This window comes from Pseudomonas sp. 1 R 17 (assembly GCF_900067035.1).
GTDB lineage: Bacteria > Pseudomonadota > Gammaproteobacteria > Pseudomonadales > Pseudomonadaceae > Aquipseudomonas > Aquipseudomonas marginalis.
Map to the genome: position 1 here is coordinate 80,141 of NZ_FKLB01000069.1, position 56,061 is coordinate 136,201.

At 61.5% G+C, this 56,061-nt stretch carries 56 protein-coding genes and 1 pseudogene (1 of these 57 running past the window's edge); 27 read left to right on the plus strand and 30 right to left on the minus strand.

All coding sequences use genetic code 11. From position 1 onward, the window contains the following. From BFP99_RS29340 to BFP99_RS29395, 13 genes and pseudogenes are all read left to right on the plus strand, one after another. A pseudogene (locus tag BFP99_RS29340) lies at positions 1-382 on the plus strand (reverse transcriptase); the annotation flags it as partial. 22 nt (positions 383-404) lie between these two features. Next, complete coding sequence (locus BFP99_RS29345) at positions 405-1,961, plus strand: DNA cytosine methyltransferase (protein WP_065948840.1); 1,557 nt, start codon at positions 405-407, stop codon at positions 1,959-1,961. A gap of 45 nt (positions 1,962-2,006) precedes the next feature. Beyond that, positions 2,007-2,414 (plus strand): DUF1937 family protein, encoded by a 408-nt coding sequence (locus tag BFP99_RS29350; RefSeq protein WP_065948841.1) that lies wholly within the window; start codon positions 2,007-2,009, stop codon positions 2,412-2,414. Then, positions 2,411-2,941 carry a hypothetical protein gene (locus BFP99_RS29355; RefSeq protein ID WP_141690845.1) on the plus strand — a complete coding sequence of 177 codons (531 nt, stop codon included), beginning with the start codon at positions 2,411-2,413 and terminating at the stop codon, positions 2,939-2,941. The genes BFP99_RS29350 and BFP99_RS29355 overlap by 4 nt, the downstream gene beginning before the upstream one ends. 97 nt (positions 2,942-3,038) lie before the next feature. Beyond that, a complete protein-coding gene (locus BFP99_RS29360) occupies positions 3,039-3,356 on the plus strand; it encodes a hypothetical protein (RefSeq protein ID WP_065948843.1) in 318 nt (105 codons plus the stop codon). After that, positions 3,356-3,538, plus strand: a complete 183-nt coding sequence (locus tag BFP99_RS29365; protein ID WP_065948844.1) for a hypothetical protein — start codon at positions 3,356-3,358, stop codon at positions 3,536-3,538. The genes BFP99_RS29360 and BFP99_RS29365 overlap by 1 nt, the downstream gene beginning before the upstream one ends. Positions 3,539-3,683: 145 nt before the next feature. Next, positions 3,684-3,830, plus strand: coding sequence for a hypothetical protein (locus BFP99_RS33395; RefSeq protein ID WP_176719710.1), 147 nt, complete (start codon positions 3,684-3,686; stop codon positions 3,828-3,830). Between the two features lie 38 nt (positions 3,831-3,868). After that, positions 3,869-4,111 (plus strand): excisionase, encoded by a 243-nt coding sequence (locus BFP99_RS32540; protein ID WP_083221278.1) that lies wholly within the window; start codon positions 3,869-3,871, stop codon positions 4,109-4,111. Continuing rightward, positions 4,092-5,195 carry a phage integrase Arm DNA-binding domain-containing protein gene (locus BFP99_RS29375; RefSeq protein WP_065948846.1) on the plus strand — a complete coding sequence of 368 codons (1,104 nt, stop codon included), beginning with the start codon at positions 4,092-4,094 and terminating at the stop codon, positions 5,193-5,195. Before BFP99_RS32540 ends, BFP99_RS29375 begins: the two co-directional genes overlap by 20 nt. Positions 5,196-5,245: 50 nt before the next feature. Then, a complete protein-coding gene (locus BFP99_RS29380) occupies positions 5,246-5,608 on the plus strand; it encodes an ArsC family reductase (RefSeq protein ID WP_065948847.1) in 363 nt (120 codons plus the stop codon). Between the two features lie 32 nt (positions 5,609-5,640). Next, the gene (gene dapD / locus BFP99_RS29385) at positions 5,641-6,675 is read left to right on the plus strand and encodes a 2,3,4,5-tetrahydropyridine-2,6-dicarboxylate N-succinyltransferase (protein WP_027604485.1); all 1,035 of its coding nucleotides are present in this window, start codon (positions 5,641-5,643) and stop codon (positions 6,673-6,675) included. 64 nt (positions 6,676-6,739) lie between these two features. Beyond that, positions 6,740-7,945 carry an aminotransferase class V-fold PLP-dependent enzyme gene (locus BFP99_RS29390; protein WP_065948848.1) on the plus strand — a complete coding sequence of 402 codons (1,206 nt, stop codon included), beginning with the start codon at positions 6,740-6,742 and terminating at the stop codon, positions 7,943-7,945. After that, positions 7,942-8,355, plus strand: coding sequence for a SufE family protein (locus BFP99_RS29395; protein WP_065948849.1), 414 nt, complete (start codon positions 7,942-7,944; stop codon positions 8,353-8,355). The genes BFP99_RS29390 and BFP99_RS29395 overlap by 4 nt, the downstream gene beginning before the upstream one ends. 69 nt (positions 8,356-8,424) lie before the next feature. On the opposite strand, the gene tcdA is transcribed toward BFP99_RS29395, so the two are convergent. Then, positions 8,425-9,234, minus strand: a complete 810-nt coding sequence (gene tcdA, locus BFP99_RS29400) for a tRNA cyclic N6-threonylcarbamoyladenosine(37) synthase TcdA (RefSeq protein ID WP_046036662.1) — start codon at positions 9,232-9,234, stop codon at positions 8,425-8,427. A 218-nt stretch (positions 9,235-9,452) separates the two neighbouring features. On the opposite strand from tcdA, the gene BFP99_RS29405 reads away from it, so the two are divergent. The 4 genes from BFP99_RS29405 (at position 9,453) to BFP99_RS29420 (ending at position 14,548) form a co-directional block, all read left to right on the plus strand. Further along, the gene (locus tag BFP99_RS29405; RefSeq protein WP_065926467.1) at positions 9,453-12,044 is read left to right on the plus strand and encodes a glycosyltransferase; all 2,592 of its coding nucleotides are present in this window, start codon (positions 9,453-9,455) and stop codon (positions 12,042-12,044) included. A 111-nt stretch (positions 12,045-12,155) separates the two neighbouring features. Next, positions 12,156-13,307, plus strand: coding sequence for a succinyl-diaminopimelate desuccinylase (gene dapE, locus BFP99_RS29410; protein WP_027604490.1), 1,152 nt, complete (start codon positions 12,156-12,158; stop codon positions 13,305-13,307). Continuing rightward, positions 13,307-14,116: a putative RNA methyltransferase gene (locus tag BFP99_RS29415; protein ID WP_065948850.1), complete on the plus strand. Its 810-nt coding sequence runs from the start codon at positions 13,307-13,309 to the stop codon at positions 14,114-14,116. Before dapE ends, BFP99_RS29415 begins: the two co-directional genes overlap by 1 nt. 54 nt (positions 14,117-14,170) lie before the next feature. After that, positions 14,171-14,548, plus strand: a complete 378-nt coding sequence (locus tag BFP99_RS29420; RefSeq protein ID WP_065948851.1) for a hypothetical protein — start codon at positions 14,171-14,173, stop codon at positions 14,546-14,548. 63 nt (positions 14,549-14,611) lie between these two features. Here BFP99_RS29420 and BFP99_RS29425 read toward each other — a convergent pair whose 3' ends face one another. Continuing rightward, positions 14,612-14,821: a cold shock domain-containing protein gene (locus BFP99_RS29425; protein WP_017529713.1), complete on the minus strand. Its 210-nt coding sequence runs from the start codon at positions 14,819-14,821 to the stop codon at positions 14,612-14,614. A 180-nt stretch (positions 14,822-15,001) separates the two neighbouring features. Between BFP99_RS29425 and plsB the strand changes: the two genes are divergently transcribed. The 3 genes from plsB to BFP99_RS29440 are packed head-to-tail and all read left to right on the plus strand — an operon-like array spanning position 15,002 to position 18,671. Beyond that, positions 15,002-17,506: a glycerol-3-phosphate 1-O-acyltransferase PlsB gene (gene plsB, locus BFP99_RS29430; protein ID WP_065926470.1), complete on the plus strand. Its 2,505-nt coding sequence runs from the start codon at positions 15,002-15,004 to the stop codon at positions 17,504-17,506. A gap of 51 nt (positions 17,507-17,557) precedes the next feature. Further along, positions 17,558-17,959 (plus strand): YbaY family lipoprotein, encoded by a 402-nt coding sequence (locus BFP99_RS29435; RefSeq protein WP_027604494.1) that lies wholly within the window; start codon positions 17,558-17,560, stop codon positions 17,957-17,959. 22 nt (positions 17,960-17,981) lie between these two features. Beyond that, positions 17,982-18,671, plus strand: coding sequence for a DUF4197 domain-containing protein (locus BFP99_RS29440; protein WP_065926472.1), 690 nt, complete (start codon positions 17,982-17,984; stop codon positions 18,669-18,671). Between the two features lie 48 nt (positions 18,672-18,719). On the opposite strand, the gene BFP99_RS29445 is transcribed toward BFP99_RS29440, so the two are convergent. From BFP99_RS29445 to BFP99_RS29460, 4 genes are all read right to left on the minus strand, one after another. Further along, positions 18,720-20,084, minus strand: a complete 1,365-nt coding sequence (locus BFP99_RS29445) for a Fic family protein (RefSeq protein WP_065949012.1) — start codon at positions 20,082-20,084, stop codon at positions 18,720-18,722. Between the two features lie 92 nt (positions 20,085-20,176). Next, entirely contained in the window at positions 20,177-20,770 is a 594-nt protein-coding gene (locus BFP99_RS29450; protein ID WP_065948852.1) for a LysE family translocator, read from the minus strand. A 611-nt stretch (positions 20,771-21,381) separates the two neighbouring features. Then, the gene (locus tag BFP99_RS29455) at positions 21,382-24,444 is read right to left on the minus strand and encodes an efflux RND transporter permease subunit (RefSeq protein ID WP_065948853.1); all 3,063 of its coding nucleotides are present in this window, start codon (positions 24,442-24,444) and stop codon (positions 21,382-21,384) included. A gap of 6 nt (positions 24,445-24,450) precedes the next feature. Continuing rightward, the gene (locus tag BFP99_RS29460) at positions 24,451-25,551 is read right to left on the minus strand and encodes an efflux RND transporter periplasmic adaptor subunit (protein WP_065926475.1); all 1,101 of its coding nucleotides are present in this window, start codon (positions 25,549-25,551) and stop codon (positions 24,451-24,453) included. 93 nt (positions 25,552-25,644) lie between these two features. On the opposite strand from BFP99_RS29460, the gene BFP99_RS29465 reads away from it, so the two are divergent. Further along, positions 25,645-26,298: a TetR/AcrR family transcriptional regulator gene (locus BFP99_RS29465; RefSeq protein ID WP_065926476.1), complete on the plus strand. Its 654-nt coding sequence runs from the start codon at positions 25,645-25,647 to the stop codon at positions 26,296-26,298. A 79-nt stretch (positions 26,299-26,377) separates the two neighbouring features. Here the strand turns inward: BFP99_RS29465 and BFP99_RS29470 are convergent, their stop codons facing one another. Continuing rightward, a complete protein-coding gene (locus BFP99_RS29470; RefSeq protein ID WP_065948854.1) occupies positions 26,378-27,160 on the minus strand; it encodes a class I SAM-dependent methyltransferase in 783 nt (260 codons plus the stop codon). A gap of 96 nt (positions 27,161-27,256) precedes the next feature. On the opposite strand from BFP99_RS29470, the gene BFP99_RS29475 reads away from it, so the two are divergent. Beyond that, positions 27,257-27,877: an energy transducer TonB gene (locus tag BFP99_RS29475; protein ID WP_065938752.1), complete on the plus strand. Its 621-nt coding sequence runs from the start codon at positions 27,257-27,259 to the stop codon at positions 27,875-27,877. Here BFP99_RS29475 and BFP99_RS29480 read toward each other — a convergent pair. From BFP99_RS29480 to ppc, 7 genes are all read right to left on the minus strand, one after another. Continuing rightward, on the minus strand, positions 27,874-28,572 hold the full coding sequence (locus BFP99_RS29480; protein ID WP_065926479.1) for an extensin-like domain-containing protein: 699 nt from the start codon (positions 28,570-28,572) through the stop codon (positions 27,874-27,876). The genes BFP99_RS29475 and BFP99_RS29480 overlap by 4 nt on opposite strands. Before the next feature lie 3 nt (positions 28,573-28,575). After that, positions 28,576-29,403 (minus strand): isocitrate lyase/PEP mutase family protein, encoded by an 828-nt coding sequence (locus tag BFP99_RS29485; protein WP_065948855.1) that lies wholly within the window; start codon positions 29,401-29,403, stop codon positions 28,576-28,578. A 27-nt stretch (positions 29,404-29,430) separates the two neighbouring features. Continuing rightward, positions 29,431-30,291, minus strand: coding sequence for a DUF72 domain-containing protein (locus tag BFP99_RS29490; protein WP_065948856.1), 861 nt, complete (start codon positions 30,289-30,291; stop codon positions 29,431-29,433). After that, positions 30,291-30,581: a hypothetical protein gene (locus tag BFP99_RS29495; protein ID WP_065926482.1), complete on the minus strand. Its 291-nt coding sequence runs from the start codon at positions 30,579-30,581 to the stop codon at positions 30,291-30,293. The genes BFP99_RS29490 and BFP99_RS29495 overlap by 1 nt, the downstream gene beginning before the upstream one ends. A gap of 160 nt (positions 30,582-30,741) precedes the next feature. Next, the gene (gene tsaB / locus BFP99_RS29500) at positions 30,742-31,428 is read right to left on the minus strand and encodes a tRNA (adenosine(37)-N6)-threonylcarbamoyltransferase complex dimerization subunit type 1 TsaB (RefSeq protein ID WP_065948857.1); all 687 of its coding nucleotides are present in this window, start codon (positions 31,426-31,428) and stop codon (positions 30,742-30,744) included. An 89-nt stretch (positions 31,429-31,517) separates the two neighbouring features. Beyond that, a complete protein-coding gene (adk, locus tag BFP99_RS29505; protein ID WP_010212617.1) occupies positions 31,518-32,165 on the minus strand; it encodes an adenylate kinase in 648 nt (215 codons plus the stop codon). Between the two features lie 299 nt (positions 32,166-32,464). Beyond that, positions 32,465-35,110, minus strand: coding sequence for a phosphoenolpyruvate carboxylase (gene ppc, locus BFP99_RS29510; RefSeq protein WP_065926484.1), 2,646 nt, complete (start codon positions 35,108-35,110; stop codon positions 32,465-32,467). Between the two features lie 184 nt (positions 35,111-35,294). Between ppc and BFP99_RS29515 the strand changes: the two genes are divergently transcribed. From BFP99_RS29515 to BFP99_RS29525, 3 genes are all read left to right on the plus strand, one after another. Next, positions 35,295-35,639 (plus strand): hypothetical protein, encoded by a 345-nt coding sequence (locus BFP99_RS29515; RefSeq protein ID WP_027604509.1) that lies wholly within the window; start codon positions 35,295-35,297, stop codon positions 35,637-35,639. 282 nt (positions 35,640-35,921) lie between these two features. After that, positions 35,922-36,347 (plus strand): DUF4398 domain-containing protein, encoded by a 426-nt coding sequence (locus tag BFP99_RS29520; protein ID WP_027604510.1) that lies wholly within the window; start codon positions 35,922-35,924, stop codon positions 36,345-36,347. A 55-nt stretch (positions 36,348-36,402) separates the two neighbouring features. Then, positions 36,403-37,188: an OmpA family protein gene (locus tag BFP99_RS29525; protein WP_027604511.1), complete on the plus strand. Its 786-nt coding sequence runs from the start codon at positions 36,403-36,405 to the stop codon at positions 37,186-37,188. 437 nt (positions 37,189-37,625) lie between these two features. Here the strand turns inward: BFP99_RS29525 and BFP99_RS29530 are convergent, their stop codons facing one another. The 16 genes from BFP99_RS29530 to BFP99_RS29605 all read right to left on the minus strand — a co-directional run bounded on the left by BFP99_RS29530 (position 37,626) and on the right by BFP99_RS29605 (position 54,245). Next, positions 37,626-37,949 carry a hypothetical protein gene (locus BFP99_RS29530; RefSeq protein WP_065926485.1) on the minus strand — a complete coding sequence of 108 codons (324 nt, stop codon included), beginning with the start codon at positions 37,947-37,949 and terminating at the stop codon, positions 37,626-37,628. Positions 37,950-38,118: 169 nt separating this feature from the next. Continuing rightward, positions 38,119-38,445 (minus strand): hypothetical protein, encoded by a 327-nt coding sequence (locus BFP99_RS29535; protein ID WP_003172217.1) that lies wholly within the window; start codon positions 38,443-38,445, stop codon positions 38,119-38,121. Next, positions 38,442-39,347, minus strand: coding sequence for an alpha/beta hydrolase (locus BFP99_RS29540; protein ID WP_027604512.1), 906 nt, complete (start codon positions 39,345-39,347; stop codon positions 38,442-38,444). The genes BFP99_RS29535 and BFP99_RS29540 overlap by 4 nt, the downstream gene beginning before the upstream one ends. 27 nt (positions 39,348-39,374) lie before the next feature. Then, a complete protein-coding gene (locus BFP99_RS29545; RefSeq protein WP_027604513.1) occupies positions 39,375-40,652 on the minus strand; it encodes a flavohemoglobin expression-modulating QEGLA motif protein in 1,278 nt (425 codons plus the stop codon). 21 nt (positions 40,653-40,673) lie between these two features. Further along, positions 40,674-41,222: a hypothetical protein gene (locus BFP99_RS29550; protein ID WP_065926486.1), complete on the minus strand. Its 549-nt coding sequence runs from the start codon at positions 41,220-41,222 to the stop codon at positions 40,674-40,676. Between the two features lie 15 nt (positions 41,223-41,237). Next, a complete protein-coding gene (locus BFP99_RS29555; RefSeq protein WP_027604515.1) occupies positions 41,238-41,954 on the minus strand; it encodes a TetR/AcrR family transcriptional regulator in 717 nt (238 codons plus the stop codon). Positions 41,955-42,060: 106 nt separating this feature from the next. Further along, positions 42,061-43,563 carry a lysine--tRNA ligase gene (gene lysS / locus BFP99_RS29560; protein ID WP_065926487.1) on the minus strand — a complete coding sequence of 501 codons (1,503 nt, stop codon included), beginning with the start codon at positions 43,561-43,563 and terminating at the stop codon, positions 42,061-42,063. A gap of 90 nt (positions 43,564-43,653) precedes the next feature. Beyond that, positions 43,654-44,749 (minus strand): peptide chain release factor 2 gene (gene prfB, locus BFP99_RS29565; RefSeq protein WP_098465888.1). Its coding sequence is split into 2 segments (ribosomal slippage): positions 43,654-44,676 and positions 44,678-44,749, totalling 1,095 coding nucleotides; the frame shifts between segments, so codons are not numbered across the junction. Positions 44,750-44,905: 156 nt separating this feature from the next. After that, the gene (locus tag BFP99_RS29570) at positions 44,906-45,907 is read right to left on the minus strand and encodes a response regulator (protein WP_065926488.1); all 1,002 of its coding nucleotides are present in this window, start codon (positions 45,905-45,907) and stop codon (positions 44,906-44,908) included. A 51-nt stretch (positions 45,908-45,958) separates the two neighbouring features. Then, positions 45,959-46,969 (minus strand): chemotaxis response regulator protein-glutamate methylesterase, encoded by a 1,011-nt coding sequence (locus BFP99_RS29575; protein ID WP_065926489.1) that lies wholly within the window; start codon positions 46,967-46,969, stop codon positions 45,959-45,961. Continuing rightward, positions 46,966-49,248: a hybrid sensor histidine kinase/response regulator gene (locus BFP99_RS29580; RefSeq protein WP_065948858.1), complete on the minus strand. Its 2,283-nt coding sequence runs from the start codon at positions 49,246-49,248 to the stop codon at positions 46,966-46,968. The genes BFP99_RS29575 and BFP99_RS29580 overlap by 4 nt, the downstream gene beginning before the upstream one ends. Then, positions 49,245-49,946, minus strand: a complete 702-nt coding sequence (locus tag BFP99_RS29585) for a chemotaxis protein CheW (RefSeq protein ID WP_027604520.1) — start codon at positions 49,944-49,946, stop codon at positions 49,245-49,247. The genes BFP99_RS29580 and BFP99_RS29585 overlap by 4 nt, the downstream gene beginning before the upstream one ends. Then, positions 49,943-51,196 (minus strand): CheR family methyltransferase, encoded by a 1,254-nt coding sequence (locus BFP99_RS29590; protein ID WP_065948859.1) that lies wholly within the window; start codon positions 51,194-51,196, stop codon positions 49,943-49,945. Before BFP99_RS29590 ends, BFP99_RS29585 begins: the two co-directional genes overlap by 4 nt. Then, the gene (locus BFP99_RS29595; protein WP_027604522.1) at positions 51,193-51,705 is read right to left on the minus strand and encodes a chemotaxis protein CheW; all 513 of its coding nucleotides are present in this window, start codon (positions 51,703-51,705) and stop codon (positions 51,193-51,195) included. Before BFP99_RS29595 ends, BFP99_RS29590 begins: the two co-directional genes overlap by 4 nt. Beyond that, the gene (locus tag BFP99_RS29600) at positions 51,705-53,348 is read right to left on the minus strand and encodes a methyl-accepting chemotaxis protein (RefSeq protein WP_370671268.1); all 1,644 of its coding nucleotides are present in this window, start codon (positions 53,346-53,348) and stop codon (positions 51,705-51,707) included. The genes BFP99_RS29595 and BFP99_RS29600 overlap by 1 nt, the downstream gene beginning before the upstream one ends. Positions 53,349-53,537: 189 nt before the next feature. Continuing rightward, positions 53,538-54,245 carry a tellurite resistance TerB family protein gene (locus BFP99_RS29605; RefSeq protein WP_065938734.1) on the minus strand — a complete coding sequence of 236 codons (708 nt, stop codon included), beginning with the start codon at positions 54,243-54,245 and terminating at the stop codon, positions 53,538-53,540. Positions 54,246-54,413: 168 nt separating this feature from the next. Between BFP99_RS29605 and BFP99_RS29610 the strand changes: the two genes are divergently transcribed. After that, a complete protein-coding gene (locus BFP99_RS29610; protein WP_065926494.1) occupies positions 54,414-55,325 on the plus strand; it encodes a LysR family transcriptional regulator in 912 nt (303 codons plus the stop codon). A 132-nt stretch (positions 55,326-55,457) separates the two neighbouring features. Beyond that, positions 55,458-56,061: the beginning of a gamma-aminobutyraldehyde dehydrogenase gene (locus BFP99_RS29615; RefSeq protein ID WP_065926495.1), read on the plus strand. Its footprint extends 854 nt past the window's final position; the window shows 604 of its 1,458 coding nt (coding positions 1-604); the start codon lies at positions 55,458-55,460; the stop codon falls past the right edge of the window.

A 56,061-nucleotide genomic window follows, 5' to 3' on the forward strand; every position in this document is an offset into this window, starting at 1 on the left:
TGTCGATGACTTCGTGTTCCTGCATGAGTCGCCGCAACAGCTCAACCAATGGCTGGCCCAGGTCGAAGCGTTCCTGCCCAGGCTCGGCGCCAAGTTGAACCCCACGAAGACGATCTTGCAGCCCGTGGATCGCGGCGTCGACTTCGTTGGTCATGTGATCAAGCCGTGGCGGCGAACCACCCGCAAGCGATCACTGGCCCAGGCGCTCAAGCGTACCGCCGCTGCGGCGGATGAGGATCTGCGCGAGACAGCCAACAGCTACTTCGGCCTGCTCAGCCAGGCTAGCCACAGCGAGAAAGATCGGGCGGCACTGGCCCGCGTCGTGCTGAAGCGCGGCAACAGCGTCAACGCTGCGTTGACCAAGACGTTTCAGAAGAAATAACCCCAACCCCATAGGAGGCCGCATGGACGTGACATACGGAAGCGTTTGCAGCGGCATCGAAGCCGCGACCCAGGCCTGGCACCCGCTGGGCATGCGCGCCGCCTGGTTCGCCGAGATTGAGCCGTTCCCCTCGGCGGTCCTGGCCCACCACTACCCTGACGTGCCGAACCACGGCGACATGACCAAGCTGGCCGCCCTGGTGCTGGCCGGCAAGATCCCGGCGCCGGACGTGCTGGTCGGCGGCACCCCGTGCCAGGCCTTCTCTGTCGCCGGTATGCGCGAAGGCCTCACCGACCCGCGCGGCGCCCTCACCATCAAATACGTGGAGCTTGCAGATGCAGTTGACTATGTTCGCGCCGGCCAGCGAAAGCCCGCCAGCGTTATCGTCTGGGAGAACGTCCCCGGCGTCCTCAGCGACAAAGGGAACGCCTTCGGATGCTTTCTTGGCGCGCTTGCTGGGGAAGACTGCGAGCTGCAGCCTCCAGGGAAAAAATGGCAGGACGCTGGTTGTGTGTATGGACCCAAAAGAACAATCGCGTGGCGGGTTCTGGACGCCCAATATTTCGGCCTGGCCCAACGACGCCGTCGTGTGTTCGTTGTCGCAAGTGCTCGAGACGGGTTCGATCCCACCGAGGTACTTTTTGAGCGAGAAAGCGTGCGCCGGGATACTGCGCCGCGCCGAGGCCAGGGGCAGGACGTTACCGGAACAGCTCCTTTCGGCCCTGCGCTCCAGTGCGGAGAAGGATGTGAGTACGTCTTTCCAGAGCAGTTAGGCGCTTATGGCTGCCCTGGCTGCGAAGGCGACTTCGGGCCTGCTGTATCGATGTTCGGCGGCACCCCAGCCTTCGGCGCCGGGCGCATGTCCGGCTCTATCGAGAAGTCCGGCACCCTCACCCACCATGAAGGCCGCAACGATCTAGATAGCGAAACCTTCTTCGTTCAGGCGGCACCAGAAATCGCCGGAGCGCTGCGTAGCACTGACGGTGGCGCAGATGTTGACCACGGCATGGCCGGCCATCTTGTGGCAGGCACGCTCAACACCAACGGCAAGGCCGCCGGCAGCGCGACCAACCAGGACGCAGAGTCAGGCCTACTGGTGGTGCATGGCACGCAAGACCCAGGCGTTAGCGAAAAACTGGCCTTTGCCCTGGGTAGGAACAGCGGACAGGAAAACGCTGTGCTGGCTTTCTCCTGCAAGGATCATGGTGCTGACGCTGGAGAAATCGCGCCAACTTTGCGCGCCATGGGCCACTCAGGCAGCCACGCCAATGCCGGTGGACAAGTGGCCGTGTGCATCACGGGCGACATAACCCACACGCTGAAGACTGATGGATTCGACGGCAGCGAGGACGGAACCGGCAGGGGCCAGCCTATAGTGCCAGACACATCCGGCGTGAGGCGCCTTACTCCAAGGGAATGCGAACGCCTCCAGGGCTTCCCTGACGACTACACGCGCATACCTTGGCGCGGAAGGGTTTTGGGTTTGTGCCCAGACGGCCCCCGCTACAAGGCGATCGGCAACAGCAAGGCCGTTACAGTGGTTCGCTGGATCGGCCGACGACTTCTGCAACAACTCTAAACTCCCCCACTCCACCGCCCGGGCATGGCCCGGCAAGGACTCCCCATGCCTACAAAACAGAAATCACCTGTCGTCTACGTGGCCGGGCCCTACCGCGCAGCAACCCGCGAACTGATCGCCGAGAACATCGCTATGGCCAGGTCCGTCGCAGTTGCCACCGCCCGCCTCGGCTGGTTCCCGCTCTGCCCTCACACCAACACTGCGCATTTCGACGACGACCTGCCCGGTCAAGACCAGTTCTTCCTCGACGGCACTCTGGCGCTGATGGAGCGTTGCGACGCGGTTGTCTTGGTCAGCGGCTGGCGATACAGCGCAGGCACGCTGGGCGAGGTTCACAGGGCGCGCGAGCTGGGTATGCCGATCTTTGCCTGCCTGGAAGATTTGCCAACAGCCGACGAGTTCGCCGGCATGACGATGAATCCTGAAAATCCCGAAGCGAGGAATGCATCGTGAGAAACGTCAAAACACGTGAGGGCATGGAGTACTGGGACAAGATCTGTTCGCTCAAGCACTACGGGTTCCTGCATTCGCCGGACGGCAAGCGCGTTGTGAAGACCGAAGGCATCGGCAACTGGATCGACAAGTTCCAAGCACAGGAGATCGTTGACCAGGCGCAGGATGAGATCAACCAGTATCGCGCGGAGCGTGATGCCCTGCAGGTGCTGCTCACCGCTGCGGATCAGCGGAACGATACCGCGACATCTTTGATCCGGCGCATCGTCGCCAACTTCGATACCGAGATTGAGTGTAACGAAGACGTAGAGCCGAACGACCTGGAACACGACCAGGTGCTGTCTGATATGCGCGCGTTCCTGAATCCAAAGCGTGATGACTGGCTCATGAACCCTTGCGGGCAAGGCCACCGCGATGTCGGCGCGGCTGGCGGCGTGGCTCAGTGCTACACCTGCGACGAGAAGATAACGGCGGCCAGCACTCAAGAAGCTTTCGAGCAATGGAACGCAACGCATCCAGCCACTTGAACGTCAAACCCCGACAGGAGTACATCCGTACTCCTATCGCAAAACCTGTAACCCCTCCCCCTTCAAAGTCAGCCGCTATAGCGGCAAGGAGCCCGGCATGCCCAAAACATTGCAGGACGAGTTCGAGGCCGAGTACTGCGAGCACGCCCACCGCCTCCCGGCCCTGGTCAAAAACTGCCGTCTATCAAATGGCAGCTACGGCGTTCCCTGTATCGCCAAGGCCTGGCACTGGTTCCGGCGCTCTCGCGAGATGCTGGTGGTGGAGCTGCCAACAGTTGGACCTTCGCCCGAACCGCTAGAAGACGCCATCGACGATAGCTTCCTTGATGCCCATCACGCCAAGATACGCATGCGCAATGGCTGCTTCATGGCCATTAAAGCTGCTGGCATCACAATCGCGGGGGAGTCGAACTGATGAGCGACGAACTGAAACCGTGCCCTGAGTGTGCGAGCGACAACTTGGAGCTGGATAGCAGCTGCAGCGCCGGACTCAGCTGGGTCATCTGCCGCGACTGCGACTTCACCCTGCAGAAGAAGGTGCCCGAGGAAAACATCTGGCGGCACTGGAACAAGCTGAAGAAAACGCAGAAGCCCTAACCCCAATCCCCCTACATGCCTGCCGGTGAGCGGCGGGCGAGGTATTCCTATGGGTCACGCACTCGATGGGCGGCCGCTGGCCGTCCGACTGCAAAAGCGAATTCAAAAGTTTCAGGGCTGTACTGCGCAGTCCTTGGTTACGGACATGGCCCTGCATCAGCAGTCGCTGGAGGCCATCACGGAATGCGTTAGCGCACTGAAGGCCCTGGCCGCGCACTACGGCGACTTGCGGGACGGCGAATCACTCAACGTCGACGCTGCTCGCTCCGCACTTGCCAAGTACCGCCTATAACCCACCTTCTGCCGCCCAGCGCGGCGCGGAGCATCATCATGTCAAAAGTCACCCTGGATGAATGGGCGGCGGCCGAGTTCAAGACGCCGCCGAGCCCCAACACTCTGCGCAAATGGGCGAGAGAAGGACGGATCGCTCCGGCACCGATCAAACATGGGCGAAGCTACTATGTAGAATCGGATGCCCACTACAAGGAACCGGATCAGCGTCCCGCACGGATCGCTGGAGAGAGCCTGATCGTCAGAATAGAGAGAGCGCGAAATGGCTCCAAGGCCGCGTAACCCCGGATCAAAAGACCTTCCGCCGAACCTTTATCGAAAAAAAGACGCCCGAAACGGCGTCACCTACTACACGTACCGCGACCCGGTCAGCGGCCGCGTACTGGGCATGGGTAAAGACAAGGAGGCGGCGATCCGCGATGTCGTGGAGTTCAACCACGCCGAGGCGGTCAAGCCAACCATTGCTGAGCGGATCAACGCGCAGGTACCAGCACCAGGCAAACTGTTCTCCGAATGGCTGGATGAATACCGCGAGCTGTTCGCCGAGCGGAAGTTGTCAGCCAGCAGTAACAAAAACGTGGGGATGCGGTTAAACCGCCTGACGGCAGTATTTGGTACGAAGGGTATTAAGGACATCACGACGATGGATGTGGCCGATTACCTGACGGGCATGGCCAAAGAGGGAAAGGCGCAGATGGCCAGGGCAATGCGTTCGCTGTTGCGAGACGTGTTCGCCGAGGCGCAGGCGCGTGGGTGGGCAGACGCCAACCCGGTCGAGGTGACCAAGGCGGCGCGGGTTAGCATCAAGCGCGAACGGCTGACGCTGGAACTGTGGAAGGCAATCTACGAGGAAGCCACGAAACCCTGGCTTCGCAGGGCAATGGAGCTGGCGGTGCTGACTGGCCAGCGACGGGACGATATAGCCTCGATGCTTTTCAAGGATGTGCACGACGGCTTCCTGCATGTCGTTCAGTCCAAGACCGGGGCCAGGCTGCGGATCAGCACCGCGCTTCGCCTTGAGTCGGTCGGACTGGATCTGTCCACTGTAATTAAGCAATGCCGCGACCGCGTTCTGTCACAACACCTGGTGCACCATGCACAAGCTTCGGGCCGGGCAAAAGCTGGCCAGCCGCTGGTGTTGGACACCCTTAGCTCCGCCTTTGCCGAAGCGCGCGACAAAGCCGGCCTGAAGCTGGGGATAACTTTTGGCCGCCAGCCACCGTCCTTTCACGAGCAGCGATCCCTCGCCGCACGACTTCACGAACTCGAGGGCCGTGATGCACAGAAGCTGCTGGGTCACCGTTCGGCCACTATGACCGACCTGTACCGAGACAGCCGAGGCGCTGAGTGGATCGACGTGGCATAATTGACGGCTGAATTTTGGGGAGATATTGGGGAAGTTTTGGGGAGGATTTTATGCCCAACGAAATCAAGCAGTTACAGATTTACGGTATCAAAGCCTGCGACACCATGAAAAAGGCGCGCACCTGGCTCGATGAGCACGCGGTGAGCTATGCGTTCCACGACTACAAAACGGCCGGTATCGACCGCGAACACTTGACCCAATGGTGCAACGAGCACGGTTGGCAGGTGGTTTTGAACCGTGCGGGCACCACCTTTCGCAAACTCGAAGACGAACGCAAAGCCGATCTCGATCAGTCGAAAGCCATTGAATTGATGCTCGCGCAACCTTCGATGATCAAGCGCCCGGTGCTTGATCTCGGTGACAGAACCCTGATTGGCTTCAAGCCAGATAGTTATTCGGCGGCCCTCAAGTAGGCCAGCCCTTCCATTTTTGTAGAGGTAACAGCATGTCCAATTCCCTGTTCAGCCTGGGCTTCGGCGTCGGCACTCAGAACCGCCAAGGTGCTTGGCTGGAAGTGTTTTACGCACAACCCTTGCTCAATCCATCGGCTGAAATCGTTGCCGCCATCGCGCCGATCCTCGGCTACAGCGAAGGCAACCAGGCGATCACCTTCACCGTCGCCCAGGCCCTGCAACTGGCCGACGCGCTCAAAGGCGTCGACGCTACCCAAGCCGCCCTGCTGAGCCGCCTGGCTGAAAGCCACACACCGCTGGTCGCCACCTTGCTGGCCGAAGACGCCGCACTGACGTCCACCCCAGAGGCCTACCTCAAGCTGCACCTGCTGTCCCATCGCCTGGTCAAGCCACACGGCCTGAGCCTCGCCGGTGTGTTCCCGCAACTGCCGAACGTGGCCTGGACCAGCCAGGGCGCAATCGACATCAATGAGCTGGCCGAACGCCAACTGGAAGCCCGCCTGCGTGGCGAGTTGCTGGAAGTGTTCTCGGTGGACAAGTTCCCGAAAATGACCGACTACGTGGTACCGAGCGGCGTGCGTATCGCTGATGCCGCGCGTATCCGCCTCGGCGCCTATGTGGGCGAAGGCACCACCGTGATGCACGAAGGTTTCGTCAACTTCAACGCCGGCACCGAAGGCCCGGGCATGATCGAAGGCCGTGTATCGGCTGGCGTGTTCGTCGGCAAGGGTTCGGACTTGGGCGGCGGTTGCTCGACCATGGGCACCCTGTCGGGCGGCGGCAACATCGTGATCAAGGTCGGCGAAGGCTGCCTGATCGGCGCCAACGCCGGTATCGGTATCCCATTGGGCGACCGCAACACCGTGGAATCGGGCCTGTACGTCACCGCCGGCACCAAGGTTGCGCTGCTGGACGAGTCGAACCAACTGGTCAAGGTGGTCAAGGCGCGTGAGCTGGCCGGCCAACCGGACCTGCTGTTCCGCCGTAACTCCGAGACCGGTGCCGTGGAGTGCAAAACCCACAAATCGGCCATCGAACTGAACGAAGCGCTGCACGCTCACAACTAAGCAGCCACTCGATGCCACTAGCGGGCCCCGACCCTGGGGCTCGCTTATACGAGTCTTGAACACCATGCTTGTGCCCTCCCCCTGGCGCGCCGACTTTCCGGCCATCGCCACCCTGCAACGGCAAGACCAGACCTACCTGGACAACGCCGCGACGACGCAAAAACCCCAGGCCCTGCTGGATGCCATCAGCCATTACTACGCCAATGGCGCCGCCAATGTGCACCGTGCCCAGCATTTGCCGGGCGCCCATGCGACCCAGGCCTTCGAGGACAGTCGCAGCAAGGTTGCGCAGTGGTTGAATGCAGGTGACAGCGGGCAAATCGTGTTCACCCACGGCGCGACGTCAGCGCTGAACCTCCTGGCTTATGGCCTTGAGCACTTATTCAATGCGGGCGATGAGATTGTCATCAGCGCCCTGGAACACCACGCCAACCTGTTGCCGTGGCAGCAACTGGCCAAGCGTCGCGCGCTCACCCTGGTGGTATTGCCTCTCGACGATGACGGCGTGACCGACCTGCAAGCCGCCGCCGAGTTGATCGGCCCGCGTACGCGCCTGCTGGCGGTGAGCCAACTGTCCAACGTGCTTGGCACCTGGCAGCCGCTGCCGGCCTTGCTGGCGCTGGCCCAGGCCCACGGCGCCCTGACCGTGGTCGATGGCGCCCAAGGCATCGTCCACGGCCGCCACGACGTGCAGGCCCTGGGCTGCGACTTCTATGTATTTTCCAGCCATAAGCTGTACGGCCCGGACGGCGTCGGCGTGCTGTACGGCAGCCACGCAGCCCTGCATCACCTGCGCCATTGGCAATTCGGTGGCGAGATGGTGCAACAGGCCGACTACCACAGCGCCAGCTTCCGCCCGGCACCGCTGGGGTTCGAAGCCGGCACCCCGCCGATTGCCGGCGTGATCGGCCTGGGCGCGACCCTGGACTATCTGAGTTCGCTGGACCCACAGGCGATTCTCACCCATGAAGCGGCCCTGCATGACTACCTGTTGCGCGGGCTGAACGCGCGCAATGGCGTCCGTGTGTTGGGGTCGCCGCAGGCGGCGCTGGTCAGTTTCGTGGTCGAAGGCGTGCACAACGCCGACCTCGCGCACCTGCTGACCGAACAAGGCATTGCCGTACGTGCCGGCCATCATTGCGCGATGCCGCTGCTCAAGGCGATGCACTTGTCGGGGGCGATCCGCGTCTCCCTGGCGCTGTATAACGATTCCGATGACCTGGAACGCTTCTTTGAAGCGCTGGACCGGGCGCTGGATATGCTGCGATGAGCCTGCCGGTGGTTGCAATTGCTGCGCTAGAAGCCTTCCAGTCAGTAGGCAGCTGGGAGCAACGCGCTCGAATGCTGATGCAGTGGGGTGAACGCCTGCCCGTATTGGCGGATGAGGAGAAGGTCGATGCCAACCTGGTGCAGGGCTGTGAGAGCCTGGTGTGGTTGGTGGGGCGCTTGCACGATGGCCACTGGCAGTTCGCCGCGAGCAGCGATGCGCGGATGATTCGTGGCTTGGTGGCATTGCTGCTGGCACGGGTCAATGGGCTGTCGGCGGACGAGTTGCAGGCGGTCGACTTGCCTGACTGGTTCAATCAGCTAGGGCTTTCCCGTCAACTGTCGCCGTCGCGCAGCAATGGGCTGAATGCAGTCCTGCAGCGCATGCGAACGCTAAGCCATACACAGGACTAAATGTGGGAGGGAGCAAGTCGAATCGTCGCACCGCCCCTCCCACATTTGAACCGTCTAAAGTTCTGAGACTCAGGTCGGTTTGACCCGTTCCGAGGGCCTGCGCACCCCGGCCACAATCTTGTCCACCGCCTTGGTCGCCGCGACCATGCCGAAAGTCGCCGTCACCATCATCACCGCGCCAAACCCGCCGGCGCAGTCCAGCTTCACCCCATCACCGACAAAACTCTTCTGCAAACAGATGCTGCCATCCGGCTTGGGGTAGCGCAGTTGCTCGGTGGAAAACACGCACGGCACGCTGTAGTGGCGGGTCACGGTGCGGGAAAAGCCGTAGTCACGGCGCAAGGTGGAACGCACTTTCGACGCCAAGGGATCATTAAAGGTGCGGTTCAGGTCGCAGACCTGGATCAGCGTCGGGTCGATCTGCCCACCGGCGCCACCGGTGGTGATGATCTGGATCTTGCGGCGCTTGCACCAGGCAATCAGTGCGGCCTTGGCGTTAACCGCGTCGATGCAGTCGATCACGCAATCGATGTTGGGCGTGATGTACTCGGCCATGGTGTCGCGGGTGACGAAATCCGCTACCGCATGCACCGTGCAATCCGGGTTGATCGCGCGCAGGCGCTCGGCCATCACCTCGACCTTGGGCTTGCCCACGGTACTGTCCAAGGCGTGCAGCTGGCGGTTGCTGTTGCTGACGCAGACGTCGTCCAGGTCGAACAGCGAAATCTCGCCCACCCCGCAACGGGCCATGGCTTCCGCCGCCCACGAGCCGACGCCACCGACGCCGACGATCGCCACATGGGCCGCTTTCAAGCGCTCCAGGCCTTCAATGCCATACAAGCGGGCGACGCCTGCAAACCGCGGATCTTCTGTACTCATGACCATTACCCCAAAAACCGGCGCGCATTATAGGGCTACGCAGCGACAAGTTTTAAGCTACAAGCTACAAGTTAAGAACTTAGATGTACTTTCGCTGCCCAATGTCCGGTTTTTCTCGGCTTGCTGTACGGTCAGGGAAAGGCCGGTGTAGGATGCGCGCCGTTCGGTGCAGGCCGACACCTCTTTTCGTTCCACACCCTTTGGAACCCGACATAACCATGGCATCGCGTAAATTTGGACTCAACCTGGTGATAGTGCTGGCAATTGCCGCGCTGTTCACCGGCTTCTGGGCGCTGATCAACCGCCCGGTCACTGCTCCCAACTGGCCCGAGCAGATCTCCGGTTTTTCCTACTCGCCGTTCCAGCAAGGCCAGTACCCGCAGAAAGACCAGTACCCCACCGACGAGCAGATGCGTCGCGATCTGGAGATCATGAGCAAGCTGACGGATAACATCCGCACCTACTCGGTCGACGGCACGCTGGGGGACATTCCCAAGCTCGCCGAAGAGTTCGGCCTGCGCGTAACGCTGGGGATCTGGATCAGCCCGGACCTGGAGCGTAACGAGCGCGAAGTCCAGCGCGCCATCGAGATCGCCAACAGCTCGCGCAGTGTCGTGCGGGTTGTGGTCGGTAACGAGGCGCTGTTCCGTGAAGAGATCACCCCTGAAGCCCTGATCGTGCTGCTGGACCGGGTGCGCGGCGCCGTGAAAGTACCGGTGACGACCTCCGAGCAATGGCATATCTGGGAAAAGAACCCGCAACTGGCCAAGCACGTCGACCTGATCGCCGCGCACATCCTGCCGTTCTGGGAGTACATCCCGATGGACAAGGCCGGCCAGTACGTACTCGACCGCGCCAAGGACCTGAAGAAACTGTTCCCGAAAAAGCCGCTGCTGCTGTCGGAAGTGGGCTGGCCAAGTAACGGCCGGATGCGCGGCGGGAATGAAACGTCCCCCGCAGACCAGGCCATTTACCTGCGTACGCTGGTGAACAAGCTGAACCGCCAGGGCTACAACTACTTCGTGATCGAGGCCTTCGACCAGCCGTGGAAGGTCAGCGACGAAGGCTCGGCCGGCGCGTATTGGGGCGTCTACAACGCCGCGCGCCAGCAGAAATTCAACTTCGAAGGGCCGGTGGTGGCAATCCCGCAGTGGCGCGTCCTGGCGATCGGCTCGGTGGTGCTCGCCTTGCTGTCCCTGACCCTGCTGATGATCGACGGCTCATCCCTGCGCCAGCGTGGCCGCACCTTCCTGACCTTTATCGCGTTCCTCTGCGGTTCCGTACTGGTGTGGATCGGCTACGACTACAGCCAGCAATACAGCACCTGGTTCAGCGTGACCGTCGGCATCTTGTTGGCCTTGGGCGCCCTGGGCGTGTTCATTGTGTTGCTGACCGAAGCCCACGAACTGGCGGAAGCGGTATGGACCCACAAGCGCCGGCGTGAATTCCTGCCGGTGGAAGGGGAATCGGACTACCGCCCGAAAGTGTCGATCCATGTGCCGTGCTACAACGAGCCGCCAGAGATGGTCAAACAGACCCTCGACGCCCTGGCGGCCCTCGATTACCCGGACTATGAAGTCCTGATCATCGACAACAACACCAAGGACCCGGCGGTATGGGAACCGGTGCGCGACTACTGCGAAACCCTGGGCCCGCGCTTCAAGTTCTTCCACGTCGCACCCCTGGCCGGTTTCAAGGGCGGTGCACTGAACTACCTGATCCCGCACACCGCCAAGGATGCCGAAGTGATCGCGGTAATCGACTCGGACTACTGCGTGTCGCCGAACTGGCTCAAGCACATGGTGCCGCACTTCGCCGACCCGAAAATCGCCGTGGTGCAGTCGCCGCAGGACTACCGCGATCAGAACGAAAGCACCTTCAAGAAGCTCTGCTACGCCGAATACAAAGGCTTCTTCCATATCGGTATGGTCACCCGTAACGACCGCGACGCGATCATCCAGCACGGCACCATGACCATGACCCGTCGCTCGGTGCTCGAGGAACTGGGCTGGGCCGACTGGTGCATCTGCGAAGACGCCGAACTCGGCCTGCGGGTATTCGAGAAAGGCCTGTCGGCGGCGTACTACCACGACAGCTACGGCAAGGGCCTGATGCCGGATACCTTTATCGACTTCAAGAAACAGCGTTTCCGCTGGGCCTATGGCGCGATCCAGATCATCAAGCGTCACACCGCCAGCCTGCTGCGCGGCAAAGACACCGAGCTGACCCGTGGCCAGCGCTACCACTTCCTCGCGGGCTGGTTGCCGTGGGTGGCGGACGGCATGAACATCTTCTTCACCGTCGGCGCGCTGTTGTGGTCGGCGGCGATGATCATCGTGCCGACGCGGGTCGACCCGCCGCTGTTGATTTTCGCGATCCCGCCGTTGGCGTTGTTCGTGTTCAAGGTGGGCAAGATCATCTTCCTCTACCGCCGCGCGGTAGGTGTGAACCTCAAGGATGCGTTCTGCGCCGCCCTGGCTGGCCTGGCGTTGTCCCACACCATCGCCAAGGCGGTGCTGTATGGCTTCTTCACCACCAGCATTCCGTTCTTTCGTACCCCGAAAAACGCGGATAACCACGGCTTCTGGGTAGCGATTTCCGAAGCCCGCGAAGAAATGTTCATCATGCTGCTGTTGTGGGGCGCGGCGCTGGGGATCTACCTTGTGCAGGGCCTGCCGAGCAATGACATACGTTTCTGGGTGGTGATGCTGCTGGTGCAATCGCTGCCGTATGTGGCGGCGTTGATCATGGCGTTCCTGTCGTCGCTGCCGAAACCAGCCGTGGCACCTGAGCCTGCACCTGTGGCTTAAAAACTTGCGCAATGCACTAAACGGCGGCCTCTGGCCGCCGTTTTGCTATAAGATAACGGCCGTTTTGTCCGCCCGCCCCGCTCTTCCAGACATGCTTCCCGGAGTTTTCCCATGACGGCCCATGCCGACCTTTCGCCGACCCTTCAACTTGCCATCGACCTGATCCGTCGTCCCTCGGTCACGCCGATCGACGCCGATTGCCAGAAGCTGATGATGCAGCGCCTGGGCGACGCCGGTTTTGCGCTGGAGCCGATGCGCATCGAGGACGTGGACAACTTCTGGGCCACCCATGGCAAGCACGACGGCCCGGTGCTGTGCTTCGCCGGCCACACCGACGTGGTCCCCACCGGCCCGGTGCAAGCCTGGCAGAACGACCCGTTCGACGCATTGATCGACGAAAACGGCATGCTCTGCGGGCGTGGCGCGGCCGACATGAAGGGCAGCCTGGCCGCCATGCTGGTGGCGGCCGAGCGCTTCGTCAGCGACTACCCGGACCACAAGGGCTCGGTCGCGTTCCTGATCACCAGCGATGAGGAAGGCCCGGCGCACCATGGCACCAAGGCCGTGATCGAACGCCTGGCCGCGCGCAAGGAGCGCCTGGACTGGTGCATCGTCGGCGAACCGTCGAGCACTACCCTGGTGGGTGACGTGGTCAAGAACGGCCGTCGCGGCTCCCTCGGCGCCACCCTGACCGTGCGCGGCGTACAGGGCCATGTGGCCTACCCGCACCTGGCGAAGAACCCGATCCACCTGGCCGCGCCGGCCCTGGCCGAACTGGCCGCCGAGCACTGGGACAACGGCAACGCCTTCTTCCCGCCGACCAGCTTCCAGATTTCCAACCTCAACTCTGGCACCGGCGCCACCAACGTGATTCCGGGTGACCTGACGGCGGTGTTCAACTTCCGTTTTTCCACCGAATCCACTGTCGAAGGCCTGCAACAGCGCGTTGCGGCGATTCTCGACAAGCATGGCCTGGACTGGCATGTGGAGTGGGCGCTGTCGGGCCTGCCGTTCCTCACCGAGCCGGGCGCGTTGCTCGATGCGGTGTCGGCCAGCATCAAGGCGATCACCGGGCGTGAGACCCAGGCCTCCACCAGTGGCGGTACCTCCGATGGGCGCTTCATCGCGACCCTTGGCACCCAGGTGGTCGAGTTGGGCCCGGTGAACGCGACGATCCACCAGGTCAACGAGCGGATCCTGGCCAGCGACCTCGACGTGCTGACCGAAATCTATTACCAGACCCTGATCAAGTTGCTCGCCTGATGCTGGCCTGCCCGATTTGCAGCGCCCCGCTCAACGCGGTGGACAATGGCGTGGCGTGCCCGGCCGGGCACCGTTTCGACCGCGCGCGCCAGGGTTACCTGAACCTGCTGCCGGTGCAGCACAAGAACAGCCGCGACCCGGGCGACAACCTGGCCATGGTCGAGGCGCGCCGTGACTTTCTCAACGCAGGGCACTACGCCCCGGTGGCCAAGCGCCTGGCCGAGCTGGCCGCCGAACGCGCACCGCAGCGCTGGGTGGACATCGGTTGCGGCGAGGGTTACTACACCGCGCAAATCGCCGCGGCCCTGCCCCATGCCGATGGCTACGCGCTGGACATTTCCAAGGAAGCGGTCAAGCGCGCGTGCAAACGCGACCCGGCGCTGACCTGGTTGATCGCCAGCATGGCCCGCGTGCCGTTGGCCGACGCCAGCTGCCAGTTCCTCGCCAGTGTGTTCAGCCCGTTGGATTGGCAAGAGGCCAGGCGCCTGCTCAGTCCCGGCGGCGGCCTGATGAAGGTCGGCCCGACCAGCGGCCACCTTATGGAACTGCGCGAGCGCCTGTACGACCAAGTGCGCGAGTACACCGACGACAAGCACCTGGCCCTGGTGCCGGACGGCATGAGCCTGGCCCACAGTGAAACCCTGGAATTCACCTTGAGCCTGGCCGAGCCCCGGGACCGCGCCAACCTGCTGGCCATGACCCCTCACGGCTGGCGCGCCAGTGCCGAGCGCCGTGCCGAGGTGATCGAGGCGGCCGAGCCGCTGCTGGTCACGGTGTCGATGCGCTACGATTATTTCGTGCTTCAATAACCGACTTTTAACCATCCGCGAATGGATTTTCGAATCCCGCAACGAGGAATATCCATGCGCCAACCCGATATCGAGATTTACCTGAAGGACGCCGACGTCGACTACAAGGCCATCGCCGCCTGGCTGGGCGCTGCCCTGGGCCCTTGCAGCGACTGGGTCCAACGTGGCCAGACCTACAAGTGCAAGGCCGGCAATGTGCCCGTCACCTGGCTGCCGAAAGCCGTAGGCAAGTGGAACAGCCTGTACCTGGAAAGTGACCAGACACCGTGGGAGGACGACATTGCCTGTGCCCGCGCTGCGTTTGCTGCGCTGAATGTTGAAGTACGTTGCGCACCGGGTAGCTGGGTCGAGGAAGAAGGTGAGGAAAGCGCCGACACCTGGATCCGCATCAGCGCGGACGGTGAAGAGCAGATCACCTGGAAAACAGCTTAAAAAGCAGCTTCAAGCTGCAAGCTGCAAGTCAAAGCGCTTGCAGCTTGTAGCTTGCCGCTCGGCCTACAGGCCGACCACATCCTCCGCCTGCAACCCCTTCTCGCCGCTTACCACGGCGTATTCCACTTGCTGGCCCTCGGCCAACGAACGGTGGCCGTCGCCGCGAATGGCGCGGTAGTGCACAAACACATCCTTGCCATCTTCACGCTGGATAAAGCCATAGCCCTTGGCGTCGTTGAACCACTTCACATTGCCTGTCTCGCGCGTTGCCATCTGTTCACTCCCACTTGATTGTTATTGTTGAGCCGATCGCGTTGAACTGCCGAGTATAAGACAGGCTCAAAAACGATCAACTCAAGTTTACATCGCTGCTTTTTTGCCGATTTTCGGCGAATACGGCACACTACCCGCCCGAGCGCCTGCTCGGTTTTTCCCACTTGAAGCAGCTCGCCTATGACCCGCTCCCCGTTCCGCCGTCTGGTGTTTGGCACCTTGCGCCGACTGTTGTACCTCTGGGTTCGCTCGGAGACGATCAACCAGTCGTCCCTTACCCTCAACCTGGACCGCAGCCGGCCGGTGTTTTACGTCCTGCAATCGCCCTCCCTCACCGAATTGGCCGTGGTCGATGCCGAGTGCACCAAGGCCGGCCTGCCGCGCCCGGTACTGCCGGTATCGGTAGGGCCGCTGATGGAACCCGCGGCGTTCTTCTACCTCACGCCCGAGCCGGACTGGCTGGGGCGCCAGGACAAGCGCGGCGCGCCGCCTACCCTGACCCGCCTGGTCAACACCCTCAGCGAACACGCCGAAGAGAATGCACAAATCATTCCGGTCAGCGTGTTCTGGGGACAAACCCCTGCGAGCGAGTCCAGCCCGTGGAAACTGCTGTTTGCCGACAGCTGGGCGGTCACTGGGCGTCTACGCCGGTTGTTGAGCATCCTGATCCTGGGGCGCAAGACCCGCGTGCAATTCTCCGCGCCCATCAACCTGCGTGAATTGATCGAGCACAATAAAGGCCACGAACGCACCGTGCGCATGGCCCAACGTATCCTGCGCGTGCACTTTCGTAACCTGAAGACGGCGGTGATCGGCCCCGATTTGTCCCACCGGCGCAATCTGGTGAAAGGCCTGGTCAACATGCCATTGGTGCGCCAGGCCATCCTTGACGAAGCCGAACGGGAAAAAATCAGCCCGGAAAAAGCCAAGGCCCTGGCCCTGCGCTACGGCAACGAGATCGCCTCGGACTACACCTACACCGCGATCCGCTTCCTGGAAGTGGTGTTGAGCTGGTTCTGGAACAAGATCTACGACGGCATCAAGGTCAATAACATCGAGGGCGTGCAACAGGTTGCCCAGGGCTACGAGGTAATTTATGTGCCTTGCCACCGCAGCCATATCGACTACCTGCTGCTGTCCTACCTGCTGTTCAAGAACGGCCTGACCCCGCCGCATATCGCCGCCGGCATCAACCTGAACATGCCGGTAATCGGCAGCCTGTTGCGCCGTGGCGGTGCGTTTTTCATGCGCCGCACCTTCAAGGGCAACCCGCTGTACACCTCGGTGTTCAACGAATACCTGCACACCTTGTTCACCAAGGGCTTCCCGGTGGAGTACTTCGTCGAAGGCGGGCGCTCACGCACCGGGCGCATGCTGCAGCCGAAGACCGGGATGCTGGCGATTACGCTGCGCAGTTTCCTGCGCTCCTCGCGCATGCCGATCGTGTTCGTGCCGGTGTATATCGGCTATGAGCGCGTGCTCGAAGGCCGCACCTACCTCGGCGAGCTGCGGGGTGCGAGTAAGAAGAAAGAGTCGATCTTCGATATTTTCAAAGTGGTCGGCGCGCTCAAGCAGCGCTTTGGCCAGGTCGCGGTCAACTTCGGCGAGCCGATCAAGCTGGCCGAGTTCCTCGACGCCGAGCAACCGGACTGGCGCAGCCAGGAACTGGGCCCGAACTACAAACCGGCCTGGCTCAACGAAACCACCAATCGCCTCGGCGAACAGGTGGCCCGCCACTTGAACGAAGCGGCCGCCGTGAACCCGGTGAACCTGGTGGCCCTGGCGCTGCTGTCGACCACGCGCCTGGCCCTGGATGAACAGGCCATGGCCCGCCAGTTGGACCTGTACCTGGCGCTGCTGCGCCGCGTGCCTTATTCGCCCCACACCACTTTGCCCGAAGGCGACGGCCTGGCGCTGATCAAGCACGTCAAGGACATGGACCTGCTGTCGGAACAGAGCGATGCCTTGGGCAAGATTCTGTACCTGGACGAGCAGAACGCCGTCCTGATGACCTACTACCGCAACAACGTACTGCACATCTTCGCCCTGCCGGCGCTGCTGGCCAGCTTCTTCCAGAGCAGCTCGCGGATGAGCCGCGAGCAGATCCTGCGCTATACCCACGCGCTGTACCCGTACCTGCAATCGGAGCTGTTTATCCGCTGGTCGCTGGAAGAGCTGGATACGGTGGTCGATCAATGGCTGGACGCGTTCGTCGAACAGGGCCTGCTGCGCTTCGAAAACAATGTGTTCCTGCGCCCTGCGCCAAGCTCGCGACACTTCGTGCTGCTGACCCTGCTGTCCAAGACCATCGCCCAGACCCTGCAACGCTTCTACATGGCGATCTCGCTGCTGCTCAACAGCGGCCAGAACAGCATCAGCGCCGAAGAACTGGAAGACCTGTGCACGATCATGGCCCAACGCCTGTCGATCCTGCATGGCCTCAACGCCCCGGAGTTCTTCGACAAGAGCCTTTTCCGACATTTCATCCAGACCTTGCTGGAACAAGATGTGCTGCGTCGCGACGAGGCCGGCAAGTTGAGCTACCACGACCTGCTCGGCGAACTGGCCGAAGGCGCGGCCAAGCGCGTGTTGCCCGCGGAGATTCGCCTGTCGATCCGCCAGGTGGCCCTGCACCGTGTGGATGGCGCAGCCGAAGCGCCGGTGGAAGCGGAAGAAACACGCTAGATTGAACAAGGCGCCAGTTGGATGCTGGCGCCGTTGAAAAGGAGCTGCACCATGAAAAAGATCATTCTCCTGGGCCTCACCGCCCTGCTCGGAGCCTGCCAATCCATGCATCCAGCGCCCAAGGCCAGCCTCGACGGCGAGGTGTTCTACCTGCAACGCATTGCCCTGCCGCCCGCCGCCACCTTGAGCGTGAGCCTCCAGGACGTGTCCCTGGCGGATGCGCCTGCGGTGACGTTGGCCGAGCAGAAAGGCCCGGTCAAAGGCCAGGTGCCGCTGCCGTTTCACCTGACCTACGACCCCGCACAGGTCAAGCCAGGCCACAGTTATTCGGTGAGCGCTCGCATCGAGCTGGATGGCAAGCTACTGTTTATCACCACCGAACGGCACACGGTGCAGCTCAACGGCCAGGATCCACAGCCGCTGCGCGTGCGCGTGAACGCCGTAGCACCCTAAACTCGAACATAAGGACGCTCCCATGCTCCGCAACTCCCTTCGCCTCACTGCCCTGTGTGCCGGCCTGCTGTTCGGCGCCAATGCCATGGCCCTGGACCTCAGTAGCCTGTCCCAGGGCGACGCCAGCGGCGGCCTCAAGGACGCCCTGACCCAAGGCGCACAGATCGCAGTGAAACAACTGGGTGTACCCGGCGGTTTCAGCAACAACCCTGAAGTGAAGATCGGCCTGCCGGGCAAGCTGGGCAAAGTCGCCGACAAGCTGAAAATGTTCGGCATGGGTGACCAGGTCACGCAGTTGGAAGACAGCATGAACAAAGCCGCTGAAACCGCCGTGACCCAGGCCCAGCCGATCCTGGTCAACGCGGTGAAGAACATGAGCGTGACCGACGCCAAGGGCATCCTCAGCGGCGGCCAGGACTCCGCCACCCAATACCTGAATAAAAGCAGCCGCGAAGCCATCCGCGCCAAGTTCCTGCCGATCGTCAAGGCCGCTACCGACAAGGTGGGCGTGGCCCAGCAGTACAACGCCCTGGCAGGCAAGGCCGCCGCATTTGGCGCCGTGGATGCCAAGAGCGCCAACGTCGAAAGCTACGTGACCGAACAGGCGCTGGATGGTTTGTTCAAGATGATTGCGCAGCAGGAAGAGACGATTCGCAAGAACCCGGCGGCTGCGGCCACCAGCCTGGCGAAGAAGGTGTTTGGCGCCTTGTAATAGCTGTGATGCCCACGTTTCAGCGAGACGTGGGCATTGGGAAGCCGCTCAATGAGAAGCCTTTAACCAGTTCTTTTGTATTTCTGCTTGATCTCGCATTGAAAAGAACCATTCGCGGCCAACCTTCTTTTTGACAAATATATTCAAGTCGACTAGACCGTTCAGCACGGCCGATGCCGTATTGTAAGAACAGCCTAGATTTTCCTTCACATTGACGGCTGTGAACTGTTTGGCGGTACCGCTCTTGGCGACCTGAAATACCGTCTTTTGTTTCTCATTCAGTTCCTTATAAAGTCCTGACTCCCATAACCAACGCTCAAACGCCTCGGCCTCTCGGACACTTATCTCGTAAGACTGCTTAAATCCATCAACTGCGCGTTGCACGATGGAGCACTGATAGTCGATGAAGTAAGTCAGATCGAGTTCATCCGTCTCCGTATACAGATAAGACATACCGTATTGAACAGCCGCATTCTTCAGCAAGACACTGATGGAGATATACCTGAATGCCGCGTAATCGCTTTTAAACATGAACCAATAAAACAACGCACGCGCAACACGACCATTGCCATCCCGAAAGGGATGCTCGTAACCCAAGGCAAAGTGCAGAGAAATGCCTTTGATCAGTGGATGCAGGTAGCGGGTGGCCGTAGCATCGTCGTGACAAGTATTGATCCAATCAGCCAACCGCTCCAGCCGAGTGATGATCCCTTCTGCGGGAGGTGGCGAATGCACAACATTGCCATCACCATCCTGGACAACCACCTCATCGTTTAAACGAAAGCTGCCAGGAGAATATTTATCATCGTCAATGCCCTGAACACCTACTTCGTGCATGTCCGCGATCAACTCCACACTGAGCGGCTCGTTTCTCTTATCCCAAGCGAAACGCATCATTCGGTAATTGCCGATGATCATTTTTTCATCTGGCGTTCTGGGCAGTCGCTCTCGCTTCAACATATCTTTTGCAACGAGCGTCGTGGTTGCCGCGCCCTCCAACTGGCTGCTACTGATTGCCTCATCTTCAATCAGGTCGTTGAGCAAATACTTTATATGAGCAGCCTTCCCGACCTTGCTGCTCATGTACTCAAGTGCGGCAGTCGAGGCATATCTGTCGACCGTGGAGACCACGCGTTGTGCGGTTGGCGTTAATACAAAGTTGCACCAGACCTCAGGCGTACCTACGGGCACTATTTTCTGATACAGACGGGAGCGCTCGTACTTTACGATCCCCCAGCATATCGCTTGATCCAAGTGCTGAGGAAAACGGTGGCGTAGCTGATCAAAGTGCAAATAGCGGCCCCGACTGTCTGTTGGCTGAGACAGCTTCATATAGTCAGATAGATGCTGAAGATGGGGCTCCTGGCCAATGAGAACAAAAACCCGTTCCGGCACCTTGGGTGGCAGTTTAATCATCAAAATCTCAATTTTTGATTTCTGAGACTTGAGTACAGCAGAAAACCCCACCTATCTCAATAACCACGAAAATTGAGACATGCCTTTCTTCAATGCAGTACCGACTCAGCCAATCGCCCCACCGTCAACGTTGCAAAGCCCCCCATGGCCAGCGCCGTCGCACGGTTGATCTTCAAGGGTGTCAGCCAGGCTTTTTGCAGCCCTTCGAAGCGACTGCCGAATACGATCCACGCAGACCCTACCGGTATCACCACCAATGCCAGTGTGGTTATGAACCCGGCATAGCCTTGCCATGCGGCAAAGGTGCCGGCCGGCGCAATGAACGACACGATCAACAGCCCCTTGGGGTTCATCAGTGTCAACCAGAAAAAACTCCACCCACTGAGGCGGTCACGGCCAGGGTCGACGGTGCTGTTTTTGCGTTGCCAGAGCTTGTACGAGACATACAGCAGGTATCCGGCCGCCGCCAATTGCGTGAACTTCGACGCCCAAGGCGAATAGGCCGCCAGGTAGAGCAGTGCAACACCCCATATCGAAACCTGAAGCACGTAAGCCAGGCACTCGACAAATGCCAACCACCAGGACGCACGATAGCCAAACAATACGCCGGCACGAAACAGCAAGGTATTGGTGGGACCGGGGGCAAGCAGTAGCAACATCAGGGCTGGAATGCAGGCGAACATGCAGGTTTTCCTCAAGAGTGACGACCCAAAGTCGTTCCCCCCATCGAAACTGACGCGTCAACATGGATGGCCCGGCGACAGTGGCCATCATCAAACTCGCGAAGTCTACTGCAAGTACCCGCAAGATGCCCTCACCGGGAGGGCATGCAGATTCGTTCCAGCGGTTAAACCAGACAACTACAGGAAAGCGCCCACGACAAAAGTCGTCGTTGTTGCCACGCCATAACCAATACTCATGGGCGGCTCGGCCGAACGCATTGAACAAGGGAGTGGCCTCGCGGGACTGGGCTCAGGCCAGCAAGGGCTAGGCGGTTTTGCGTAGCAAGGCCGGGGCGGCGGCGGGCAAGGTCGGGGGGGCGGCTCTTGCGGGCAAGGACCGCTTACCGGGGGTCTTTGAGGCATCGACAGCGCAGAAAAAAAGCACTTGAAGGGGCAAAAAAACATAAAGTATTCCTTAAGTCCAAAGAGATGAGTCCATTTACCGTTGTCGTCAACAACTGACATCGACAAATCCATACCTGTGACCAGGTAGTCTCTAAGTGGCAGGAATGCAGGAAGCGTTCCCGGCTCCCGCCACCCGTTTCGACACTCAAATATTGGCCCTTACCCCTCTATGCCGCCTTCCGAACCTTGAACCACGCCGCGTAGAGCGCCGGCAAGAACAACAGGGTCAACGCCGTCGCCACGATCAAGCCACCCATGATCGCCACTGCCATCGGCCCGAAGAACACGCTGCGTGACAGCGGGATCATCGCCAGCACCGCCGCCAGGGCGGTCAGCACAATCGGGCGGAAACGCCGTACGGTGGCTTCGATAATTGCCTGCCACGGCGCCAGCCCGGCCTTGATGTCCTGTTCGATCTGGTCCACCAGGATCACCGAGTTGCGCATGATCATCCCAGACAACGCGATGGTCCCGAGCATGGCCACGAAGCCGAAGGGCTGGCGGAACACCAGCAGGAACAGCGTCACGCCAATCAGGCCCAACGGCGCGGTCAGAAACACCATCGCCGTGCGTGAGAAGCTGCGCAATTGCAGCATCAGCAAGGTCAGCACCACCACGATAAACAGCGGCACGCCGGCCTTCACCGAGTTCTGCCCGCGGGCGGAGTCTTCGACGGTGCCACCGACTTCCAGCAGGTAGCCATCCGGCAATTCGGCGCGCACACCCTCAAGGGTTGGCAGGATTTGCTGGACCAACGTTGCCGGTTGTTCCTTGCCGTAGATATCGGCGCGCACGGTCACCGTCGGCAAGCGGTTGCGGTGCCAGATAATGCCCTCTTCAAAGCCGTATTCGAGGGTGGCGATCTGCGACAGGGCCACGCTTTTACCGTTGTCGGTCGGTACCGCCAGGCTGGGCAGCAGCGACAACTCGGTGCGCTCGTGGACGGTGCCGCGCAGGAGAATTTCGATCAACTCGTTGTCCTCCCGATATTGACTGACGCTGGAACCGGTCAGTGAGCTTTGCAGGAATTTCGACAGGTTGGCGGTACTGACACCGAGGGCGCGGGCGCGGTCCTGGTCGATATTGAGGTAGACGATCTTGCTCGGCTCTTCCCAGTCCAGGTGCACATTGACCACATGGGTATTTTCGCGAACCTTGGCCGCGACTTTCCGCGCAAGGGCGCGGACTTCCTCGATGTGTTCGCCGGTTACGCGAAACTGCACCGGATAGCCCACGGGAGGGCCATTTTCCAGGCGGGTAACGCGTGAGCGCAGGTCGGGGAATTGTTCGTTGAGGGTTTCGATCAGCCAGGTGCGCAGGCTTTCGCGGCCCTCGATGGTCTTAGCCAACACCACGAACTGCGCAAAACTGGCCGCTGGCAGTTGCTGGTCCAGTGGCAGGTAGAAACGCGGCGAACCGGTGCCGACGTAGGCCACATAGTTATCAATGCCGGCGTGTTCCTTGAGCAAGGCTTCCAGGCGCTTGACCTGGTCGGCGGTGTTGCTCAGGGAAGCGCCTTCGGCCAGTTTCAGGTCGACCATCAATTCCAGGCGGCCTGAGGCCGGGAAGAACTGTTGCGGCACAAAGCGAAACAGCCCCACCGAGCCGATAAACAGCAGCAACGTCAGGACAATCACGGTTTTGCGCCGACGCACGCACCACTCCACCAAACGTCTTACACGTTGGTAGAACGGCGTACCGTAGGGATCCGGGCCATCGATGCCATGTTTGGCCGCGTGAGTCTTCGCCAGGTCCGGCAGGAGTTTCTCCCCCAGGTACGGCACAAACACCACGGCGGCGATCCATGAGGCGAGCAACGCGATCGTCACCACCTGGAAGATCGAGCGTGTGTATTCACCTGTGCTCGACTGCGCGGTGGCAATCGGCAGGAAGCCGGCCGCCGTGATCAGCGTGCCGGTGAGCATCGGGAAGGCGGTGCTGGTCCAGGCAAAACTGGCCGCCTTGAGCCGGTCGTAGCCCTGCTCCATTTTGATTGCCATCATTTCCACGGCAATGATCGCATCATCCACCAGCAAGCCAAGGGCCAGCACCAACGCACCGAGGGAAATCTTGTGCAGGCCGATGCCGAGGTAATACATGGTGGCAAAGGTCATCGCCAGCACCAGCGGAATCGCCAGTGCTACGACCATGCCAGTGCGTATGCCGAGGGAGAAGAAACTCACCAGCAAGACAATCGCCAATGCCTCGGCCAACACCTGCACGAATTCGCCGACACCGGTTTTCACCGCTGCCGGTTGGTCTGACACCTTGCGCAGCTCCATGCCCGCCGGAAGGTTCTTTTGCAAGCGTGCGAATTCGCCTTCGAGAGCCTTGCCCAGCACCAGGATGTCGCCACCGTCGCGCATGGCCACGGCCAGTCCGATAGCATCCGCCCCCATGTAACGCATGCGCGGCGCCGGTGGATCGTTGAAGCCGCGGTGAATATCGGCAACATCACCGATGCGGAAGGTTCGATCAGCGACACGAATAGGAAAGTCGCGGATTTCTTCCACCGTCTTGAAATTACCCGACACGCGCAGTTGCACACGCTCGCTCGGGGTTTCAAAGAAGCCGGCAGTGGAGACCGCGTTCTGCTCCTGCAACGCCTGCTGCACAGCGGCCAACGGCAGGCCAAGGGTGGCGAGCTTGAGGTTGGACAGCTCGATCCAGATCTTCTCATCCTGTAGGCCAAGTAACTCGACCTTGCCCACATCCGCCACCCGTTGCAGCTGAATCTGGATGCGGTCGGCGTAGTCCTTGAGTACGGCATAGTCGAAGCCGTCGCCGGTCAGGGCGTAGATATTGCCGAAGGTGGTACCGAACTCGTCGTTGAAAAACGGCCCCTGGATATCCGGCGGCAAGGTCTGCCGGATGTCGCTGATCTTCTTGCGCACCTGGTACCACAACTCAGGAATCTGCACAGAGTGCATGGAGTCGCGCGCAATGAAGGTGACGGTGGACTCGCCCGGGCGAGAGAAAGAGACAATGCGCTCGTATTCGCCGGTCTCCATCAGTTTTTTCTCGATACGCTCGGTGACCTGGCGCGAGACTTCCTGGGCCGTAGCGCCGGGCCAGTTGGTCTTGATCACCATGGCCTTGAAGGTAAACGGTGGATCTTCGCTTTGCCCCAGTTTGGTATAGGACAAAGTACCGACCACAGCCAGCAGGATCATCAGGAACAGTACAATCTGGCGGTTACGCAACGCCCATTCGGAAAGATTGAAAGCCATCGGGGACTACTCCTTGGCCGCCAGGTTCACTATACGGTTGGAGCCATCCACCGCGCGCACTTGCTGGCCCTCGTGGAGCACATGCACGCCTGCTGCGACCACCCAGTCGTTGGGGGTCAAGCCTTCCAGCACCGGCACGGTTTTTTCGCCAAAGGCGCCGATGCGTACCGGCGTGCGCTTGAGGGTGTTGTCCTGCTCTACACGCCAGACGTAGGACGCACCGTTCTCCGCACTCAGGGCAGACAGCGGTACCGACAGCGGAATAACGCCGTCGGCCTGTATGAATACGCGAGCGCTTTGCCCCAGTTCCGCCGGGACTTTGCCGCCGGTGAAGGCAACGCGAGCGGCGAAGGTGCGCGATTTTGGATCAGCCGCAGGCGACAGTTCACGAATGCGCCCGGTGAAACGCTGGCCCGGCTGGCTCCACAACTCCACCGCGACCGGCTGACCGATCTTGAAGCGACCAAACCCTTGTTCGGGCAGGCTGATAAGCACTTCGCGCTCGCCATCGGTGGCCAGGGTGAACACGGTCTGGCCAGCGGATACCACTTGGCCGACTTCCACCGCGCGCTTGGCGACGACGCCATCCTGAGGGGCGCGCAATACGGCGTAACCGGCCTGGTTACTGGCCACGTCGAACTCGGCCTTGATCTGCTTGAGGCGCGCTTCACCGGAACGGTAAAGGTTTTCGGAATTGTCGTACTGGGAACGGCTGACCATCTGACGGTCCATCAGGGTCTTGTAGCGATCACGCTCAGCGCGTACCAGGCGCAGGTTGGCCTCGGCAGCGGCGACCTGGGCACGGGCGGCCTCCAGTTGCAGGCGCACATCCTGAGGGTCAAGTTCCGCCAGTGCCTGGTTGGTCTTGACCCGCTCGCCCTCCTCCACCAGACGCTTGCTGACTTTGCCACCGATGCGAAAGGCCAGGTCCGGCTCATAGCGCGCGCGTACTTCACCGGGGTAGCTGTCCGTCGACTGCGCCGAGGGTTGCGGCTGCACCACCATGGCCGGGCGGACGGTGGTCTGGACCGCTTCTTCCTGGCCGCAGGCGGCCAACAGGAAGACCAGGCAGACAGGCAACGCAAAGGGCAGGAAAGTGCTGCGCATGCTGAAGGACCTTTCGCAAATGGAGCTAGGAATAATTATACTGGCCGGTATGTTATTAATACCAAACTCGCCAGTCCAGTATTAAAGGTAGAAATGTCCGACAATCGTGTAAGCACCAATAGCCCCGGGCGTCCCAAGGACATGGCAAAACGCCAGGCTATCCTCTCGGCAGCGAAAATCCTGTTCTTGAGCAACGGCTACGCCAACACCAGCATGGATGCCGTGGCCCTTGAGGCCGGCGTATCGAAACTGACCGTCTACAGCCACTTCACCGACAAAGAAACCTTGTTCACCGCCGCCGTGGTGGCCAAGTGCGAGGAACAGTTGCCGGTGATGTACTTCGAACTGCCCGAAGGCATGCCGGTGGAAACGGTATTGTTGAATATCGCCCGGGGGTTCCATCGACTGATCAACAGTGAAGAGTCGGTTAACCTGCATCGCCTGATGATGACCACCGGCAATCAGGACGTGAAACTCTCACAGATCTTCTTCGAAGCCGGGCCCATGCGGATGCTCCAGGGCATGGAGCGCCTGCTCGGCAAGATCGACCAGAGCGGCGCGCTGAGCATCGACAGACCGCTTACGGCAGCCGAGCACTTCTTCTGCCTGCTCAAGGGCACCGCGAACTTCTGCCTGCTGTATGGCTGCGGCGGGCAACTGAGTGAGGAAGCCGCCGAAGCCCATGTGCAGGAGGTGGTGGGGTTGTTTATGCGGGCCTATAGGAGAGATGCGGCTGCAAGTGGTTAGCTGCAAGCAGCAAGTGAAAAGCGCTTTTGCTTGCAGCTTGCAGCTTGTGGCTTGTGGCTTGTGGCTTGTGGCTTGTGGCTTAAGACTTGAGCGCTTTCTTGGGATAAATGTCATACCGGCTGGACTTGCCATCCAGCGCATGGCTCGGCTTGGGCCCTTCGATGCAGGGCGCCTTGCGCGGGCGCTTGACCACCACGCGGTGGCTGGCCAGGGCCAGGGCGGCGGCCAGCAGGGCCGGTGCATCCGGATCATCGCCCACCAGTGGCCGGAACAAGCGCATTTCTTTCTTCACCAGGGCGGTTTTCTCACGGTGGGGGAACATCGGGTCGAGGTAGATCACCTGGGGTGGCTCCCCTTGCCAATTGAGCATCACGTCAATGGAGTTGCCCTTGAGCAGCTTCATGCGCGCCACGATGGGCGCTACGTCAAAATCCTGCGTAGCGCGCGCCAGGCCATCCTCGAGCAAGGCACCGATCAGCGGTTGGCGCTCGATCAGGCTCATCTCGCAGCCCAGGCTGGCCAGCACGAACGCGTCCTTGCCCAGACCGGCCGTGGCGTCCAGCACACGGGGACGCACGCCTTGGGCAATGCCCACGGCCTTGGCGATCATCTGTCCGCTGCCGCCGCCATACAGCCGACGGTGAGCCGCGCCGCCTTCGACGAAGTCCACCCGCACCGGTCCCGGCGCGTCAGGTCCAAGCTGCTGCAGTTGCAGGCCGTGTTCCCCCACTTGCAGGGAAAAATCCGCATCCGCGAGCTGTAAAGGCAAGCCGAGCTGTTCAGCCCACTGCTCGGCCCGGGCCTGGAAACCTTCGCCCAAGGCCTCGACCTGGATGCGGCTGGCCGCTGGTTGTTCGCTCATCAATCGCTACGCTCAAAAATATTAAGGATCGGCAAACAACGGCCGATAAAAACAACAGTCAGGTATTTTGCCAGAGCTGAGCGTCGACCGAGAAAAATGTCAGACATTCTCCCCCTAACCATCGGTGTACTGCCGACCCATAACCACTACGGCCTGCGCAATACTCAAGCGCTGGCCGGGGTGAGCCATGTGTGGCAGGACTTCTTCGCCCGGGCGCTGGCCGAGCAGCTCGGTGAAACGCCGGACGCGCTCGCCGCCAAGGCGCCGGCACCGGCGGACCCGGCGGTAGAGCCCAGCGCCGGTGCCGACCTGTTGTCGCAGATCCTCACGCAGCGTGAGTGCGACGTCAAAGACACCGAGATTGCGCCACCTGAGCCACTGTTCCTGCCTATCGCCGAATTCGAAACCGAGTTGCTGCCACCGGCCGCCACGCCATTCCCACAGGAAGAAATCGTCGCGCAGCAGCGCCAGCAGAATTTCGAAAGCGCTTGGGTTCGCCCGATCGTCCTCACGGCCGGCCAGCCATTGCCTGAGCCCGGCCCGGCGCCGGAACCACGCCCTCTGCACTTGCCGATTGCCGAGTTCGAACTGGACCTGTTGCCACCACCCGCCACGCCTTACCCAACCGAAGAACTGCTGGCGCAACAGAAGGCGCTGGACTTCGACTACCACTGGGCACGCCCACTGATCACCCACAACCTGCGCCTGGCGGCCTAGCGACACACCCACCAACGCCCCATGTCCAGATGGAAATGGTTGCGGTGCGCGGCGTTGTAGTCCGGGCTCAACACCACATTGAAATCATCACAGGCGCCATCGCGCACCTGGCGCAGGAACCGCGCGCTGTCGCCCTCCCCGGACCAATCCTTGAGCACGCTGATACTGCGCCCATCCGCCAGGCGAAACCCGGCGATATCCAAGGCATTGGCCGACGCATGCTGGCTGAGCCGCCCTTCGGCACGGTTATACATGTTGCGACAGGCAAAGCTGCCCAGGTGATCGACCCGTGTCACCGCCTGGCCGAACACCGCCTGGGCTGCCGGTTGCAGGCTGTGACGCTCGAACAGCGCGAATGCCACGGCCAACGGGCAACTGGCGAGAAAGCTGCTGCTTAATGCCACGTCTGCACCCTGCACGCGCAAGGTATTGCGCAGAGGACAGGCAGCGTCAGCGGGCGTGTCAGCCTGATGGCTGACACGCAAACCAGAGGTTTTCAGCACTTGGTCGCAGAGCTCGGGGTCATCCTGCAGGCGTCCCAGCTTGTAGCGGGTCAACAGGTTCGGGCTGGACCGTACGTCCAGCGGCGACCAGGGGTTCCATTCGGCCGGCAACGGCAGCCAGCCACGCCATACACCCACGGCAAATGCACCACTGAGCACCAGCAGAGCACCCAGCAGTTTGAAAAAACGCACGGCTCAGTCCTTGAAGAACTGATTGGCCTGGCTGAAGGGCATCGAGCGCTCGGTAAAGCTGAAGGTGCCCAGCTCATAGACTTCCTGGGCCGCTCGGTAGAATTCACCATAGGCCGCCAGTGCCATGGCCGAGCCCACGCTGATGCGCTTTACCCCCATCGCGCTCAATTGCGCCACGCTGAGTTTCAGGCCGCCGGACATCAACACGTTCACCGGCTTTGGCGCCACGGCCTTGACCACCGCCAGCACGTCCTCAGCACTGCGCAGGCCCGGCGCATAGAGCACGTCGGCGCCGGCTTCGGCGTAGGCCTGCAGGCGACGAATAGTGTCGGGCAGATCCAGGCGACCATGCAGGAGGTTTTCCGCGCGGGCCGTCAGTGTGAAGGGGAATGGCAAGCTGCGGGCAGCGGCGACGGCGGCTTCCACGCGCTCTACGGAAAGGTCGAAGGGATAGATCGGGTCGACGGCAACGCCGGTGGCATCTTCGATAGAGCCCCCCACGATACCGCTGGCCGCCGCCCGCAAGATGGTTTCGGCACAGCCTTCAGGGGTATCGCTGAAGCCGTTTTCCAGGTCGGCCGCCACCGGCAGCGCGGTGGCCTTGGCGATCATGGCGGCATTGAGCAACGTGTCTTCAAGGGACAACGCGCCTTCCGCGTCCGGGCGCCCCAGGCTGAACGCATAACCCGCACTGGTCGTGGCAAGGGCTTCAAAGCCAAGGCTGGTGAGCATCACCGCGGAGCCGGCATCCCAAGGGTTAGGCATCACGAAGGCGCGGTCGCGCTCATGCAGGGACTTGAAGGTTTCGGCGCGAAGGGCTTGGGCATCCATGACTGACTCCTGGCGGGAAAAGGAGCCCTAGAGTAACCCCAGTTGTTCCGCTTCGGGTTGCCGATCCAACGTCGGCAGCGCCGGAAGGCCGGGCAGGCGCACCATCAACTTGGCGTGGAAACGCAGGGCCAGTTGTGCGGCCAGGCGGTTGTCCGAGGTGTGCAGGAACACGTAGGGTGTGCGGCCTTCTTCGATCCAACCCGCGATTTTTTCCACCCACGGCACCAGGAACGGGTCATTGGCCTCAAGCTCCGGATGGCCGATAAAACGCACTTGGGGAAACCGGGTCAGCGCGGCCGGACGGGGCGGCACCTTGGGCTTTTTCGATTGTGCGTGCAGTACCGCCGCCGAAGTCGACGTGCAACTGAACAACGCACGCGGGTCGAGGCAGATGCGCTCGACACCGCGATCACGCAACAAACGGTTGAGCATGCGCTCGGCATCGCCCTTGGCGAAGAACTCAGGGTGGCGTACTTCCACCGCCATCGGGCGTTCCAGGCCATCGATAAAACCGGCCAGTTCAGCCAGGCGTTGCGGCGAAAAACTCGCCGACAGTTGCAGCCACAGCGGCGAAACACGTTCACCGAGCGGGCTCATCAAACCGACAAAACTTTCCGCCGCCGGCAATTGCTCGCGCAAGTCGCCACCGTGACTGATGTCACCGGGGAATTTTGCAGTGAAGCGAAAATCGTCGGGCATGATGTCGACCCAGCGCTGCACGGTAGCGGCCGAGGGGCGAGCGTAGAACGTGGTATTGCCCTCAACGGCGTTGAAGACCTGGGAATAAAGTGCAAGGTAATCGCTGGAGCGGGCGTCGACTGGGTACAGGTACTCGCGCCAGGCGTTTTCACTCCAGGACGGGCAGCCGAGGTAGTAAGGCAGGCGCATCAGATGTGGATGTCGAGACCCAGCACTTCCATATCCCATTCGACAAATCCGGCGGTGGTCAGGTAGCTGGCCAGGGCGGTGGCAACGCTTTTGCTCATGGAGCGCGGGAAGACCATGTCTTGCTGACGGGCGGGAACGCCGCTGATGCGGGCTTGTGAACTGGCCTGCGCATCGGATTGGACCTCAATGAAGTCCGGCGAATCCTCGACGGAGTCGTCCACCGTGGCGTTTGCCTTACGCGGCTTGCGCTTGATCGGGTACGACTGTGAGGAAAATCCATCTATACGCATAGGCGCGAACTCGCTATCAGTAATGGCATTTTGGCAGCACTGTCCGTCGCGCGCAAATGCTCTGGTGATAACTAGAACACATAATTTGAAAAAGGTTTAAAAACCCGGGCAAATTCTGACGATTGGCGACTTTTGCCTCAAATTGCCATCATTTTTGGCGTCAAATAATCCCTCTTTCCGCCTTGGTCTGCGCGACTTTATCGCGCAGGTAAACCGGTGCGGCCTGATCCGCAGGAGTAGCCTCGCCACGTTCGAACGCAAAGCGCGCCAGGGTCAGCAGGTCTTCGGCGTGAGGCAACAGGGTGGCGTCCTGGCCAGCGGGTTGAACGCCGATACGCTCGCCATAACCCCAACCGGTGCCAGCGCCGAACCAGTCACCGCTGGCATCGCCCGGCAATACCGCCGATTCCGGTGGCTGCACCGCTTCCACGCCGACAAGGCGCATTTCGCCAGCCGTTTCGCGGTAGCAACCCCAATACACTTCGTCCATACGCGCATCGATCGCCGCCGCCACCTGCTGGGCGCCGTGTTCGCGCAAGGCACGTTGGGCCAGTACGGCAAGGTTGGAAACCGGCAGCACCGGGCGCTCCAACGCAAAGGCCAGGCCCTGGACCACCCCAATGGCGATGCGCACCCCGGTGAACGCTCCCGGGCCACGGCCGAAGGCGATGGCATCCACGGCCGACAGGGTGGTGCCCGCGTCTTCAAGCAGCTGCTTGATCATCGGCAACAGCTTCTGCGCGTGCAGGCGCGGGATCACCTCGTAGTGGCTTGTGACCTTGCCATCGTGCAGCAAGGCAACGGAGCAAGCTTCAGTCGCGGTGTCCAGGGCCAGCAGGGTGCTCATCGGTATGGGTGTCCAAGTCGAAAAAAAGTGCGCCAGTATAAACAACAACGGCCCGCAAGCGGGCCGTTGTCTATCAAGCCGATAAAGGATCAGCTCAGTGCTTGCAGGACCTTGGCGGTGATCGCTTCCACCGAGCCGACGCCAGGGATATGGCTGTACTTCGGCTTGCCCTGGGCTGCGGACAGCTTCTGGTAGAAATCGACCAGCGGCTTGGTCTGGGAATGGTAGACCGACAGGCGATGACGCACGGTTTCTTCGGTGTCGTCCTTGCGCTGCACCAGGTCTTCACCGGTGACATCGTCCTTGCCTTCAACTTTAGGCGGGTTGTAGACGGTGTGGTACACGCGGCCGGAGGCTTCGTGGACGCGACGACCGGCAATACGCTGGACGATCTCTTCATCTTCAACCGCGATTTCCACCACCGCGTCCAGCTCGACGCCGGCTTTCACCAGGGCTTCGGCCTGGGGAATGGTGCGTGGGAAACCGTCGAACAGGAAGCCGTTCTTGCAGTCTTCCTGGCTGATGCGTTCCTTGACCAGGTTGATGATCAGGTCATCGGAGACCAGGCCACCGCTGTCCATCACGCTCTTGGCGATCAGGCCCAGCTCGGTGCCGGCCTTGACGGCTGCGCGCAGCATGTCGCCGGTGGAGATTTGTGGAATGCCGAATTTTTCAGTGATGAACTTTGCCTGAGTACCTTTACCGGCCCCGGGAGCTCCCAGCAGAATGACGCGCATCGATGTGCTCCTCAATTTTTTATAGAGATGACGCTCGGATTCGCCGCGTGGGGCCAATCTCGTAAAAATAATATAGGGCTCATGAAACTATGGGCCCAGGCCGCCCAAACGGCCAAAGGCTGATCAAGATACACAGCGGGCCCTAACCACACAAGCCGCCAAAAGTCGCAGGAACCCGCGCCACGCGTACGTCATAGGTAGGGTGTGCCTGAGTGCAACCAGCGCTGTAAACGCCGACCACCCCTTTCAGGGCGGCCGTCGTGGTTTATCCGCAAGCTTTTGAGAACACGCAAAAAACCTCAGCCGGTGTTGCGCAGGCCGGCGGCAATACCCGCCACGGACACCAGCAACGCCTGTTCCAGAGGGCTGTCCTGCGCGGCTTCCTGGCGACGCGAGCGCGCGAGCAACTCGGCCTGCAACAGGTGCAAGGGGTCGAGGTAGGTGTTGCGCAGGCGGATGAACTCCAGGGTGTCAGGGCTATGGGCCAGCAGTTGCGACTGGCCGGTCAGGCCAAGCACCACGTCGCATGCCTGCGACAATAGGTCGCGTAAGTGCGCGCCCAATGGCAACAGGTCCGGCTGCACCAGGCGCTCGTCATACAGGCGCGCAATATCGGCATCGGCCTTGGCCAGGACCATTTCCAGCATATCGATGCGGGTGCGGAAGAACGGCCACTGTTCGCGCATCTGCCCCAGCAGTTCCCCTTCGCCGCGCTCCAGGGCCTTGCTCAATGCGGCTTCCCAACCCAGCCAGGCCGGCAGCATCAGGCGAGTCTGGGTCCAGCCGAAGATCCACGGAATGGCGCGCAGGCTTTCTATACCACCGGCGCGACGCTTGGCCGGGCGACTGCCCAGAGGTAGCCGGCCCAGCTCCTGCTCCGGGGTGGATTGGCGAAAATACTCGACGAATTGCGGATTTTCCCGCACCACCGCACGGTAAGCGCTGACGCCGTCGGCCGCCAATTCATCCATCAAATGGCGCCACGCCGGCTCCGGTGGCGGCGGTGGCAGCAATGTCGCTTCCAACACGGCGGCCAGGTAGAGATTGAGGTTCTGTTCAGCAATGTCCGGCAAGCCGAACTTGAAGCGAATCATCTCGCCTTGCTCGGTGGTACGGAAACGCCCCGCCACCGAACCCGGCGGTTGCGACAGGATCGCCGCGTGGGCCGGGCCGCCGCCACGCCCGACGGTGCCGCCGCGACCGTGGAACAGCAGCAATTCCACCTGTTGCTCACGGCAGATATCCACCAGCCGCTCCTGGGCCCGGTACTGCGCCCAGGCGGCGGCGGTGGTGCCGGCGTCCTTGGCCGAGTCGGAGTAGCCGATCATCACTTCCTGCGGGCCCTGCAAGCGCGCCCGGTAGCCTGGCAGCAGCAACAGTTGTTCGATCACGGGACCGGCGTTATCCAGGTCGGCCAGGGTTTCGAACAGCGGCACCACGCGCATCGGCCGTTGAACGCCCGACTCTTTAAGCAGCAGCTGCACCGCCAATACGTCCGACGCGGCACCGGCCATGGAAATGACATACGAGCCTAACGATGCGGCAGGCGCGGCGGCCACTTCCTTGCAGGTATTGAGCACTTCGGCCGTATCGGCCGATGGCTTGAAATAGCCCGGCAACAGCGGTCGACGGTTGGCCAGCTCCTTCATCAGGAAGCTGATGCGCATGTCTTCGTTCCAGTCCTCGTAACGGCCCAGGCCCAGGTAATCGGTGATTTCAGTCATCGCCGCCGAATGACGACTGGAATCCTGGCGCACATCCAGGCGCACCAGAAATAGACCAAAGGTTACGGCCCGGCGCAGGCAATCGAGCAGCGGGCCGTCGGCGATCACGCCCATGCCGCACGCGTGCAACGACTGGTAGCACAGCTCCAGTGGCTCGAGCAGATCGCGGTTGTTCTGCAACACCTCGGCAGGCGCCGGCGTGCTGCTGCTCAACGCGGTATGGGCCCATTGGCGCGTGGCGCGCAGGCGTTCGCGCAGTTGCTTGAGCAGGGCACGATAAGGTTCGACGCTGTCGCCGACCTTGGCCTGCAACGCCGGGCTGGCCTGTTGCATCGACAGTTCGGAGGCCAGGTGGTCGATATCGCGCAGGTACAGGTCGGCCGCCATCCAGCGCGCCAGCAGCAACACCTCGCGGGTGACCGGGGCGGTGACATTCGGGTTGCCGTCACGGTCGCCGCCCATCCACGACGCAAAGCGGATCGGCGCGGCTTCCAGCGGCAAACGCAGGCCCGTCGCCGCGTGTAACGCCTGGTCGGCCTTGCGCAAGTAATTGGGGATGGCGTGCCACAACGAATGCTCGATCACCGCGAAGCCCCACTTGGCTTCATCCACCGGGGTGGGCCGAGTGCGGCGGATTTCTTCGGTGTGCCAGGCTTCGGCGATCAAGCGCTGCAGGCGCTGGCGGATCTGCTCGCGCTCAGCGCTGGTGAGGTCGCGATGATCCTGCAGCGCCAGTTGCGCGGCGATGGCGTCGTATTTCTGGATCAGGGTGCGGCGTGCCACTTCGGTGGGGTGGGCGGTGAGGACCAGTTCGATGTCCAGGCGCCCCAACTGGCGGGCGAGGGACTCATTGCTGTGGCCCTCGCCCTGCAGGCGAGCCAGTAACTCCGGCAATACGCGGGACTCGAACGGCGCCGGTTGCGACTCGTCGCGCCGGTGAATCAACTGGTACTGCTCGGCGATATTGGCCAGGTTGAGGAACTGGTTGAAGGCCCGCGCCACCGGCAGCAGTTCGTTTTCCTGCAACTGATTGAGGCTGGCGCTCAGTTCATCACCCGCGGCTTTGTCCGGGGCGGCTCCGCGGCGGTCGGCCTTGGCGCCTTTGCGGATCTGTTCGATCTTGGCGAGAAAATCATCGCCGTACTGCTCTCGAATGGTGTTGCCCAACAGTTCACCGAGCAGGTGAACATCCTCACGCAAGCGTGCATCGATATCACTCATCAGCCAATCTCCAGCCAGAAATCCGGGACGCGCAGGTGTGTCAGAGTGCCGCCGGCATCGTTTTATGACAAGACTTTAAACCTTGTGACTTGCAGCTAGTCTCAAGTGTGAGCCGCCGCGTTTATCCACGCGCACGGCTGGTCACTCATCACCGCCTGCCACCGCAGGCTTTATTGAGGTTGCCATGAAAATTCGAGAACTGGCCCAGCATTGGGAAGAGAACGCCAAGGGTCGCCTGACCAAGACCGAGTACGCCATCCATCTGGATGTGGAGGCTGCTGCACGGCTGGCAGCCATCGCCGAGATGTACCCCAAGCGCCACACCGAAGAACTGCTCGGCGAGCTGATCGGTGCCGCCCTTGAGGAGCTGGAAGCCAGCTTTCCCTACATCAAGGGACAACAGGTCATCGCCACCGATGAAGAGGGCGACCCGCTCTATGAGGACGTCGGGCCAACGCCGCGGTTCCTGACCTTGTCCCGTCGCTATCTGCATGATTTGTCTGCCAGTGCCGACGACCAAAAGCACTGACGGACTCGATTGACACCTATCTGAACCCCGTATTCCGGGCCTCTGCCGAGGCTCGGAGTACCCCTGCACGTGGCAAAAGTTCCAACTTTTTACCCTGACCAATCAGTCAGATATTTTTTTAGGCAAATCGCCATCTCTTCTGAACTTTTGAAAAAAGCCTCCGGTCACAGCCAGTAAGCCATCACTTGGAACGGCCGTTTGAAAGGGCCTGTCGCGCTTTACCGCCGCTCCCCAAGCCGTTCACCGACTGCGATGGATTTTGATGTTTTTAGGAGCTATCCAATGGAGTTGAAGACGATGAAGACCAGCACTGCCAAATCCACGTTTAACCACCTGCGCGGGCTTAAATTGGCCGCGCTGGCAATCGGCACCAGCTTCGTTTTGGCTGGCTGCGCCGGCAACCCGCCAACCGAGCAGTACGCGGTGACTCAGTCCGCGGTCAACAGCGCAGTGAGCGCCGGCGGTACCGAGTACGCAGCAGTTGAAATGAAATCGGCCCAGGACAAGCTCAAGCAAGCCGAAATCGCCATGCACGACAAGAATTATGACGAGGCGCGTCGCCTGGCCGAACAGGCTGAATGGGATGCTCGCGTTGCAGAGCGCAAGTCCCAGGCGGCCAAGGCCGAACAGGCTGTGAAGGATTCCCAGAAAGCTGTTCAGGAGCTGCGTCAGGAAGGTATGCGCCCGGCTGCTATCCAGCAGAAATAAAGCGCCGCGCCTGATTGCACTGCACCCGATATCGAATTGAAAGGACGACACGACTATGCGTAAACAATTGATGATCCCTGCCCTGCTGGCGATGAGCGTTGCCCTGGCGGCCTGCTCTACCCCGCCCAACGCGAACCTGGAAAACGCACGGACCAACTTCTCGTCCCTGCAAACCAACCCGCAAGCCACCAAGCTTGCCGCGCTGGAAACCAAGGATGCCAGCGATTGGCTGGACAAGGCTGACAAGGCCTACCGCGACAAGGAAGACCAGAAGAAGGTCGATCAACTGGCCTACCTGACCAACCAGCGCGTTGAAGTGGCCAAAGACACCATCGTGCTGCGCGAATCCGAAGCCAAGCTGAAAAACGCCGGCGACGAACGCGCCCGTGCCCTGCTCGAGGCCCGTGATGCGCAGATCAAGCAGCTGCAGGACAGCTTGAACGCCAAGCAAACCGAGCGCGGTACCCTGGTGACCTTTGGCGACGTGCTGTTTGCCACCAACAAGGCCGACCTGAAGTCCAGCGGCCTGGTCAACATCAATAAGCTGGCGCAGTTCCTTCAGGAAAACCCGGATCGCCAGGTGATCGTTGAAGGTTACACGGACAGCACAGGCAGCGATGCCTACAACCAGAGCCTGTCGGAGCGACGTGCCGCTTCTGTGCAGGTTGCGCTGATCAAGATGGGCGTTGACCCACGCCGCATCGTGACCACCGGCTATGGCAAGGAATACCCGGTTGCCGACAACGGCAGCGTCTCGGGCCGTGCCATGAACCGCCGCGTTGAAGTGACCATCTCCAACGATAACCAGCCGGTCAAGCCACGCTCGTCCGTCGCCAACTGATTGATTGATGCTGGATAAGAAAACCCACCTTATGGTGGGTTTTTTTTGGGCTCGCCGAATTGGACAGGACGGTTTGTGTCCTCCGCTGGCAGCTCAATCTTCGGGGCATGGGCCTGTTTCGGCAAATGCTCCATCAGTTGCTTTTTCTGCTCCCGAGCTTGCTGCCGTTCCAGATCCTCATGGCACCTGACCATATCCCGCATGTTGCGTAATGCCGGACTTTCAGGAGCTGCAGGATTTGCAGGATTTGAAAAAATAGATATCGCCACTTTCTCGGCCCTGAACTGTGTAAGTTACACCGCTTTATGTGGCGTCTTGCGCGATATGGTTCCAAATAAATCCCGCCCCCCTGTGGACATTGAGCGGGCCGTGGCTAACCTGACCCCGGATACACAAAAACCCGCCTATGGCAGGCGGGTTTTTCCACGGGTGGGCAATCAGGTGTTGATCGAGCCCCCCCCCTGATAGTCGGGTTGCGGAATCTGGCCATTGCCCTGGCCGCCTTCGCCGCCTTGGCCGCCCTGTGCACCTTGTTGCTGCAGTTGTGCAAGCAGCTTCTTCAGTAGCTCCTTCAGGTCCTCGAGACTCTCTCCGCCGCCGGCCCCACCGCTTCCCTGCCCACCCTGGGAGCCTTGTGACTCCATTTGGTTAATTTTGCTTTTTACGTCATCAATCTGTTGGTTGAGGTCTCCCTGGGAGCTCCCGCCGGCGCCATAGCTGCCCGTATTCACTGGAGACTGTGTTCCGCTGATGCTTGTCATAAATGTCGACTCCACAATAACTAACGAAAAGGACCGATCAGTCACACCGATCAGTCCATAGTCTGTGGCGGGCAAATAGAGATGGTTCCGGCCTGGGAAGACTCGGACCTGCACCAAGGGACGAATCCCCAGGCTGAGTGGCGTTTTCCCACGGACTCGACGCGCTGGCTTACTGCTGCAGTTGCGGGGTTTCCTGGCCCATGCAACGCACCGCCTGCTTCTTATTATTGACCAACACACCACTCAAGCCTTTTTGTTCGGTATCGAACATGACCAGCACGCCATCGACGCACTGCGCCACTTGAGCGGCCGGGGTCAGGGAGATCTTGTAGTCCTCGCCCGGCACGGTCTTGAGCATGGTGAAGTCGCTGAGCAGCAACGCATCCTCAGGCTTGGCGAAGTGCAAATAGCCGTAGTACCACAGGCAGCCGACGGTGCCGATGATGGTGCCGATACCGGTGAGGATCAGCGGGATCATGTTGCGTTCTTCACTCATTGCGGGCTCTCTGATGGATCAACTTTAGGAATGGGGTAATTCGGAATCTCGCCCAGGCGGCGCAGGCCGTTGAAGTGCTGCGGGTCGTCCAGATAGCGCAGCATCACGGTTTGCCAAGTCTTGTCGGCAAAGGTCTGCACATGGCCGCCGCGGGTCAACTGCAATACCCGTGGCGGCGGCGCGGCCTGATACAGGCGGATACCGTTGGCCACGGGCACGATCGGGTCATCCAGGCTGTGGAACAGCAATTTCGGCACGCCGGTCAGTTGCGGCATGGCGTTGATCGCGCTGTCGGCGTCGGGCACCAGCCAAGACAAGGGCACCTGGAAGGGCCATGTTAACCAGGAGGTGCTCAGGGCGAATTGTCCTACGTCACGATAACTGGCGGGCACGCCGTCCAGTACCAGGGCCTTGAGTTGGACTTGACGCTGCGGGTGTTCCGCCAGGTAATGCACCGCCAGCGCACCGCCGAGGCTTTGACCGAGGACGATCAACGGCTGGCCCTGGGTTTCGGGCGCCTGGTCGAGCCAGTTGAACGCCGCGTCCACGTCCTGATAGATCGCTGGCAGCGAGGGCTTGCCTGCCGACAGCCCGTAACCGCGATAGTCCAGCAGCAGTACCTGGTAGCCCTGCTCCGGCAACCACCAGCTGCCGCCCAGGTGCCAGGCCAGGTTACCGCCGTTGCCGTGCAGGTGCAGCACCGTCCCTTTGACGGGTACTCCGGCCTTGGCCGGCAGCCACCACGCGTGCAACTTCACACCGTCGGCGGTGGTGAGGGTGACATCGCGGTATTGCAAGTGCGCTTTTTCGGGCGTGAACGGCAGGCCGGGTTCGGGGTAGAACAGCAGCGAGCTGCAACCGTTCAATGTGAGTAGCAGGCACAGAATGCCGAGGATTCTCATCCGTTGAAGCCTCGTGAATAACAACGTTTAAAGGATATTGGAGTAATCCGCCTCGATCCGGTCCAGGCTCAAGTGGTTGAGGAAGTTGGAGAAACACATCCACGCCGCCAGTGCATTCATGTCGCGGAACTGCTCCGGCAGGTACTTGGGCGGCACCACCAGGCCTTCGTCCACCAGTTGGCGCAAGGTGCGCATGTCTTCCAGGGTGGTCTTGCCGCAGAACAGCAGCGGCACTTGCTCCAGCTTGCCTTTGCGCACGGCCAGCTGGATGTAGTTGTAGACCATGATAAAGCCCTTGAGGTAGGACAGATCCTTGGTAAACGGCAGGCCGTTCGGCACCGAGCCACGGAATACCCGGCTGGCGTTGCCATAGCTTTCGGCCATTTCAAAGCCTTGCTCGCGGAAGAACTCGAACACCTGCAGGAAGTCGGCACCCTCTTCCACCATGTGGATCGCACGGGTGCGGTTGGTCAGCTTGCGCAAGCGGCTCGGGTAGGAGGCGAACGTAATGATCTCCATGAGGATCGCCAGGCCTTCCTGGGTCACGGTGGACGACGGCGGGCCCTTGGACAGGAACGTGCAGATCGGCTGGTTCTGGCCGTTGAGCGTGGTACCGACATGCACCAGGCCTTCGTGGACTTCCAGCGCACGCACGTCGCGGTCGTTGAACATCGCGTCGGCGCGGATCTTGATGTAGTCGGCGCCCGCTGCGGCATCGGCAACGATGCCGTCGGACTCAAACACCCGGATGGTCTCTTCGGCTTCGCCAAATACCTTGTTCAGGCGGGTTTGCAGCAGGGCCACGGCGTCCTTGGCGGTCAGGGTCTTGGCTTCGTCCTTGAGGTCGCCACGGCCGTCGATATTGTTCAGGTAGTCGGAGAGCATCAGGCCCAGGTCAGCCAGGGTCGGGTCGCCGGCGTGGAAGGCGTCGGAGGCGGCGCCGTACAGCTCCTGGGAAATCAGGCCGAAGTCCTCGGTGCCGCGGGCTTCGAGCATGCGCACCACCATGCGGTATTCGCGGCACATGCGGCGCATGATCTGCCCCACCGGGCTGAACTGGCCGAGGCGGCGAGTGATGTCGCGTTCGATGTTCTGGAATTCCAGCTTTACCGCACTGGAGTCGAACGACAGCGGCCGGTTCAGGTAATAGTCGCGATCCACGGCGGGCATGGCCTTGCCCTTGGCCTTGAGGAATCCCTGGCGAATGTTGTCGTCCCACTTCACGGCGTCGAGGACGCGAATCGGTGTTTGCGCCAGCACAATGCGATCGGACAAGCTGCGTATCGTCTGCTGGTAATCGTCCACCCGGTGCTTCCTCTTTAAACGTTATTTGCCCGCACGCTGGTAGCGCACGGCTTCAACGAACACATCGGCATTGGCCGGATCATCCAGGTAGGCAAACACCTGGCTCATGGAACTGTCGACCCGTACGCCGGCGCCTTCGACGGTATCCACGCTGCTGCCCTGCAGCACCTGTTGCCCGATGGCCTGGTGAATCTGTTCGAGGTCGAGGTTATAGACCACCAATTCGTGCTTATCGTCGAACTCGAACCCCGCCAGGAAGTAATGCCCTCCGAACCGGGCCGGCAACGGTGCCGACAGGTACCAGCGGTTGCCATGACGCGAAACGGTAAACAGGTACTCATCGCGCTGGGCCGGCGTGGCTTTAGGGTAGCTCACCGCCTTGTAGCGGTGCTCACCGGCACGGCTGATGCGCAGATTGAGCGGTTCGCCCCAGGCATTCCTGCTGGTCCAATGGCCCAGCAACTCATCCGGTGCCGCCTCATGGGCGGGCAACGGGTCCTTGAACGTGACCAGGCAACCGCTGAGCAACAGGAACGACAAGGCGATTACCGCCACACGCCAGGTTTTCATTGGACTCCCCCGGTGTCAGACCGAGGCCAACACCAAATGCATGTAACGCTTGAGGATCTCAAGCATCTCTTCACCGGTCAGAGGCTCTGCGCCGCCCAGCAGGCCCTGATATTCCATCCGACTGATAATCGCCGTCAACACCTTGGCGTCCTGTTGCGGCTCGCGGGAGCCCAATACCTGGAAAAACTGCCCCGTGCCCTGCAACAGGATCTGCTGGTGGGAACGCACCAGCTCAGCCAGGCGCGGGTTGAGCAAGGCTTCCTGGCGAAAGGCCTGTTCGGCCATCAAATGCTCGCGGCGGTTGGTCAACTGGCGCAGCACATAGTCGGCGGTCAGCCGCGCGATGTCATCGGCCAGTTGCGAGCGCGATTCCGGGCTGCCATCGCCATAGGCGACCATCTCACGCAGCAGGCCTTCGTTACGCACCCATAGCTTGCCCATGAAGGCGGCGCTGCGTTCAACGTACTGGGCGAAGGTATCGGTGAGCAGGTCATCGATGTCCTTGAAGTAATAGGTAGTGGCTGACAACGGCACACCGGCCTCGGCCGCCACGGCCCGATGGCGCACGGCCCGCACGCCATCGCGCACCACGATGCGCATGGCTGCATCGAGAATGTCTTGCCTGCGTTGCTCGCTGCCCCGACGGCTGGCCTTACGGCCCTGGTACTGGACGCTTTCAGCCACGGCAGCGGCAATGCCGGCGGCACCTTCTTGAGCGGTTACGCGGTTCACGACACACATCCTTGAATAGATCAAAACCTGGCGCTGTTTGCTTGACGCTTAAAAACGCCACATAAAAAAGCCGCCTTATAAAAGGCGGCTTCGGATTTCGCTACATTTACGCTTGTGGCCGCATGTGCGGGAACAAGATCACATCGCGGATCGACGGCGAGTTGGTCAACAACATCACCAGGCGGTCGATGCCGATACCTTCACCGGCCGTTGGCGGCATGCCGTATTCCAGGGCACGTACGAAGTCGGCGTCGTAGTGCATGGCTTCGTCGTCGCCAGCGTCCTTGTCGGCCACCTGGGCCATGAAGCGCTCGGCCTGGTCTTCCGCGTCGTTAAGCTCGGAGTAGGCGTTGGCGATTTCGCGGCCGCCGATGAACAGCTCGAAACGGTCGGTGACGTTCGGGTTGTCGTCGTTGCGACGGGCCAGCGGCGACACTTCGAACGGGTACTGGGTAATGAAGTGCGGCTGTTCCAGCTTGTGCTCCACCAGCTCTTCGAAAATCATCACCTGCAGTTTGCCCAGGCCTTCGAAACCGAGCACCTTGGCACCGGCTTTCTTGGCGATGGCGCGGGCCTTGTCGATGTCGTTGAGGTCGTCTGCGGTCAACTCAGGGTTGTACTTGAGGATCGAGTCGAACACCGACAGGCGCACGAACGGCTCGCCGAAGTGGAACACCTTGTCGCCGTACGGCACGTCGGTAGTCCCGAGGACAAGCTGCGCCAGCTCGCGGAACAGTTCCTCGGTGAGGTCCATGTTGTCTTCGTAGTCGGCGTAGGCCTGGTAGAACTCCAACATGGTGAATTCCGGGTTGTGCCGGGTCGAGACGCCTTCGTTACGGAAGTTGCGGTTGATCTCGAACACCTTCTCGAAGCCACCGACCACAAGACGCTTGAGGTACAACTCAGGCGCGATACGCAGGAACATTTCCAGGTCCAGTGCGTTGTGGTGGGTTTCGAACGGCTTGGCTGCGGCACCACCCGGGATGGTCTGCAGCATCGGGGTTTCCACTTCCAGGAAGTCACGCTGCATCAGGAAGCTGCGGATGTGCGCGATGACCTGCGAACGCACGCGGAAGGTCTGGCGCACGTCTTCGTTGACGATCAGGTCAACGTAGCGCTGGCGGTAACGCTGCTCGGTGTCGGTCAGGCCGTGGTGCTTGTCCGGCAACGGGCGCAGGGACTTGGTCAGCAGGCGCACGCTGGTCATTTCCACGTACAGGTCGCCCTTGCCGGAACGGGCCAGGGTGCCTTCGGCGGCGATGATGTCGCCCATATCCCAGGTTTTCACCGAGGCCAGGGTTTCTTCGGACAGGGTCTTGCGGTTGACGTAGACCTGGATACGCCCGGTCATGTCCTGGATCACCATGAACGAGCCACGGTTGAGCATGATGCGACCTGCCACCTTGACCGGGATCGCCGCTTCTGCCAGCTCTTCCTTGGTCTTGTCCGCGTACTGCTTCTGCAAGGCATCGCAGTAGTTGTCGCGACGGAAGTCGTTGGGGAAGGCATTGCCCTTGGCGCGCTCGGCAGCCAGCTTTTCCTTGCGCAGGGCGATCAGGGAGTTTTCTTCCTGTTGCAGGGCTTGCGGGTCGAGTTGTTGGTCGCTCATGTCTTTAAATTTTCCATCAGGTTCGTTGTCCCAGGCGTAGGCCGGGGATCGCCGGCAAGGACTAGGCGTCCCCCCGGTTCCTACAAGGGGTTACAGGCCAGATTTCAGGCTGGCTTCCAGGTATTCGTCAATGTCACCGTCGAGCACCTTGTCGCAGTCGCTGCGTTCGATGTTAGTGCGCAGATCCTTGATCCGCGACGCATCGAGCACATAAGAGCGGATCTGGTGACCCCAGCCGATATCCGACTTGGTGTCTTCCAGGGCCTGGGAAGCGGCGTTGCGCTTCTGCATTTCCTGCTCGTACAACTTGGCCCGCAGCATTTTCATGGCGGTGTCCTTGTTCGCGTGCTGGGAACGTTCGTTCTGGCAGCTCACCACGGTGTTGGTCGGTACGTGGGTAATACGTACGGCCGAGTCGGTGGTGTTTACGTGCTGGCCACCGGCACCGGAGGAGCGGTAGGTGTCGATACGCAGGTCGGCCGGGTTGATCTCGATTTCCACCTTGTCATCGATCTCGGGCGAGACGAACACCGCAGAGAACGAGGTGTGGCGACGGTTGCCGGAGTCGAACGGGCTCTTGCGCACCAGGCGGTGTACGCCGATCTCGGTACGCAGCCAGCCAAAGGCGTATTCACCCTTGATGTGCACGGTCGCGCCCTTGATGCCGGCGACTTCACCAGCCGACAGTTCCATGATGGTGGCGTCGAAACCGCGCTTGTCGGCCCAGCGCAGGTACATGCGCAGCAGGATGTTGGCCCAGTCCTGGGCTTCGGTGCCGCCGGAACCGGCCTGGATGTCCAGGTAGGCGTTGTTCGGGTCCATTTCGTGGCTGAACATGCGACGGAATTCAAGCTTGGCGAGGTTTTCCTCGAGACGGGCCAGCTCGGCGACGACATCGCCCACTGCGCCTTCGTCGTTTTCCTCGACGGCCATGTCCAGCAGGTCGCGGCAATCGGCCAGGCCGGTATTCAGTTCGTCGAGGGTGTCGACGATCTGCGCCAGCGCAGCGCGCTCGCGCCCCAGTTCCTGGGCGTATTCAGGTTTGTTCCAGACACTCGGATCTTCAAGCTCGCGATTGACTTCGGTCAGGCGCTCATGCTTTTGATCGTAGTCAAAGATACCCCCGAATAGTTTCGGAGCGCTCGGACAGGTCCTTGATGGTGTTAAGGATCGGGTTGATTTCCATGGCGGGCAGCACTCGTTGGCGAACTTTTGAAAGCCGGCGAGTATAACGGCAAACGGGGGGGAGCGGCAGCCCGCCTGGCGAAAAGGCAGACTACGCAGGGTTAAATGTGGGAGGGGGCAAGCCCCCTCCCACATTTTGATCTGTTGCGGCCTCGAGTCACTCGATGCCGACCAGGTTTCGCCCGTTGTGCTTGGCCGTATACAAGCCCTTGTCCGCCGCCATGATCAACTGGCGGCAATCGGTACCCTGCACCGGCGTCATGGTCGACAGCCCGATGCTGATGGTCAGGCTCGAGCCTTCCGCCGGGGCGATATGCGGGATTTTCAGTGCGGCGACGGCCATGCGCAGCTTTTCCGCCACCAGGCGTGCCCCACCCGGCGAGGTGTTCGGCAACACCAGGGCAAACTCTTCGCCGCCGTAGCGTGCCGGCAGGTCCGAGGGGCGGCTGCTGGCTTCGCGGATAGTGTTGGCGACCTTGCGCAAGGCTTCATCACCCTCGACGTGGCCAAAGCTGTCGTTGTAGGTCTTGAAGAAATCCACGTCGATCATCAGCAATGACAGCTGGGTCTGATCACGCATGGCGCGGCGCCATTCCAGCTCCAGGTATTCGTCGAAGTGGCGGCGGTTGGACAGCCCGGTCAGGCCATCGGAGTTCATCAGCCGTTGCAGCACCAGGTTGGTGTCCAGCAGCTGTTGCTGGCTGACCCGCAGCGCACGGTAGGCGGCATCGCGCTGCAACAGGGTCATGTAGGAACGCGAGTGATAGCGGATGCGCGCCACCAGTTCGATGTTGTCCGGCAGCTTGACCAGGTAATCGTTGGCCCCCGCCGAGAACGCCGCGCTCTTGATCAGCGGGTCTTCCTTGGTGGAAAGCACGATGATCGGGATGTTCTGCGTGGCCGGGTGGTTGCGGTATTCGCGCACCAGGGTCAAGCCGTCGAGGCCCGGCATCACCAGGTCCTGCAGGATCACCGTGGGCTTGATGCGGATGGCCTGGGCAATCGCCTGGTGCGGGTCGGCACAGAAGTGGAAGTCGATGTTTTCTTCGTGGGCCAGGCCGCGCCGGACGGCTTCGCCGATCATGGCCTGGTCGTCGACCAGCAACACCATGGCGGCGTTTTCGTCGGTCTTGATGTCGTCGATCTGTAAATCATTCATGTGCAGTCACCTGAATTACTGCCTGCAAGCCAACACCGCGGAAGGTCATGATCATTTTGCAAAGACCTCCAGCAATCGGGGCGCAATTCTATCCAGTGGGCGAATTTCAACAGCAGCATCAATCGCCGCCGCCGCTTTGGGCATGCCATACACCGCCGAGCTTTGCTGATCCTGGGCGATGGTCAAATAACCTTGTTCACGCATTAGCTTGAGCCCCTGGGCCCCGTCACGCCCCATACCCGTCAGCAGTACGCCGACGGCATCGCCATTCCAGTGGCTGGCCACGCTTTCGAAAAACACGTCGATCGAAGGCCGGTAAATCTCGTTCACCGGCTCTGCGGTATAGGCTAGCGTGCCATTCTTCAATAAACGAATGTGGTGATTGGTGCCGGCCAGCAGCACCACCCCGCTTTGCGGCGGTTCGCCTTCGCGGGCCAGGCGTACCGGCAGGCCGGAGGCGCTGCTCAGCCACTCGGCCATGCCGGCGGCGAAGACCTGATCCACATGCTGCACCAGCACAATGGCGGCGGCAAAGTCCCGGGGCAATCCCTTGAGCAGGGTTTCCAGGGCAGCCGGGCCACCCGCCGAAGAACCGATCGCCACCAGGCTCTGGCGTTCGCCGGTGCTGCGCTCCGGGGTGGTTTCGGCGCGCACACGGCTGCCGCGCTGGCCGATCAGCCAGCCGATGTTGAGGATCTTGCGCAGCAACGGCGCCGCCGCATCCTTGGGGTTGCCCACGCCGAGCGCCGGCGTGTCCACCACATCCAGGGCGCCGTGGCCCATGGCTTCGAACACCCGGCTCACATTGGCCTGGCGGTCGACGGTCACCAGCAGGATCGCGCACGGGGTCTCGGCCATGATCTGCCGCGTGGCCTCCACGCCGTCCATCACCGGCATGATCAGGTCCATCAGGATCAGGTCCGGGGTCAATTCGGCGCAGCGCTGCACCGCCTCCAGGCCATTGCTGGCCACCCACACCACCTGGTGCGCGGGCTCGAAGCTCAAGGCACGGCGCAGGGCCTCCACGGCCAGGGGCATGTCGTTGACGATCGCAATCCTCATGACCGCGCGCCTCCGATCAGCTCCACCACGGCATCCAGCAGCGCGTCATCGTGGAAACTGGCCTTGGCCAGATAATAATCGGCCCCAGCATCCAGCCCGCGACGGCGGTCTTCTTCACGGTCTTTGTACGACACCACCATCACCGGCAACGATTGCAGGCGACTGTCACGGCGCAGGAGTGTGACCAATTCAATACCGTCCATACGAGGCATATCGATATCAGTGATAAGCAGGTCGAAGTCTTCGGAGCGCAAGGCGTTCCAGCCGTCCATGCCGTCAACCGCGACGGCCACTTCGTACCCGCGATTGAGCAGCAGTTTGCGTTGCAACTCCCGCACAGTGAGCGAGTCGTCCACCACCAGTACCCGCTTGCGCGGTGCCTCGGTGGCCTGCTGGCTGCGCCGGGCGATGCGTTCCAGGCGCCCGGTGTTGAGCAGCTTGTCCACCGAGCGCAGCATATCTTCCACATCGACGATCAATACCACCGAGCCGTCGTCCAGCAAGGCACCGGCGGAAATATCCTGGACCTTGCCCAGGCGATCATCCAGCGGCAACACCACCAGGGTGCGTTCGCCGATAAAGCGTTCCACGGCGATCCCGTAAACCGCATCGCGCTCGCGGATCACCACCACCTTCAAGGTTTCGTCATTGCTCTGCCCCAATGGGCGCTGCAACAGCTGGCTGGCGGCGACCAGGCCCACATGCCGACCTTCATGCCAGAAATGCTGGCGGCCTTCCAACTGCACAATGTCGTCGGGTGCCAGGTCGCACATGCGCTCGATATGCGCCAGCGGGAACGCATAGGCTTCCTCGCCGACTTCCACCACCAGGCTGCGCACCACCGACAGGGTCAGCGGCACCTCCAGATGGAAGCGACTGCCCTGCCCTGCCGTCTGCTCCAGCACCACCGCGCCGCGCAGTTGGCGAACCATATGCTGCACCGCATCCAGCCCGACACCGCGCCCGGACACTTCGGTGACCTTGTCGCGCAGGCTGAACCCCGGCAGGAACAGGAACGTCAGCAGCTCCTCTTCACTCAGGTTCAGGGCCGTCTCCCAGGTTGAAAGATGCCGATCGACGATGGTGCCGCGCAGACGCTCCAGGTCGACGCCATTGCCGTCGTCACTCAGCTCCAGCACCAGCAGGCCGGCCTGATGGGACGCGCGCAGGCGGATCAGGCCTTCGGCAGGTTTGCCTGCCAGCAGGCGTTGCTCGGGCATTTCGATGCCGTGGTCGACGGCATTGCGCAATAAATGGGTGAGTGGCGCTTCGAGCTTTTCCAGCACGTCGCGATCGACCTGGGTCTTTTCTCCCTCGATCTCCAGGCGCACTTGCTTGCCCAGGCTTCGGCCGAGGTCGCGCACCATGCGCACCTGACCGGCCAGCACGTCGGCAAACGGGCGCATGCGACAGGCCAGCGCAGTGTCGTAGAGCACCTGGGCACGCTGGCCGGCCTGCCAGCCAAACTCATCCAGCTCGGCGGTCTTTTCCGCCAGCAGCGCCTGGGCTTCGCTCAGCAGGCGGCGGGTATCGGCCAGGGCTTCCTCGGCTTCGAGGCTCAAACCCAGGGTCTTGAGCTGGCCATCCAGGGTATCCAGGGCGCGTACGCTCTGGCTTTGAATCCGTTTGAGACGCTGCATGCTGGCCAGGTAGGGCTTGAGCCGCTGGGTTTCCACCAGAGACTTGCTCGAGAGGTCCAACAGGCTGTTCAAGCGCTCGGCGGTCACGCGCAATACGCGTTCGCCACCTTCAGTCATGCGCCGGCCCTGACGCGGCGGATCACTGGCGACGTGCGGTGCGGGCTCAGGCTCCGGCGGCAGCTCTTCGATGAGCGGCGCCGGGGCGGGCTCAGGCGCAGCGGGCAGCGGCGCGACGTAGGCACTGGGCTGGGATGGATCCAGCAGGCGCTCCATCAACGCCACATAGGCATCGATGTCCGCCGTGCCGACATCGTTGCCAGGAGTGGCGATACGCATCAGCAAGTCGGTGCCTTGCAGCAACGCGTCGATATGTTCGGGTTGCAGGTACAGGCGGCGTTCCTGGGCGCTGACCAGGCAATCCTCCATGACATGGGCCACGCTGACCCCGGCGTCCACCCCGACGATGCGCGCCGCGCCCTTGAGCGAATGCGCGGCACGCATGCAGGCTTCAAGCTGGTCGGCCTGGGTAGGGTTGCGCTCCAGGGCCAGCAGGCCCGCGCTCAGCACCTGGGTCTGGGCATCGGCTTCCAGGCTGAACAGCTCCAGCAGCGAGGCGTCGCGCATCTGGTCGGGGGTCATGTGAGGCTCCGGGTCACGGCGGACAACAATTGCGCCTCGTCCAGCCACCGCAGGCTACGGCCTTTCCACTGCAACACACCCTGGGTGTAGCGCGCGCTGGCCTGGGTACCCGAGGCCGACGCCGCCTTCAGGGTGCGCTCATCGATGGCATGGATGCCATCCACTTCGTCCACCGGCACCACCACCGGGCCATCCTGCGCGGCGATGATCAGCATGCGCGGCATGATCCGCCCACCGCTGGCGCCCTGATGGGTTGTTTCCAGGCCAAGCAACTCCACCAGCGACAGGCACGCCACCAGCGCACCACGCACATTGGCCACACCGAGCAAGGCACGGGAGCGCTGGTGCGGCAGCGAGTGAATCGGTTGCAACGGCGCCACCTCCACCAGGCAGCGGGTGGCGATGCCCAGCCATTCCTCGCCGAGGCGGAACACCAACAGCGAGCGGGTGACGATCTTTTCGTCAACCTCGGCAGCCGCCACCGGACGACGGTCGTCCTGCTGCAAGGCATAGCGGTCCAGCAAGCGCGTGGCGGCAGCCGAGTACACCGAACAGTTACGGCAGTGGATATGCTCCACAAGCAACGGGCACGACTTGTCGCCATGGATACCGATACGGTTCCAGCAGTCGTCGATGGCTTGGGTGTCGGCCAGGGTCAGGTCCAGGCCTGCGGTGTTGAGCGCCTCGGTGCTACTCATCGTTTGGACTCACTGTCTGCTCGCTCGCTGCGGGCGGCCCGCGCCTGTAAACGGCGCGCCCCCGCACTGTCGCCCTGGGACTCGAGCAAGGCGGCCAGGTGCATCAAGGCCTGCGGGTGCTGGGGTTCCAGGTACAAGGCTTTACGATAAAACCCCTGGGCTTCCAGGGCGCTGCCGGCCACGTCGCTGAGCAACCCCAGCCAGTAGAACACCTGGGCGGCCGGCGGGTGACTGTTCAGATACTGCTCGCAGGCGGCGCGGGCCTCGGCACTTTTGCCTTCGTTGGCCAGGCTGGCGATGCGGCTGAGCAAGGTGCCCGCATCGGAGGGCGGCGCCTTGATCGGCCCCGCCTGGGTGCTGGCCGTGCTGAACGGTCGCGGCTTGACCGGGACCGGCGCGGCGCTGCGCGGTGGCGTCGGCATGGGCACGAATACCGGCTCAGGCTTCACCGGTTCGGCATGCCGGCTGAAGGCAAATGACTGCGGCACCCCAATCGAGCGCATGCCGTGGCGCCCCAGCAAGCTGCCCTCGGCGGGACCGATAAACAGCACGCCGTCCACATGGGTCAGGCCCTTGAGCACATCGAAGACTTGTTTCTGGGTCGGCTGGTCAAAGTAGATCAGCAGGTTGCGGCAAAACACGAAATCGTAGCTCGCCTCGTTCGCCAGCAGCGTCGGGTCGAGCAGGTTGCCGACTTGCAGGCGCACCTGTTCGCGCACGCGGTCGGCGATGTGGAACCCGTCGCCGTATTCCGTGAAGTGGCGGTCGCGAAAGGCAATATCGCCACCGCGAAACGAGTTCTTGCCATACACCCCACGCCGGGCGCGCTCCACCGACAGCGGGCTGACATCCAGGCCCAGGACCTTGAACTGGTGCGGCGCCAGCCCGGCATCCAGCAAGGCCATGGCAATGGAATAGGGTTCTTCGCCGGTGGAACACGGCAGGCTGAGAATGCGCAGGGCGCGCATCTGCTTGATCTCGGCCAGGCGTGCAAGCGCCAGTCGGGCCAGGGTCGCAAAGGATTCGGGGTAACGGAAAAACCAGGTCTCGGGGACGATCACGGCTTCGATCAGCGCGTGTTGCTCGTCCTCGGAGCTTTGCAGGTGCTGCCAGTACTGCCCTGGCGTTTGCGCCTGCACGGCCTGGCTGCGCTGGCGTACGGCGCGCTCGATGATGGCCTCGCCGACCGACGCGACGTCCAGGCCGATACGTTCTTTCAAGAAGGCAAAGAAACGCGGGTCGTTGCTCATAGGCTCAGCTCGGCAGAAAACAACAGGGCGCGCACATCATCGGTGAGCACGTCATTCACGCCAATCCACTGCATCAGGCCCAGGGCATCCTCACGCACCGGCCCCAGGTACCGCGCCTGGCGGTTATCCAGGCCGTAAGGCTGGAATTCGGCCGGGTCGCACCGCAGGGTGTCCGTGGCCTGCTCGAGGATCAGCCCGAGCCAGCGCGATTCGACCCAGGTGTGCGGCTGGTAATTGACCAGCACCAGGCGCGTACTCGTACGCGCTTGGGCCGCTGTGCCGAAGGTCAGCGCACTCAGGTCGATGACCGGCACCAACGCCCCGCGATGGGCAAAGATGCCCGCCACCCACAGTGGCGCGTGGGCGATAGGCTTGAGCGGCAGGCGTGGCAACACCTCGGCCACCTCCGTGGCCTTGAGCGCAAAGCGTTCGCTGCCGATGTGAAACACCAGGAACAAGGCTTTTTTCGCTGCCGGAACGGCGCCGCGTTTAGCCGCAAGGTCGCTCATCAGACTTTGAAACGCGACACGCCGCTGCGCAGACCCACCGCAACCTGGCTCAGTTCATCGATGGCAAAGCTGGCCTGGCGCAGGGACTCCACCGTCTGGCTGCTGGCATCGCCCAGTTGCACCAGGGCATGGTTGATCTGCTCGGCGCCGGTGGCCTGGGCCTGCATGCCTTCGTTGACCATCAACACCCGCGGCGCCAGGGCCTGTACCTGATGGATGATCTGCGACAGTTGCTCGCCTACTTGCTGCACTTCGAACATGCCTCGACGGACTTCTTCGGAGAACTTGTCCATGCCCATCACGCCCGCCGAAACCGCTGACTGGATTTCACGCACCATCTGCTCGATGTCGTAGGTGGCCACGGCGGTCTGGTCGGCCAGGCGCCGCACTTCGGTGGCCACCACGGCAAAACCGCGCCCATATTCACCGGCCTTTTCGGCTTCGATGGCGGCATTCAGGGACAGCAGGTTGGTCTGGTCGGCGACCTTGACGATGGTCACCACCACCTGGTTGATATTGCCGGCCTTCTCATTGAGGATCGCCAGCTTGGCGTTCACCAAGTCGGCGGCGCCCATCACCGAGTGCATGGTTTCTTCCATGCGCGCCAGGCCTTGCTGGCCGGAACCGGCGGCCACCGAGGCCTGGTCGGCGGCGGTGGACACTTCGGTCATGGTGCGAACCAGATCCTTGGAAGTGGCAGCGATCTCCCGTGAAGTGGCACCGATCTCAGTGGTGGTGGCCGCGGTTTCAGTGGCAGTGGCCTGCTGCTGCTTGGAGGTGGCCGCAATCTCGGTGACCGAGGTGGTGACCTGCACCGAAGAGCGCTGGGCCTGGGACACCAGGGCCGTGAGCTCGGTCATCATGTCGTTGAAGCCGGTTTCCACCGCACCGAACTCGTCCTTGCGCTCCAGGTTCAAGCGTTTGCTCAGGTCACCGGTGCGCATGGTCTGGAGGATCTCGACGATGCGTTGCATCGGCGCCATGATCGCGCGCATCAGCAGCAGGCCACACAGGCCGGCGGCGAGAATGGCCACGGCCAGCGACAGGAACATGCTGACCTTGGCCGAGGCAACGGCGTCGTCAATGGCGGCCGTTGCCCTGTCGGACACGGCCTTGTTTTCCGTGATGATGTCATTGAGCTTCATGCGCCCTTCGGTCCAGATCGGCGTCAATTGCTCTTCCAGCAGCTCGCGGGCGGCCGGCAGGTCATTGGCTTCGACGCGCTCAAGCACCTCGGCCAGGACCTTGTTGTAATTGATGTGGGCGGCCTTGAAGTTATCGAACTCCATGCGATCGGCCTGGCTATGCACGGTTTTTTCGTAATTGGCCATCTGCTGTTCGATACGCGCCTCGAAGGCCTTGTAATCCGACTTATCGCTATTGGTGAAGGTTTTATCCTCGCGCAGGCCAATGATATCGATGGTCTGCAAATAGCTGTCGACCCACGCGCTGCGGATCATCGAACTGAGGTAAACCCCCGGCACCGCGTCGTCACGCACCGATTCCTGGCTGGCTTCGATCTTCAGCAACCGTGAGTAGGACACCACAACCATCAGCAGCATGATCGCGATAATGACCGCAAAGCTCGCCAAAATCCGCTGGCGCAAGGTCCAATTCTTCACAGTGTTTCCTCGAAGGGCCATTCAAATGGAGGGGAGTATAGCTGAGCAGAAGCCCTCATTTATCAATGGGTTTTGGTGTTGTGCCGACATATATGCAAAAACACCTGTGGGAGGGGGCTTGCCCCCGATTGCGGTGGAACAGCTGCAAATACTCCAACTGGTCTACCGCTATCGGGGCAAGCCCCCTCCCACATTGCGTACACTCGTCGGTTATTGGTTAAGCCGTACCTGCTTTTCCAGTTCCAGCTTCAAGCCCGGCTCGAGCTTGAGTTGGCGGGCCAATTCGTCCAGATACGCCTTTTCCATAAAGTTCTCCTCGTCCACCAGCATCACGCTGGCGATGTACATCTCGGCAGCCATTTCCGGGGTGCCGGCGGCGCGGGCGACGTCGGCCGGGTCCAGCGGCTTGTTCAATTCGGCGTGCAGCCAGCTTTGCAGTTCGCGGTCGTTGTCCAGCTTGGTGAATTCACCTTCGATCAGTGCGCGTTCACGCTCATCCACATGGCCGTCGGCCTTGGCGGCGGCGACCAATGCCTTGAGGATCCCCTGGCTGTGCTGCTCGACCTGGGCCGGTGGCAGGCGGTCGATGGTTTGCGGTTCGCCCTGAGGCGCGTTGGCCTGCTTGGCCTGCCAGTTGCCGTAGGCTTTGTAGGCAATCACGCCCAACGCGGCCAGCCCGCCATAGGTCAGGGCCTTGCCGCCAAACTTGCGCGCCTTCTTGTTGCCCAGCAACAGGCCCATGGCTCCCGCCGCCAGGGCGCCACCGCCCGCACCGCCGAGCAGGCTGCCGAGACCGCCGCCGCCGAGCAGCCCGCCGAGGGCGCCTTTATCGTCCTGCTTGCGCTGGCCGCCGGTTTTGTTCTGCAACATATCCTGGCCGGACTTGAGCAACTGATCGAGCAATCCACGGGTATTCATTCGTAGCCTCCAGACACTAGGGTTCATAGGACCAATAGGCCCTCAGCGTAAAACTAAGTGCCAAAAAGCCGCGATCTAGAGTGCTTCCAGATGTAACGCCGCTGCCCTTCGCTTAAATCGATATACACTCGGATAAATCTATAAAAACACCCCACTGGTAATTCCAGCATGATGACCTTGCGTCAAATCCGGCATTTTATCGCCGTGGCCGAGACCGGTTCGATCTCCGCCGCCGCGCAGACCGCGTTCATTTCCCAGTCCACCCTGACCCTGGCGATCCAGCAACTGGAGCAGGAAATCGGCGTCACCCTGTTCAACCGCCACGCCAAGGGCATGACCCTCACGCACCAGGGCCATCAGTTCCTGCGCCAGGCGCACTTGATCCTCGCCACCGTCGACAATGCCAAGCGCAGCCTGCAACAGAGCACCGACCAGGTCGCCGGGCAGTTGATCATCGGCGTGACCAGCCTGGTCGCCGGCTACTACCTGGCGGATTTGCTCACCCGCTTCCAGCGCGCCTACCCCAACGTGGAGATCCGCGTGATGGAAGACGAACGCCCGTATATCGAGCATTTGCTGGTCAGCGGCGAGATCGATGTGGGCGTGCTGATCCTCTCCAACCTGGAAGACCGCCACGCCCTGCAGACCGAAGTCCTCACCCACTCGCCCCACCGCCTGTGGCTACCGGCGCAACATCCGCTGCTGGAGCACGACAGCATCAACCTCGCCGACGTGGCAAGCGAGCCGTTGATTCAGCTTAACGTCGACGAAATGGGGCATAACGCCCAGCGCCTGTGGGCAGCTGCCGGCCTGCAACCGCGCGTGACCCTGCGCACCGCCTCCACCGAGGCCGTGCGCAGCCTGGTGGCCGCGGGCCTGGGCGTGTCGATCCAACCGGACATGACCTACCGCCCCTGGTCCCTGGAGGGCGACATTATTGAAGCGCGGCCGATTGCCGACCTCAGCCAGACCCTGGACGTCGGCCTGGCCTGGCGTCGAGGCACCGCGCGACCGGCCTTGGTGGATCCGTTCCTCACCGTTGCGCGGGAACAACCACACCCGCGCAAGCCATCTATTTAATCGAATGCTGCATTCAGTATTTAGTATTTGTTGTCCTCACGCCTGGCCTCTAGTCTCTGTTTATTCATAGGAGAGGGTCATGCGCCTTGTAAGAGAACGCCCATGACCACACAAGAAAAGAGATCACGAAAAATGTCCGGCGCGCCAACCCCGCTGCTCACTGCGTTGCTGATCGACGGCGAACTGGTCCAGGGCCAGGGCGTTGCCGAGCCGATCCTCAACCCGGCCACCGGCGAAGTGCTCACCCAGATCGCCGAAGCCAGCACCGAGCAGGTCGAAAGTGCGATCCTCGCCGCACACCGCGCTTTTGCCGGCTGGTCGCGGACCACGCCGCAACAACGCTCCAACATCCTGCTGGGCATCGCGGACGCCATCGAGAAACACGCCGACTATCTGGCCCGCCTGGAATCGCTTAACTGCGGCAAGCCGTTGCACCTGGCGCGCCAGGACGACTTGAGCGCCACCATCGATGTGTTCCGCTTCTTCGCCGGCGCCGTGCGCTGCCAGACCGGCCAGCTCAGCGGCGAATACCTGCCGGGCTACACCAGCATGGTGCGCCGCGATCCGATTGGCGTGGTGGCCTCGATTGCGCCGTGGAACTACCCGCTGATGATGGCCGCGTGGAAGATCGCCCCGGCGCTGGCGGCCGGTAATACCTTGGTGTTCAAGCCGTCGGAACACACGCCGCTGTCGATCCTCGCATTGGCCCCGGTCCTGAAGGACGTGTTACCACGCG

Excerpts from the sequence above, each read along its gene's own strand:
- BFP99_RS29345 (WP_065948840.1), top strand. The coding sequence starts at position 405 with ATGGACGTGACATACGGAAGCGTTTGCAGCGGCATCGAAGCCGCGACC.
- BFP99_RS29350 (WP_065948841.1), top strand. The coding sequence starts at position 2,007 with ATGCCTACAAAACAGAAATCACCTGTCGTCTACGTGGCCGGGCCCTAC.
- BFP99_RS29360 (WP_065948843.1), top strand. The coding sequence starts at position 3,039 with ATGCCCAAAACATTGCAGGACGAGTTCGAGGCCGAGTACTGCGAGCAC.
- BFP99_RS29365 (WP_065948844.1), top strand. The coding sequence starts at position 3,356 with ATGAGCGACGAACTGAAACCGTGCCCTGAGTGTGCGAGCGACAACTTG.
- BFP99_RS33395 (WP_176719710.1), top strand. The coding sequence starts at position 3,684 with ATGGCCCTGCATCAGCAGTCGCTGGAGGCCATCACGGAATGCGTTAGC.
- BFP99_RS32540 (WP_083221278.1), top strand. The coding sequence starts at position 3,869 with ATGTCAAAAGTCACCCTGGATGAATGGGCGGCGGCCGAGTTCAAGACG.
- BFP99_RS29375 (WP_065948846.1), top strand. The coding sequence starts at position 4,092 with ATGGCTCCAAGGCCGCGTAACCCCGGATCAAAAGACCTTCCGCCGAAC.
- BFP99_RS29380 (WP_065948847.1), top strand. The coding sequence starts at position 5,246 with ATGCCCAACGAAATCAAGCAGTTACAGATTTACGGTATCAAAGCCTGC.
- dapD (WP_027604485.1), top strand. The coding sequence starts at position 5,641 with ATGTCCAATTCCCTGTTCAGCCTGGGCTTCGGCGTCGGCACTCAGAAC.
- BFP99_RS29390 (WP_065948848.1), top strand. The coding sequence starts at position 6,740 with ATGCTTGTGCCCTCCCCCTGGCGCGCCGACTTTCCGGCCATCGCCACC.
- BFP99_RS29395 (WP_065948849.1), top strand. The coding sequence starts at position 7,942 with ATGAGCCTGCCGGTGGTTGCAATTGCTGCGCTAGAAGCCTTCCAGTCA.
- tcdA (WP_046036662.1), bottom strand. The coding sequence starts at position 9,234 with ATGAGTACAGAAGATCCGCGGTTTGCAGGCGTCGCCCGCTTGTATGGC.
- BFP99_RS29405 (WP_065926467.1), top strand. The coding sequence starts at position 9,453 with ATGGCATCGCGTAAATTTGGACTCAACCTGGTGATAGTGCTGGCAATT.
- dapE (WP_027604490.1), top strand. The coding sequence starts at position 12,156 with ATGACGGCCCATGCCGACCTTTCGCCGACCCTTCAACTTGCCATCGAC.
- BFP99_RS29415 (WP_065948850.1), top strand. The coding sequence starts at position 13,307 with ATGCTGGCCTGCCCGATTTGCAGCGCCCCGCTCAACGCGGTGGACAAT.
- BFP99_RS29420 (WP_065948851.1), top strand. The coding sequence starts at position 14,171 with ATGCGCCAACCCGATATCGAGATTTACCTGAAGGACGCCGACGTCGAC.
- BFP99_RS29425 (WP_017529713.1), bottom strand. The coding sequence starts at position 14,821 with ATGGCAACGCGCGAGACAGGCAATGTGAAGTGGTTCAACGACGCCAAG.
- plsB (WP_065926470.1), top strand. The coding sequence starts at position 15,002 with ATGACCCGCTCCCCGTTCCGCCGTCTGGTGTTTGGCACCTTGCGCCGA.
- BFP99_RS29435 (WP_027604494.1), top strand. The coding sequence starts at position 17,558 with ATGAAAAAGATCATTCTCCTGGGCCTCACCGCCCTGCTCGGAGCCTGC.
- BFP99_RS29440 (WP_065926472.1), top strand. The coding sequence starts at position 17,982 with ATGCTCCGCAACTCCCTTCGCCTCACTGCCCTGTGTGCCGGCCTGCTG.
- BFP99_RS29450 (WP_065948852.1), bottom strand. The coding sequence starts at position 20,770 with ATGTTCGCCTGCATTCCAGCCCTGATGTTGCTACTGCTTGCCCCCGGT.
- BFP99_RS29455 (WP_065948853.1), bottom strand. The coding sequence starts at position 24,444 with ATGGCTTTCAATCTTTCCGAATGGGCGTTGCGTAACCGCCAGATTGTA.
- BFP99_RS29460 (WP_065926475.1), bottom strand. The coding sequence starts at position 25,551 with ATGCGCAGCACTTTCCTGCCCTTTGCGTTGCCTGTCTGCCTGGTCTTC.
- BFP99_RS29465 (WP_065926476.1), top strand. The coding sequence starts at position 25,645 with ATGTCCGACAATCGTGTAAGCACCAATAGCCCCGGGCGTCCCAAGGAC.
- BFP99_RS29470 (WP_065948854.1), bottom strand. The coding sequence starts at position 27,160 with ATGAGCGAACAACCAGCGGCCAGCCGCATCCAGGTCGAGGCCTTGGGC.
- BFP99_RS29475 (WP_065938752.1), top strand. The coding sequence starts at position 27,257 with ATGTCAGACATTCTCCCCCTAACCATCGGTGTACTGCCGACCCATAAC.
- BFP99_RS29485 (WP_065948855.1), bottom strand. The coding sequence starts at position 29,403 with ATGGATGCCCAAGCCCTTCGCGCCGAAACCTTCAAGTCCCTGCATGAG.
- BFP99_RS29490 (WP_065948856.1), bottom strand. The coding sequence starts at position 30,291 with ATGCGCCTGCCTTACTACCTCGGCTGCCCGTCCTGGAGTGAAAACGCC.
- BFP99_RS29495 (WP_065926482.1), bottom strand. The coding sequence starts at position 30,581 with ATGCGTATAGATGGATTTTCCTCACAGTCGTACCCGATCAAGCGCAAG.
- tsaB (WP_065948857.1), bottom strand. The coding sequence starts at position 31,428 with ATGAGCACCCTGCTGGCCCTGGACACCGCGACTGAAGCTTGCTCCGTT.
- adk (WP_010212617.1), bottom strand. The coding sequence starts at position 32,165 with ATGCGCGTCATTCTGCTGGGAGCTCCCGGGGCCGGTAAAGGTACTCAG.
- ppc (WP_065926484.1), bottom strand. The coding sequence starts at position 35,110 with ATGAGTGATATCGATGCACGCTTGCGTGAGGATGTTCACCTGCTCGGT.
- BFP99_RS29515 (WP_027604509.1), top strand. The coding sequence starts at position 35,295 with ATGAAAATTCGAGAACTGGCCCAGCATTGGGAAGAGAACGCCAAGGGT.
- BFP99_RS29520 (WP_027604510.1), top strand. The coding sequence starts at position 35,922 with ATGGAGTTGAAGACGATGAAGACCAGCACTGCCAAATCCACGTTTAAC.
- BFP99_RS29525 (WP_027604511.1), top strand. The coding sequence starts at position 36,403 with ATGCGTAAACAATTGATGATCCCTGCCCTGCTGGCGATGAGCGTTGCC.
- BFP99_RS29530 (WP_065926485.1), bottom strand. The coding sequence starts at position 37,949 with ATGACAAGCATCAGCGGAACACAGTCTCCAGTGAATACGGGCAGCTAT.
- BFP99_RS29535 (WP_003172217.1), bottom strand. The coding sequence starts at position 38,445 with ATGAGTGAAGAACGCAACATGATCCCGCTGATCCTCACCGGTATCGGC.
- BFP99_RS29540 (WP_027604512.1), bottom strand. The coding sequence starts at position 39,347 with ATGAGAATCCTCGGCATTCTGTGCCTGCTACTCACATTGAACGGTTGC.
- BFP99_RS29550 (WP_065926486.1), bottom strand. The coding sequence starts at position 41,222 with ATGAAAACCTGGCGTGTGGCGGTAATCGCCTTGTCGTTCCTGTTGCTC.
- lysS (WP_065926487.1), bottom strand. The coding sequence starts at position 43,563 with ATGAGCGACCAACAACTCGACCCGCAAGCCCTGCAACAGGAAGAAAAC.
- BFP99_RS29570 (WP_065926488.1), bottom strand. The coding sequence starts at position 45,907 with ATGAATGATTTACAGATCGACGACATCAAGACCGACGAAAACGCCGCC.
- BFP99_RS29575 (WP_065926489.1), bottom strand. The coding sequence starts at position 46,969 with ATGAGGATTGCGATCGTCAACGACATGCCCCTGGCCGTGGAGGCCCTG.
- BFP99_RS29580 (WP_065948858.1), bottom strand. The coding sequence starts at position 49,248 with ATGACCCCCGACCAGATGCGCGACGCCTCGCTGCTGGAGCTGTTCAGC.
- BFP99_RS29585 (WP_027604520.1), bottom strand. The coding sequence starts at position 49,946 with ATGAGTAGCACCGAGGCGCTCAACACCGCAGGCCTGGACCTGACCCTG.
- BFP99_RS29590 (WP_065948859.1), bottom strand. The coding sequence starts at position 51,196 with ATGAGCAACGACCCGCGTTTCTTTGCCTTCTTGAAAGAACGTATCGGC.
- BFP99_RS29595 (WP_027604522.1), bottom strand. The coding sequence starts at position 51,705 with ATGAGCGACCTTGCGGCTAAACGCGGCGCCGTTCCGGCAGCGAAAAAA.
- BFP99_RS29600 (WP_370671268.1), bottom strand. The coding sequence starts at position 53,348 with ATGGCCCTTCGAGGAAACACTGTGAAGAATTGGACCTTGCGCCAGCGG.
- BFP99_RS29605 (WP_065938734.1), bottom strand. The coding sequence starts at position 54,245 with ATGAATACCCGTGGATTGCTCGATCAGTTGCTCAAGTCCGGCCAGGAT.
- BFP99_RS29610 (WP_065926494.1), top strand. The coding sequence starts at position 54,414 with ATGATGACCTTGCGTCAAATCCGGCATTTTATCGCCGTGGCCGAGACC.